General features: G+C 64.5%; 40 protein-coding genes and 2 pseudogenes. 24 read left to right on the top strand and 18 right to left on the bottom strand.

Annotated features, from left to right (window positions below; all coding sequences use genetic code 11):
* Positions 1–172: 172 nt before the first annotated feature.
* Both OXR08_RS11120 and OXR08_RS11115 read right to left on the bottom strand, forming a co-directional pair.
* Positions 173–805, bottom strand: coding sequence for a tyrosine-type recombinase/integrase (locus OXR08_RS11120; RefSeq protein ID WP_267349840.1), 633 nt, complete (start codon positions 803–805; stop codon positions 173–175).
* A 229-nt stretch (positions 806–1,034) separates the two neighbouring features.
* Positions 1,035–1,430, bottom strand: coding sequence for a helix-turn-helix domain-containing protein (locus OXR08_RS11115; protein ID WP_267349838.1), 396 nt, complete (start codon positions 1,428–1,430; stop codon positions 1,035–1,037).
* Between the two features lie 68 nt (positions 1,431–1,498).
* Between OXR08_RS11115 and OXR08_RS11110 the strand changes: the two genes are divergently transcribed.
* The 5 genes from OXR08_RS11110 to OXR08_RS11090 are packed head-to-tail and all read left to right on the top strand — an operon-like array spanning position 1,499 to position 8,184.
* Positions 1,499–2,143 (top strand): cation transporter, encoded by a 645-nt coding sequence (locus OXR08_RS11110; RefSeq protein WP_267349848.1) that lies wholly within the window; start codon positions 1,499–1,501, stop codon positions 2,141–2,143.
* Between the two features lie 13 nt (positions 2,144–2,156).
* Positions 2,157–2,486 (top strand): hypothetical protein, encoded by a 330-nt coding sequence (locus tag OXR08_RS11105; protein ID WP_267349836.1) that lies wholly within the window; start codon positions 2,157–2,159, stop codon positions 2,484–2,486.
* Between the two features lie 58 nt (positions 2,487–2,544).
* Positions 2,545–3,816: a TolC family protein gene (locus tag OXR08_RS11100; RefSeq protein ID WP_267349834.1), complete on the top strand. Its 1,272-nt coding sequence runs from the start codon at positions 2,545–2,547 to the stop codon at positions 3,814–3,816.
* A complete protein-coding gene (locus OXR08_RS11095; RefSeq protein ID WP_267349832.1) occupies positions 3,816–4,967 on the top strand; it encodes an efflux RND transporter periplasmic adaptor subunit in 1,152 nt (383 codons plus the stop codon). Before OXR08_RS11100 ends, OXR08_RS11095 begins: the two co-directional genes overlap by 1 nt.
* 4 nt (positions 4,968–4,971) lie before the next feature.
* Positions 4,972–8,184 carry a CusA/CzcA family heavy metal efflux RND transporter gene (locus tag OXR08_RS11090; RefSeq protein WP_267349830.1) on the top strand — a complete coding sequence of 1,071 codons (3,213 nt, stop codon included), beginning with the start codon at positions 4,972–4,974 and terminating at the stop codon, positions 8,182–8,184.
* A 176-nt stretch (positions 8,185–8,360) separates the two neighbouring features.
* Here OXR08_RS11090 and OXR08_RS11085 read toward each other — a convergent pair whose 3' ends face one another.
* On the bottom strand, positions 8,361–8,993 hold the full coding sequence (locus OXR08_RS11085; RefSeq protein ID WP_267349829.1) for a tyrosine-type recombinase/integrase: 633 nt from the start codon (positions 8,991–8,993) through the stop codon (positions 8,361–8,363).
* Positions 8,994–9,300: 307 nt separating this feature from the next.
* Positions 9,301–10,221, bottom strand: coding sequence for a LysR family transcriptional regulator (locus tag OXR08_RS11080; protein WP_267349828.1), 921 nt, complete (start codon positions 10,219–10,221; stop codon positions 9,301–9,303).
* Positions 10,222–10,390: 169 nt separating this feature from the next.
* Here OXR08_RS11080 and OXR08_RS11075 point away from each other — a divergent pair, with 169 nt between their 5' ends.
* From OXR08_RS11075 to OXR08_RS11030, 10 genes and pseudogenes are all read left to right on the top strand, one after another.
* Positions 10,391–11,512, top strand: a complete 1,122-nt coding sequence (locus tag OXR08_RS11075) for an MFS transporter (protein WP_267349827.1) — start codon at positions 10,391–10,393, stop codon at positions 11,510–11,512.
* Positions 11,513–11,633: 121 nt separating this feature from the next.
* Entirely contained in the window at positions 11,634–14,057 is a 2,424-nt protein-coding gene (locus OXR08_RS11070; RefSeq protein ID WP_267349826.1) for a winged helix-turn-helix domain-containing protein, read from the top strand.
* A gap of 100 nt (positions 14,058–14,157) precedes the next feature.
* Positions 14,158–15,030, top strand: coding sequence for an alpha/beta hydrolase fold domain-containing protein (locus OXR08_RS18695; RefSeq protein WP_267349825.1), 873 nt, complete (start codon positions 14,158–14,160; stop codon positions 15,028–15,030).
* A gap of 143 nt (positions 15,031–15,173) precedes the next feature.
* Positions 15,174–15,830, top strand: a complete 657-nt coding sequence (locus OXR08_RS11060) for a hydrolase (protein ID WP_267349846.1) — start codon at positions 15,174–15,176, stop codon at positions 15,828–15,830.
* Between the two features lie 66 nt (positions 15,831–15,896).
* A complete protein-coding gene (locus OXR08_RS11055; protein WP_267349823.1) occupies positions 15,897–16,733 on the top strand; it encodes an alpha/beta hydrolase in 837 nt (278 codons plus the stop codon).
* 18 nt (positions 16,734–16,751) lie between these two features.
* Positions 16,752–16,913 (top strand): annotated as a pseudogene (locus OXR08_RS11050) (DUF1427 family protein); the annotation flags it as partial.
* 32 nt (positions 16,914–16,945) lie between these two features.
* Positions 16,946–18,880, top strand: coding sequence for an amidohydrolase (locus OXR08_RS11045; protein WP_267349821.1), 1,935 nt, complete (start codon positions 16,946–16,948; stop codon positions 18,878–18,880).
* A 3-nt stretch (positions 18,881–18,883) separates the two neighbouring features.
* Positions 18,884–19,291 carry a DoxX family protein gene (locus tag OXR08_RS11040; RefSeq protein WP_267349819.1) on the top strand — a complete coding sequence of 136 codons (408 nt, stop codon included), beginning with the start codon at positions 18,884–18,886 and terminating at the stop codon, positions 19,289–19,291.
* Complete coding sequence (locus OXR08_RS11035; protein WP_267349817.1) at positions 19,288–20,859, top strand: MFS transporter; 1,572 nt, start codon at positions 19,288–19,290, stop codon at positions 20,857–20,859. Before OXR08_RS11040 ends, OXR08_RS11035 begins: the two co-directional genes overlap by 4 nt.
* Positions 20,856–22,226, top strand: a complete 1,371-nt coding sequence (locus tag OXR08_RS11030) for an alginate export family protein (RefSeq protein ID WP_267349815.1) — start codon at positions 20,856–20,858, stop codon at positions 22,224–22,226. Before OXR08_RS11035 ends, OXR08_RS11030 begins: the two co-directional genes overlap by 4 nt.
* On the opposite strand, the gene OXR08_RS11025 is transcribed toward OXR08_RS11030, so the two are convergent.
* Positions 22,223–23,152: a LysR family transcriptional regulator gene (locus OXR08_RS11025; protein WP_267349813.1), complete on the bottom strand. Its 930-nt coding sequence runs from the start codon at positions 23,150–23,152 to the stop codon at positions 22,223–22,225. The genes OXR08_RS11030 and OXR08_RS11025 overlap by 4 nt on opposite strands.
* Before the next feature lie 110 nt (positions 23,153–23,262).
* Between OXR08_RS11025 and OXR08_RS11020 the strand changes: the two genes are divergently transcribed.
* Together OXR08_RS11020 and OXR08_RS11015 are read left to right on the top strand one after the other, a co-directional pair.
* On the top strand, positions 23,263–23,961 hold the full coding sequence (locus OXR08_RS11020; RefSeq protein WP_267349811.1) for a pirin family protein: 699 nt from the start codon (positions 23,263–23,265) through the stop codon (positions 23,959–23,961).
* A gap of 53 nt (positions 23,962–24,014) precedes the next feature.
* Complete coding sequence (locus OXR08_RS11015; RefSeq protein WP_267349809.1) at positions 24,015–24,713, top strand: pirin family protein; 699 nt, start codon at positions 24,015–24,017, stop codon at positions 24,711–24,713.
* Between the two features lie 449 nt (positions 24,714–25,162).
* Here OXR08_RS11015 and OXR08_RS11010 read toward each other — a convergent pair whose 3' ends face one another.
* From OXR08_RS11010 to OXR08_RS10990, 5 genes are all read right to left on the bottom strand, one after another.
* Entirely contained in the window at positions 25,163–26,200 is a 1,038-nt protein-coding gene (locus OXR08_RS11010; RefSeq protein ID WP_267349807.1) for a DUF4118 domain-containing protein, read from the bottom strand.
* A gap of 169 nt (positions 26,201–26,369) precedes the next feature.
* Positions 26,370–26,927, bottom strand: a complete 558-nt coding sequence (locus OXR08_RS11005) for an ankyrin repeat domain-containing protein (RefSeq protein ID WP_267349844.1) — start codon at positions 26,925–26,927, stop codon at positions 26,370–26,372.
* Between the two features lie 61 nt (positions 26,928–26,988).
* Entirely contained in the window at positions 26,989–28,623 is a 1,635-nt protein-coding gene (locus tag OXR08_RS11000; protein ID WP_276589446.1) for a catalase, read from the bottom strand.
* Between the two features lie 262 nt (positions 28,624–28,885).
* Entirely contained in the window at positions 28,886–30,940 is a 2,055-nt protein-coding gene (locus OXR08_RS10995) for an EAL domain-containing protein (RefSeq protein ID WP_267349805.1), read from the bottom strand.
* Positions 30,937–31,443 carry a GAF domain-containing protein gene (locus tag OXR08_RS10990; RefSeq protein WP_267349803.1) on the bottom strand — a complete coding sequence of 169 codons (507 nt, stop codon included), beginning with the start codon at positions 31,441–31,443 and terminating at the stop codon, positions 30,937–30,939. Before OXR08_RS10990 ends, OXR08_RS10995 begins: the two co-directional genes overlap by 4 nt.
* A gap of 149 nt (positions 31,444–31,592) precedes the next feature.
* Between OXR08_RS10990 and OXR08_RS10985 the strand changes: the two genes are divergently transcribed.
* Entirely contained in the window at positions 31,593–31,922 is a 330-nt protein-coding gene (locus tag OXR08_RS10985; protein ID WP_267349801.1) for a hypothetical protein, read from the top strand.
* Positions 31,923–31,984: 62 nt separating this feature from the next.
* Positions 31,985–32,209 (top strand): hypothetical protein, encoded by a 225-nt coding sequence (locus OXR08_RS10980; RefSeq protein ID WP_267349799.1) that lies wholly within the window; start codon positions 31,985–31,987, stop codon positions 32,207–32,209.
* Between the two features lie 419 nt (positions 32,210–32,628).
* On the opposite strand, the gene OXR08_RS10975 is transcribed toward OXR08_RS10980, so the two are convergent.
* Entirely contained in the window at positions 32,629–33,774 is a 1,146-nt protein-coding gene (locus OXR08_RS10975; RefSeq protein WP_267349797.1) for a metallophosphoesterase, read from the bottom strand.
* A 229-nt stretch (positions 33,775–34,003) separates the two neighbouring features.
* Positions 34,004–34,738: an SDR family oxidoreductase gene (locus tag OXR08_RS10970; RefSeq protein WP_267349795.1), complete on the bottom strand. Its 735-nt coding sequence runs from the start codon at positions 34,736–34,738 to the stop codon at positions 34,004–34,006.
* A gap of 131 nt (positions 34,739–34,869) precedes the next feature.
* On the opposite strand from OXR08_RS10970, the gene OXR08_RS10965 reads away from it, so the two are divergent.
* Entirely contained in the window at positions 34,870–35,181 is a 312-nt protein-coding gene (locus OXR08_RS10965; RefSeq protein ID WP_267349793.1) for a metalloregulator ArsR/SmtB family transcription factor, read from the top strand.
* Positions 35,182–35,416: 235 nt separating this feature from the next.
* Here OXR08_RS10965 and OXR08_RS10960 read toward each other — a convergent pair whose 3' ends face one another.
* Entirely contained in the window at positions 35,417–35,815 is a 399-nt protein-coding gene (locus OXR08_RS10960) for a VOC family protein (RefSeq protein ID WP_267349791.1), read from the bottom strand.
* 171 nt (positions 35,816–35,986) lie between these two features.
* Here OXR08_RS10960 and OXR08_RS10955 point away from each other — a divergent pair, with 171 nt between their 5' ends.
* Together OXR08_RS10955 and OXR08_RS10950 are read left to right on the top strand one after the other, a co-directional pair.
* Entirely contained in the window at positions 35,987–36,307 is a 321-nt protein-coding gene (locus OXR08_RS10955) for a hypothetical protein (RefSeq protein ID WP_267349789.1), read from the top strand.
* 604 nt (positions 36,308–36,911) lie between these two features.
* Positions 36,912–37,538 carry a PAS-domain containing protein gene (locus OXR08_RS10950; protein WP_267349787.1) on the top strand — a complete coding sequence of 209 codons (627 nt, stop codon included), beginning with the start codon at positions 36,912–36,914 and terminating at the stop codon, positions 37,536–37,538.
* Positions 37,539–38,332: 794 nt separating this feature from the next.
* Here OXR08_RS10950 and OXR08_RS10945 read toward each other — a convergent pair.
* The 3 genes from OXR08_RS10945 to OXR08_RS10935 are packed head-to-tail and all read right to left on the bottom strand — an operon-like array spanning position 38,333 to position 42,161.
* On the bottom strand, positions 38,333–40,672 hold the full coding sequence (locus tag OXR08_RS10945) for a xanthine dehydrogenase family protein molybdopterin-binding subunit (protein WP_267349785.1): 2,340 nt from the start codon (positions 40,670–40,672) through the stop codon (positions 38,333–38,335).
* Positions 40,669–41,658, bottom strand: coding sequence for a xanthine dehydrogenase family protein subunit M (locus tag OXR08_RS10940; RefSeq protein ID WP_267349783.1), 990 nt, complete (start codon positions 41,656–41,658; stop codon positions 40,669–40,671). The genes OXR08_RS10945 and OXR08_RS10940 overlap by 4 nt, the downstream gene beginning before the upstream one ends.
* On the bottom strand, positions 41,655–42,161 hold the full coding sequence (locus tag OXR08_RS10935; RefSeq protein WP_267349781.1) for a 2Fe-2S iron-sulfur cluster-binding protein: 507 nt from the start codon (positions 42,159–42,161) through the stop codon (positions 41,655–41,657). Before OXR08_RS10935 ends, OXR08_RS10940 begins: the two co-directional genes overlap by 4 nt.
* Positions 42,162–42,548: 387 nt before the next feature.
* Between OXR08_RS10935 and OXR08_RS10930 the strand changes: the two genes are divergently transcribed.
* Entirely contained in the window at positions 42,549–43,040 is a 492-nt protein-coding gene (locus tag OXR08_RS10930; RefSeq protein ID WP_112384186.1) for a YetF domain-containing protein, read from the top strand.
* Between the two features lie 186 nt (positions 43,041–43,226).
* Here OXR08_RS10930 and OXR08_RS10925 read toward each other — a convergent pair whose 3' ends face one another.
* Together OXR08_RS10925 and OXR08_RS10920 are read right to left on the bottom strand one after the other, a co-directional pair.
* Positions 43,227–44,324: an alpha/beta fold hydrolase gene (locus OXR08_RS10925; RefSeq protein ID WP_267349777.1), complete on the bottom strand. Its 1,098-nt coding sequence runs from the start codon at positions 44,322–44,324 to the stop codon at positions 43,227–43,229.
* 187 nt (positions 44,325–44,511) lie between these two features.
* On the bottom strand, positions 44,512–46,959 hold the full coding sequence (locus OXR08_RS10920; RefSeq protein ID WP_267349775.1) for a prolyl oligopeptidase family serine peptidase: 2,448 nt from the start codon (positions 46,957–46,959) through the stop codon (positions 44,512–44,514).
* Positions 46,960–47,610: 651 nt separating this feature from the next.
* Between OXR08_RS10920 and OXR08_RS10915 the strand changes: the two are divergent.
* A pseudogene (locus OXR08_RS10915) lies at positions 47,611–47,854 on the top strand (phytanoyl-CoA dioxygenase); the annotation flags it as partial.

The following is a 47,854-nucleotide window of genomic DNA, read 5'->3' as shown; positions in this document are numbered from 1 at the left end:
CGCGAAGCGGCCTGTCCGCTTATGGCCCAGGCGTAGTCGCTGTCCGCGCCCAATCGGCCATCCCCTCAGTGTCGGGATTTAGCGAGAACCTGCCGCTGTACACGTCGTGTGGGATCGACGGCAAAGTTCCAACGGTGAGAGGCTCCCCGCCAAGAGACGGGGGGCCATTGGCTCAAATTTCGGTGTTCTCGGCGAGAGCAAGTGCATCTTCCACGTCGATCCCGAGATACCGCACGGTATTCTCGATTTTGCTATGGCCGAGAAGGATCTGGACGGCACGAAGGTTGCCGGTTGCCCTGTAGATGATCGATGCCTTCGTTCGGCGAAGGGAATGCGTGCCATACTCACTCCGGATCAGACCTACCCCTGTCACCCGTTCATCGACGAGCCGGGCATACTGGCGGGTGCTGAGATGCCCATTATGATCAACGCGGCTGGGAAAGACGTAGTCGTCCACCGTACCGCCCCGCCGCTCGAGCCAAGTCAGCAGGCTGGCGCGAGCGTCTGAGAGCAGCTCAAACTGAACTGGTCGGCCTGTTTTCTGCTGCATGACGATCGCCCGCGTTCGGATTTGCCCGCCGCTGACAAGATCGCCGATCTTCATCTGCACCAAGTCGCAGCCTCGGAGTTTGCTGTCGATCGCGAGGTCAAACAGCGCTCGATCTCGCAAGCGACGCCGCTGATTGAGGTAGAAGCGGATCTCCCAGATTTGCTTTGGCTTGAGCGCGCGCTTCGCGCCGACGGTACGTCCAGCGTTCCAGACTTGACGCTTGGTGGTAGCAAGTTCTGTTTCAGGCATCTCCATGATCGTTCTCCAACGGCCAGATGGCCGTCCGAAGAACGCATCGCAGGCGGATGAGCCTTGATGCCTCAAGGCGCCTGCCGACCAGGTATCGCCGTTCCTCCGTCGTGGCGCGAACGACCGAATCTGACAGGAGCCGCCGATCGAGCGTCACACAGCAGTCGGTGCGCAGCCGACTATCCTCGGCCATTTGTCGCCGTTGCTGCAGATCCGGAAAGCGGTCGTTTGTTCATCAAGGTGCGAATGCCTCTAGGATCCGGCATTCGGCTACGGTGCCCCCAGCGCAACTCGAAATAACCGCCGCCAGCTCGCGCCGAAGCGCGGTTAGATCTGAGATCTTGCGGTCGATCTCCACCAAGTGCCGCGCGGCGATCTCGTCGATGGTGCTGCAGTCGCGATCACGCTGCTCCGCCATGTCGAGCAGAGCGCGGACTTCCTCGAGCGAAAAGCCGAGATCCCGCGTTCGCCGGATGAAGCGGAGCCGTTCGAGATCCTCGGGGCGGTACGAGCGGTAGTTGCCGCCGGTCCGCGCAGGCGCCGCGATCAGTCCTGCACGCTCATAATAGCGTACCGTCTCCACCTTGGTGCCGGTGGCCGCCGCCAGCTTTCCGATTGTCAGCGCATTCATGCCTTGACCCTGTACCTGCTACAGGGTCCATATAGCTTGTCGCACGACAAACACGAAGGGCGACAATGATGGCCTGCGGCAGCTGCTGCCCCGCCTCCGACAAGGGTACGAGCCTCGATCCGCGCTGGCGCACAGCGCTTTGGATCGCGCTCGCCGTGAATGCCGCCATGTTCGTGGCCGAGATCACGGCGGGCGTGGCAGGCGGATCCAAGGCGCTTCAGGCCGATGCACTCGACTTCCTCGGCGATAGCGCCAACTACGCGATCAGCCTTGGAGTGGCCGGTTTGGCACTCCCCTGGCGAACGCGCGCCGCGCTGATGAAGGGCGTCACCCTGGCCGCGCTTGGCGTCTACGTGCTCGCCGCAGCGCTATGGGGCGTGTGGCACGGCGGCGTTCCGCATGCCGAAGTCATGGGCGTCGTGGGGATTGTCGCGCTGGCGGCGAACGCCGCCGTCGCGCTGATGCTCTATCGCTGGCGCACGGGTGACGCGAACATGCGATCTGTCTGGATCTGCTCGCGCAATGACGCGATCGGCAACGTGGCCGTGGTTCTTGCGGCAGCGGGCGTCTTCGGCACAGGAACGGCGTGGCCGGATCTGATCGTCGCTGCCGCCATGGCGCTGCTCGGCATCTCGGGCGGTGTCCAGATCATCGCGCAGGCGCGAAGCGAGATGGTCTCGACGCGGCAGGATTACAGTCCGGCACTGGGGTGATAGGAGGAAAGCGATGCGTGGACTGCTGCCCTTCATTGCTTGCCTGATGCTGGTGCTCACCGGCTGGGGCAGCATGGCGCACGCCGCAGAGATGTCCGGTGGCAGCGTCGCAGGCATCGAGTTTTCGGTGCACGCTCCGGGTGACGGGGACGAGGTACCGGCTGACGGTGACAGCGCGCTGCCCCATCATCACGGAACCTGCCACGGCCACGACGTGGGTACGCCCGCGGCCATGAACGGAGAAGCAGCAGGCTTCGCCGACATGGGGGTCCGCCCCTACCTGGTCACAAACGTGCTGGCCGGCGTGCAAGGCCGCGTGCTGCCGAGACCGCCCCGAGCCTGACTGTACCCGTTCGCCGACGAACCGTCGGCACCAGGAACTCCGTCAGGAACACATTACCATGAAGACATTGCTCGCGGCCCTCATGGCCGCGGCGTCCTGTGCCACCATGGCGCAGGCGCAGACCGGGGAGCAGGCGACAGAGCCAGCCGCGGTCTTCACTCTCGACCAAGCGATCCAGGCCGCTGGGGGCACCGCGCCCGCGACTGAAGCCGCCGCCTCCGCCGTCGAGGCGGCGCGTGCGGGCCGGACGGTCGCCAACCTTCGCCCGAATCCAATCGTTCAAGGGCAGGTCGAGAACGTCATCGGCACCGGGCCGTACAGCGGCCTTCGCAGTGCAGAGACCACCGTCGGTGTCGCGATACCGATCGAGCTCGGCGGCAAGCGCGGTGCCCGCGTCGCGGTCGCCGATGCCCAGATTACCCGAGCTGAACTGCAGGCGGCGATCACCGCAGCAGACGTCCGCGTCCGGGTCACCCAGCTTTACGTAGAGGCCATTGCGGCCGAACGGCGCCTGGTCACCGCACGTGATCAAGTCCGCATCGCAGGAGAGGCCCACCGAGCGGCGTCGGTGCGGGTACAGGCTGGACGCGCCTCTCCGCTCGAGCAGCAGCGCGCCGGCGTGGCACGGGTCAACGCTGAAGCGAACCTCGAACGCGCTGCCCGGCTCGCCGATGCCGCGCGCATCAACCTCGCCCGGCGGATTCGCCGGTCCGTCAACGGAATGCTGGACATTGGCCTTCTCGACCGGCTCCCTGCTCCCGTGGCCGGCCCCGACCTGCCCGCCCGAGCTACAGGCACTCTCGCCATGGCGGCTGCGGACGCCGACCTTGCGATCGCCGACGCCGGCGTACGCCTCGCCCGCGCTAACCGGGTGCCAGACCTCAATGTTGGGCCGGCGCTGCGCCGGCTCGAGGCGACCAATGACACCGCGGCGGTCTTCAGCGTCTCGATCCCGATCCCGTTGTTCAACAACGGGCGGGCGGCGATCGCCCAGGCGCGAGCACAGCGCACGCAGGCCGACGCAATCCGCCGAGTGACCGCGCTCGATGTCGAGCAGGCGATCACGGACGCGCAGACCGAGGCTGCCAACGCCGCAACGACGGCCCGCGCCGCAGCAGGCCCGGCTCTCGACGCGGCCCAGGAAGCGGCGCGGATCGCCCGCATCGGCTATCGCGAGGGCAAGTTCGGCCAGCTCGACTTGCTCGATGCCGAACGCACGCTCGCCGAGACCCGCCTAGCGGCCATCGAAGCGCTCGCCAGCTACCAGAACGCACGCGCACGGCTGGAGCGGCTAACCGCTCCCGCGCCAACCATCGGGAACGATCGCTGATGCGCAACATCCATATCGCGAGCACCATTTCGCTCGCGCTCATGCTGGCTGCCTGCGGCTCCGGCAACGAAGCCGACAATCGAGCGCCTGCAAGCGAAGGTGCCGCCGTAAAGGCTGCCGGGCATGCTGACGAGGGGGCGGTGACGCTTTCCCAGCAGCAGATCGCGGACGCGGGCATCGAGGTCACGCGCCCGACCGTCGGCGGCGTCGCAGGCGCGATCGAGATCAGCGCCACGGTGGAAGGCGACCCGCAGGGCGTTCAGGTCGTCTCGGCGGCAATCGGCGGCCGCGTGGTGTCGCTCACCCGCAACCTCGGTCAGCCGGTCGGACGCGGCGACACGATCGCCATCATCGAGAGCCGCGAAGCTGCCTCGCTAAGGGCTGAGATCGAGGCCGCGCAGGCCCGTGCAGCGCTCGCACAGTCCAATCTGCGGCGCGAACAGCGTCTGTTCGCCGAGCGAGTCTCACCGGAGCAGGACCTGGTCGCAGCGCGCACCGCCGCGACCGAGGCCAACATCTCGCTCCGGCTCGCGCGTCAGCAGCTGTCGGCCACCGGCGGCAGCGGGGGCGCATTCAACCGGATCGCGGTGCGCTCGCCGATTGCCGGCCAGGTTATCGCCCGGTCCGCCACACTCGGCCAGACCGTGGCCGCAGATGCCGAGTTGTTTCGCGTCGCTAACCTGTCGAAGGCAACGATCACCATGTCGCTGATTCCGGCAGACGCAGGTCGCATCCGTCCCGGCGCGCGCGTCGAGGTCACGGCTCCAGGCAGACGGCAGGAAGCGCGGGTCACCTTCGTGTCGCCCGTGCTGGACGAGACGACCCGGCTCGTGCCGGTGATCGCCGGCATCGACAACGCCTCGGGCACGTGGCGCGTGGGCGAGACAGTGAACGCCTCGATCCTGGTGCCGGCAAGTGGCGACCGGACGGTCGCCGTGCCATCGGCCGCCGTGCAGATGATCGAGGACAGGCCGCATGTGTTCGTGCGCACCAGCGCGGGCTTCCAGGCGAAACCGGTCACGCTCGGTCGCACCAATGGCGGTGTCGTCACTGTGACGTTGGGCCTCACCGGCGACGAGCGTATCGCGTCGACCAACTCGTTCATCCTGAAGGCGGAGCTCGGCAAGGGCTCGGCCGAGCACGAGGACTAAGCCCGTGATCTCCCGCATCGTCACCTTTGCGGTGGAGCGGCGCTGGCTCGTGCTGCTCGTCACCCTCGTCGCGGCGCTCGCCGGCGTGCTGGCCCTCCAGCGCCTGCCCATCGACGCCGTACCCGACATCACCAACAACCAGGTCCAGATCAACGTCGTCGCGCCGGCGCTGTCGCCCGATCAGGTCGAGAAGCAGGTCGCCTTCACGCTCGAGACTTCGCTCGCCGGCATCCCGGGCCTCGAATACACCCGCTCGCTCAGCCGCAACGGTTTCGCGCAAGTCACCGCCGTCTTCGACGATGGCACCGACATCTACTTCGCGAGGGCACAAGTGACCGAGCGCCTGCGCACGGCCGAAGAGGACCTGCCTCACGGGGTGAACCCCGAGATGGGTCCGATCGCCACGGGGCTCGGCGACATCTTCATGTGGACCGTCGAGATGCGCGAGCTCGACCAGGTGAATCATCGCAACGGCGAGCCGGGCCTTCAGAAGGACGGCAGCTACATCACGCCGGAGGGCGACCACCTCGTCAGCGCCGCGGACAAGGCGACATACCTGCGCACGGTGCAGGACTGGATCGTGACGCCCCAGCTGAAGGGCACACCCGGCCTCGCCGGAGTCGACAGCCTCGGCGGCTACACCAAGGAATATCTGGTCGTTCCCGACGTTCAGCGGATGGCCGCGATGCGGATCACGCTGCAGGATCTCGCCACCGCGCTCGAGCGCAACAACACCAGTGCCGGCGCCGGGATCGTCAACCGGAACGGCGAGGGTCTCGCGGTCCGTGCCGACGGGCGCGTCCGGAATGTCGACGAGCTGGCGCGCACTGTCGTCGCCACCCGCGAGGGCGTGCCGATCGTGCTGAACCAGATCGCGACCGTGCGAACCGGTCAGGGCCTGCGCATGGGCTCGGCGTCGGAGAACGGTCGCGAGGTTGTCGTCGGCACCGCGGTCATGCGGATCGGCGAAAACAGCCGGACGGTGTCGACTGGCGTGGCAGAGCGGCTGAAGCAGATCGGCCCGTCGCTGCCGATCGACGTGATCGTCAAGCCGGTGCTCAACCGCACCGACCTGGTGAACTCCACCATTGCCACGGTGGCCCGCAACCTCACCGAAGGCGCGCTCCTCGTCATCGTGGTGCTGTTCCTGCTGCTGGGCAACTTTCGCGCGGCGCTGATCGCCGCGCTGGTGATCCCGATCACTATGCTGCTCACCGCCACCGGCATGCTGCGCGCCGGGGCGTCCGCCAACCTGATGAGCCTGGGCGCGCTCGACTTCGGCCTGATCGTCGACGGCGCCGTCATCATCGTCGAGAATTCGCTCCGGCGGCTTGGCGAGGCGCAGCACGGACGTGAGGGCGTGCTCACGCTGCGCGAGCGACTGGACATCGTGGCCGCCTCGGCGCGCGAGATGATCCGTCCGTCCGTCTACGGCCAGGCGATCATCATCCTGGTCTACGCCCCGCTGCTCACCTTCAACGGCGTTGAAGGCAAGATGTTCGAGCCGATGGCGGTCACCGTCATCATCGCGTTGGTCTTCGCCTTCATCCTGTCGCTCACATTCGTACCCGCGGCGATCGCTATCTGGCTGTCCAAGCGGGTGGAGGAGAGGGAAAGCCGCATCGTCAGCTGGCTGCGCCGGCGTTACGAGCCCGGGCTCGACCGCGCTATGCGTCGGCCGAGCGCGACCGTTGGTATAGCCATCGGTGCCCTCGCTCTCGCAGGGGCCGCCTTCACGACGCTCGGCCAGGAATTCCTACCGCAGCTCGACGAGGGCAACCTGCTCGTCCAGGCGATCCGGGTGCCCGGCACATCGGTCGACCAGAGCCAGACGATGCAGTTCCAGGTCGAAAAGGCGATCGCGCGCGAGCCTGAGGTGGCCTTCGCCTTCTCGCGGACGGGCACGTCCGAGATCGCATCGGATCCGATGCCGGCCAACATCACCGACACGTTCGTCATCCTGAAGCCACGAGACCAGTGGCCCGACCCCGGTCTCGACAAGGGCGAGCTGATCGAGCGGATGGAAGGGCGGCTCTCCAGGCTGCCGGGCAATGCGTACGAGATCACGCAGCCGATCCAGATGCGCTTCAACGAGCTTATCGCCGGCGTGCGTGGCGACATCGCGGTCAAGGTCTTCGGCGACGACTTCACCCAGATGAACGCGGCAGCCGAGGACATCGCCGACGTGCTGCGGCGGACGAGCGGTGCTGTCGATGTGCGGGTGGAGCAGACCGAGGGGCTGCCGATGCTCGACATCCGCCCGAACCGCGTCGCCATGTCGCGCGTCGGCGTCACTGCCGGTGACGTGCAGGACGTGGTCGCCGCGGCCGTGGGGGGTCGTCAGGCGGGCATGATCTTCGAGGGCGACCGGCGCTTTCCCGTCACGATCAGACTGGCAGAGGCGCAGCGGTCGGACCTGACCACGATCGCGCAGGTTCCTGTCCCGCTACCGACCGGCGGCTTCGTCCCTCTGTCCACCGTTGCTGACATCGCCGTGGTGAACGGGCCGAACCAGATCAGCCGCGAGAACGGCAAGCGGCGCGTCGTCGTGCAGGCGAACGTGCGTGATCGCGACGTTGCCGGCGTGGTGGCGGATGCACAGGCGTCGATCGCGTCCGGCGTGAAGCTGCCGCCTGGCACCTATCTGGAATGGGGCGGCCAGTTCGAGAACCTGGCATCCGCCCGCGACCGGCTCGCCGTCGTGATCCCGATCTGCTTCGCCGTCATCATGCTGCTGCTCTACGGCGCGCTCGGCTCCGTCCGGGATGCGGCACTGGTGTTCACCGGCGTGCCCCTGGCGCTGGTCGGTGGGGTGCTCGCACTGTTCCTGCGCGGCATGCCCTTCTCAATCTCGGCGGCGGTCGGCTTCATCGCGCTATCCGGCATTGCGGTGCTCAACGGACTGGTGATGGTCTCGTCCATCCACGACCTGATGGCGCAGGGCATGGACCGAACCCGTGCCGCTCACGAGGGTGCGCTTGCCCGCCTGCGTCCGGTCGTGATGACAGCGCTGGTGGCGAGCCTCGGCTTCGTGCCCATGGCGCTCGGGCACGGTGCTGGCGCCGAGGTGCAGAAGCCGCTGGCGACGGTCGTCATCGGCGGCCTGATCTCGGCGACGCTGCTCACGCTGTTCGTGCTGCCGACGCTCTACGCCCGTTTCGGGCAGCGGCTGAAGGCTGTCGAGGACGGGCCGGAGATCAGCCGGGCGACCGCGTGAAAAACCGCAAGCCGCCGGTCGGCAATGTCCCCACTTAGGCATCCAGCACTCTCAATCGGTCTAACTGGCTATGACCGCTTTGGGCGAAAGCGGTCAACCGCGCTATCCGCCTTCGATGACGGCTTTGTCCCCGACGCCCGTGTCCGGCTCTCTAGCGGAAACGGGCGGGAGTGAGTTCAGATCTCGGTGTTTTCTGCAAGGGCAAGCGCGTCCTCTACGTCGATTCCGAGATAGCGTACCGTATTCTCGATCTTGCTATGGCCGAGAAGGATTTGGACGGCCCGCAAATTCCCCGTCGCCCTGTAGATGATCGATGCCTTCGTTCGCCGTAGCGAGTGGGTGCCATACTCGCTTCGCATCAGCCCGACCCCTGTCACCCATTCGTCGACAAGCCGAGCGTACTGCCGTGTGCTCAGGTGCCCATTGTGATCGACCCGGCTCGGGAACACATAATCATCCACCGTGCCGCCCCGGCGTTCGAGCCATGCCAGCAGGCTCCCCCGAGCATCTGGCAGCAGCTCGAACTGAACAGGCCGGCCTGTCTTCTGCTGCATTACAATTGCACGTGTTCGGATCTGCCCGCCGCTGACAAGGTCGCCGATCTTCATCTGCACCAAGTCGCAGCCTCGGAGTTTGCTGTCGATCGCCAGATCGAACAACGCCCGATCTCGCCACCGGCGGCGCTGATTGAGGTAGAACCGGATCTCCCATATTTGCTTCGGTTTCAGCGCACGCTTCGCGCCGACGGTTTTTCCGGCATTCCAGACTTGACGCTTGGTGGCGGTGGGTGCGGTTTCAGACATCTCCATGGTCGTTCTCCAATGGCCAGAGCGGCAATCGGAAAACGCTTCGGGTATGACGGTCTGGTATTCCCAAGGGGCCTATGCCGACCAAAATGCGTCGTTCCCCGGTCGGGCCTCCAACGGCAACTTCTGCCGGAACCTGCCGTTCGGCCGGCGCTCAACCGTCTGGCAGCAACGCGCCTAACATCGGCGTTCAGCCTATTCAGCACCGCGCCTGAAAACCGCCGTTCATTGATGTGAATGCGCAAGATCGGATGGGCGGATAGTGACCTGTCTGCTTTCGGGTGGCCAACCGCGTTAAGCTGCCGTTCGTTCAGGCGACGCGGCAGAAGTCCTCGAGCGCCCGTGAATGGCCTAAACCGGTAAGATACGTGCCGAACGCGTCCAGGAAGAGGCGGAGCTTGGCTGGTTGGTAGCGTCGGCTCGCTAGAACGGCCCAGATGCCCTGATCGGCTAACTTTCCGTCGGCCAGAACGATGGGCGTGAGCCGGCCGTCCGCCACTTCTTCGCGCACGTTCCATTCGGAAAGCCCAACGATCCCTAGTCCCGATATGCTCGCTTGGTGAAGGGCGTCGACGCTGTCCGCCACAAAGCGACCCTTGATGGCCTGCCGTACCGGCCGCCCATTGCTGTCAAATGACCAATGCGAAGTGGCTGGCGTCGACAAGCATTCGTGGTGTTGCAAATCCTTCAACGACGTCGGTGTGCCGTGCGCAGCAAGATAGGCTGGTGCGGCGTAGAGCCCCCTTGGATTATCCGCAAGCCGCCGTGCGACTAGCCCGTTGTCTCGCAGCTCTCCGAGCCGCAGCGCCACGTCGATCCCCTGTCCGGCGATATCAACGAACGCATCGCTCAGCCGTAACTCGACGCGCAGGCGCGGGTGCATGCCAAGGAACGGTGCCAGCATCGGCGTCACTACCTTGCGGCCGAACGGCACCGAGGCGGCGATCCGAAGCACGCCGGACGCCCCGGCACTGTCGGGGGCTGCCGCCGCACGCCCTTCGTCGGCATGATCCAGCATTGCTTCGGCGTGCGGCAGAAAGGCTTCTCCCTCGGGAGTCAGCGACAGGGACCGGGTTGTACGATTGACCAAGCGAACGCCCAATTCCTGCTCGAGCGCGGCGAGCCTGCGTGACGCCACAACTGGGGTCAGGCCTAACTGCCGCCCGGCAGCGGAAAGGCTGCCTTGCTGGATCGCGTGGACAAGTACGGTGACATCGGCGATTTCGATCATATCACCTGATGATAAGCCGGCTTTGCAGTTTGCGCCACTTATCCCGCCAGACGAAAAGGTTCAACTTTGGACCGACATGGGATTGAAGCAGGAGGTACGCGTGGAACAAAGGGCAAAACGCGCTGGTGCATCACCGCATGCCTGGACGGGGCAGGGGCTCACCCTTGCGATGGCCGGTGCCGCTGGTGTTGGTGTAGCCAATATCTACTACAACCAGCCGATGCTCGGCATGATGCAAGCCGATCTGCCGGGGCCGCTCACCACGCTGGTGCCCACCGCCACTCAGCTGGGCTATGCGGCGGGGTTGTTCCTGCTGGTGCCGCTTGGCGATCTGGTGGAGCGCCGACGCCTTATTCTAATCCAGTTCTGGGCTCTCGCCGCTGCTCTTGCGCTCGCCGCGGTGGCACCCGGCCCAGCGCTGGTGCTCGCCGCCTCGCTGCTGGTCGGCGTGTTGTCCACCGTTGCGCAGCAGATCGTCCCTTTCGCGGCCCACCTAGCATCGCCCGAGCGGCGCGGTGCCACGGTCGGCACGGTCATGGCCGGGCTGTTATGCGGCATCTTGCTCAGCCGCACGCTGGCCGGCTTCGTCGGAGCGAATGCCGGCTGGCGTGCGATGTTCTGGCTTGGCGTTCCGATGGCACTTGGCGCCGGCGCGGTGATGGCAGCGCGCCTGCCCCACAGCCGGCCTGACAGCAGCATGCGCTACGGCGCGCTGATCCGGTCGCTGGCCGCGCTCTGGCGGGAGTTCGCCTCGCTCCGCAAGGCGGCGATCACGCAGGCATTGTTGTTCGGCGCCTTTAGCGTCTTCTGGACGATCCTGGCGTTGCGCCTGCAGCAGCCGGGGTTCGGACTGGGGGCGGAGGCGGCTGGGCTGTTTGGGATCGTCGGGGCGGTCGGCGTGCTCGGGGCGCCGATTGCCGGGCGCGTCGCCGATCGCCGCGGTCCGCATCTGGTGATCCTGCTCGGTGCGGTGCTGACGCTTGCCAGCTGGACGATCTTTGGCCTGTGGGGGGCGCTGACCGGGCTCATCGTGGGGGTGGTCCTACTCGACTTCGGCGTCCAGAGCGCGCTCGTCTCTAACCAGCACATCGTTTACGCGCTGCGACCCGAGGCACGGGCGCGGCTCAACACTATCTTCATGGGCGCCATGTTCCTCGGCGGGGCAGCGGGGTCCGCCGGGGCGACCTGGGCGTGGAGCACAAGCGGCTGGACTGCGGTGTCGATCCTTGGCGCTGCCTTGTCGGCAGCGGCGGTGGCGGTGCAGCTTGCCGGCGCCAGCCGCTCGACGTGATCGGCCGAATGGGCACGATGCTATTGCGCCTGTCCGCAGCGCGGCTAGGCAGCGGCGCGACGCAGCGTTGAGGGAATTAGACACAGCAATGGCAGGGACGCGGTATCGGTTCGGCCCCTTCGTGCTCGAGCTTCCTCAACTCACCCTCGCGCGTGACGGGGTGCCGGTGAAACTGGGCACCCGCGCGCTCAACCTGCTTGCTGTGCTTGCGGAAGCCGAAGGGGCGCTGGTCCCGCGCGACGTCCTGATCGAGCGGGTCTGGCCCCGGCAAGCGATCGATGACAGTGCCATCCGCGTGCATCTCTCGGCAGCGCGCAAGGCGCTGGGACAGGATGGGGGCGAGCCGCTGATCGTGGCGGAGGCGGGGCGCGGGTATCGCCTCACCGTGCCGGTTTCGCGTGAAGACTTGGCGATGCCGCCTCTCGCTGACCCTGCTCGCGCCAGACTGCCCTCGCGTGTCGGTGCCATTCTCGGCCGCGAGCCGGTGATCGCCGCGCTCGCCGAGGAAGTGACCGCGCGCCGCTTCATCTCGTTGGTGGGGCCGGGCGGCATCGGCAAGACGACCGCGGCGCTGGCGATCGGGCAGCGGGTCGCTGACCAAGGTGCGATGGACGCTTGGTTCGTCGATTTGGCGCCGGTCAGCGAGGGGGCTACCGTCGGCGTGACGCTGGGGACCGCGCTAGGGCTGTCGGGCGCCGGCACCGATCTGGTCGGGCGTGTCGCCGCCCGCTTTGGCGACCGGCCCGGGCTAATCCTGCTCGACAATTGCGAGCATGTCGTGGACGCCGCCGCCGCGCTTGCCGAGGCGCTGCTTCAGGGCGCGCCCAGGCTGCTGCTGCTCGCCACCAGTCGCGAACCTTTGCGCGCCGAAGGCGAATGGGTGCACCGGTTGGCCGCGCTCGAGGTGCCGGGCGACGCGGATCGTAACAGCCTCGAGCAAGCGGCATCCTGCGCAGCCACTGCCTTGTTCACGGATCGAGCCCGTGCCGTAAACGCCGACTTCCGGCTCGATGAAGGCAATTTGCCCGCCGTCGTGGAGATCTGCCAGCGGCTGGACGGCATACCGCTCGCGATCGAACTCGCCGCCGCGCGCAGCGACACCATGACCCCGCAGGCGATCGCGGTAGGACTGGACGACCGCTTCGTCCTGCTGAACCGTGGCCGGCGAACCGCGGTACCGCGCCACCGCACGCTGCGCGGCGCATTGGACTGGAGCTACGATCTGCTCGATGCGCCGGTGCGCGCGCTGCTCGACCGGCTGTCGCTGTTCCGCGGTAGCTTTGCGGCGGACGCGGCCGCAGCGCTGGCCACTGGCATTCCGCCATCTAATCGCGGAGCGCAGGACCTGCTCGACGAACTGGTTGCCAAGTCGATGGTGGTCGCGACGCCCGCCGCGGGGGGCGGACGCTTCCGACTGCTGGATACTACCCGCCATTACGGCCTCGCGCGGCTCGATGCCGCCGGTTTCGATGAAGGCGCGCGGCGGGATCACGCCCGCTATCTGCTCGATCGGCTGGCGGGCAGCGCGGCAGCCTGGGAGGGCAAGGCCCTGCGCGAATGGCTAGCGGACTATAGCGCGCAGATCGATGACGTGCGCAGCGCCATCCTGTGGGCGAGCGGTGCCGCGGGGGGCACGGGCGATCCGCACCTCGCCGCTGAGCTGGTGATCGCCGCGGCGCCCTTGTGGTTCCACCTGTCACTGCCCGGTGAATTTCTCCGCCATGCCGAGGCGGCGATCGCTCGGATGGAGGCCGCCGCCGTCGATCCCGCCCGTCAGGTCGAGCTCTTGTCCGCATACGGCCACGCGCTCTGGCATATCCAGGGGCCAGTGCCCGCCATGGTCGATGCCTTCGCGCGGGCGCTGGATCTCGCCCGAAGCGTCGGGTCCGCGCCGCTGGCGCTGCGCGCGCTATGGGGTGTCTGGGCGCAGCGCATCCTCGCCGGGGACTATGCCGATAGCCTCAGGCTCGCCCGACAGTTCGATGAGGAGGTCGGTTCGCAGGGCATGCTGGCAGACCAGCTGACCGGCGCGCACATGCTCGCGCTATCGCATCATTTCTCCGGCAATCATGCGGAAGCCAGCGCAATGCTGGAAAAGGTGATTGCCGGCGATGCCGCGCCCGAGCGCGCCAACCACGCCAATCACGCCCAGGTCGACGGCAAGATCGCGGTCATGAGCCTGTTGATGCGGTTGCTCTGGGTACGCGGCGATCTCGTGGGCGCGCTTGCGATCGCCCGTGACTGCGCCGTGGATGCAGTGCGCATCGATCACGCTTTGTCGCTCTGCTATGGTCTCGCCATCGGCTGCATCCCGGTTGCCATCGCTGCCGGTGAACCGGCGCTGGCCGAGGCGTGGATCGCCGCCTTGCGGGTGCGCACAGAGCGGCACGGCCTCGATCACTGGCACCGCTTCGTGCTCGGCTATTCCCGCGCGCTTGCGGGGGACGACACACCGGTGGAGGGCATGAGCGCCATGCAGGCCGAGATGTTCGCCGTCGCGCGCGATGCCGATGCCCGAGTGCCGTGGCGGCGCGAAGTCGCTTAACGTCTCTTCACGACGCTTCACTCGCGAGCCCATCAGGGGAGCGGCATAACTCTCCTTGCCAAGCCGGCGGACGCCCGGCGCCAAGGTCAAGGATTACGCCGTGCCCCAGCTCAATTCCCTGCCGATCGCCACCCGCAGCGCCGCCGCGCTGGTGGAGCCGGCGTCGGCCCTTGCGGTGCTCGATCCCGTCGTCCGTTCCTTCCTGGATCGCTGGGAAGAGCGGCCTGCCGGACTTCTGGACGCCGAAGCGGCCGTGGCCGGGGTCACGCGACTGGCGCCGGATAGCGTACTGGTACGACCAGCCGATGCAACTGGGCCGCTGCCCGTCTTCCTCTACCTAGCCGGAACGTCGGAGCATGCCGGCTTGCGAACGGCGGCGTTGCAGACGCTTGCGGCGCAAGCAGGAATTGCCGTGCTGGAAATTGTCGCGCCTTTCGATGCGACGGCAACAGCCTTGCGGGTCACGATCGATGACCGGACCGCGGCGGTGTCCGACTTGATGGGGCGCTCCGATTGTCTCGCGATCGGCGGCGATGGGCTTGGTGCGGCGCTGGCGCTCAACCTCGCGATGCATGGCGGCGAATACCGGCTGCTGGTGATGGCCACGCCTGTACTCGGCCAGCCGGTTGGAAGCAGGGCGGACGCGTGGATGCCGCGCCGCCGTGCGGCAGCGCTGGCAGCAGCGTTGGGGACGATCAAGCCCGCGCGTATACCGGCCGGTTCGGCGATCCTTCCGCCGATGCTGATGCTGACGGCGGAGGCCGATCCGTTCCGCGACACTGCGGAGGCACTGGCGCACACGCTGATCCGCCAGGATGTCGAGGTCTCGGCCGTCCGGTTCCTCGGTACCATTCACGACTTCACCTGGCTCCCGCCGCTCAGCGACGCGTCCGCGTCGATGGAGGCCTGCCAGCTGATCGCGGGGGCGCTGCGCCAGCGCCTCCACGCACCTGCCTGCCGAGAGGCGGGCTAACACCGCGCCGCGTCCGACGCGGCAGCACTGTTCAACTCTATCGAACGAACGAGACGATTTTATCCGGATAACCCGGGTGAACGGACGTGCCTATCGTCCACGCAATCGCTGCCCACGATCAACACCAAGAAGGGAAAATAACCATGACTACCGCCACTGCCACCGCCGGTTCGACCCTCCTCACGCCGACCGATCACACTTTGATCCTGATCGACTTCCAGTCGCAGATGGCCTTCGCCACCAAGTCGATCGCGCCCGAGCTGCTCCGCAACAACGCCGCGCTCGTGTCGCAGGCGGCGGCCGGCTTCGGCGTCTCCACCATCCTCACCACTGTCGCGGAGAAGAGCTTCTCCGGCCCGATGTTCGACGAGATCAACGCGCCCTTCCCGGGGCAGAAGCTGCTCGACCGCACCAGCATGAACACCTGGGAAGACGAAGCCGTCATCGAGGAGGTCAATCGCATCGGAAAGGGCCGCATCGTCCTCGCCGGGCTTTGGACCAGCGTCTGCATCGTCGGTCCCGCGCTCTCCGCGCTCGACCAGGGCTTCGAAGTCTATGTCATCACCGACGCCAGCGGCGACATCTCGCCGGAAGCGCATGAGCGCGCCGTCGAGCGCATGGTCCAGGCCGGCGCCCGCCCGATCACCGCGCTTCAGTATCTGCTCGAGCTCCAGCGCGATTGGGCACGTGGCGAGACCTACGACATGACCACCGGCATCGCCCGCAAGTGGGGCGGCGCCTACGGCCTAGGCATCACCTACGCCAAGACGATGTTCAACGCCTCCGAAGGCGCGCATTGATCGTTACGCGGCCGACTCGACCGCGGGTCGGCCGTTCCTTTCGACACCATTGAAAAGGACATTCTGATGAGCACGATCACCGCGCAGGACGGCACCGAAATCTTCTTCAAGGACTGGGGTCCCAAGGACGCACAGCCGATCATGTTCCACCACGGCTGGCCGCTGTCGTCCGACGACTGGGACGCGCAGATGCTGTTCTTCCTCGAACAGGGCTTCCGCGTCGTCGCGCACGATCGCCGCGGGCACGGCCGCTCGGCACAGGTCGATCACGGCCATGACATGGCGACCTATGCCGCCGACGCCGCCGCGGTCGCCGAGCACCTCGATCTGCGCAACGCCATCCACATCGGCCACTCCACCGGTGGCGGCGAGGTGGCGGCCTATGTCGCCCGCCACGGCATCCCCGAGGGCCGCGTTGCCAAGGCGGTGCTGGTCAGCGCGGTGCCGCCGATCATGGCGAAGACCGATCGTTACGCCGGCGGCCTGCCAATCGAGGTGTTCGACGGCTTCCGCTCGGCACTTGCTGCGAACCGCGCGCAATTCTTCCACGATGTCGCGGCCGGCCCGTTCTACGGCTTCAACCGTGAAGGCGCCGACGTGAAGTCGGCGGTGGTCGAAAATTGGTGGCGTCAGGGCATGATGGGCAGCGCTCTCGCCCATTATCAGGGCATCAAGGCCTTCTCGGAGACCGACCAGACCGACGATCTCAAGGCGCTCACCGTGCCGACGCTCGTCCTCCACGGCGATGATGATCAGGTCGTGCCGTATCAGAACGCCGGCGTCCTCTCGGCCGACATCGCGCCCAACGCGACGCTGAAGATCTATCCCGGCTTCTCGCACGGCATGCTGACGGTGAACGCGGACGTGCTGAACGCCGACCTGCTCGCCTTCATACGCGGCTGAGAAGAGGGGAACGGCGCCATGAAGCCTTACATCCTTTCGCTTGGCGCCGGGCTGCTGATCGGCGTTATCTACACCCTGATCGACGTCCGTTCCCCCGCGCCGCCAGTCGTCGCGCTGATCGGGCTCGCCGGCATCCTCGCCGGCGAGCAGATCGTGCCGCTCGCACGGCGCCTCATCGATACTCCCGCGATCACCCGGCCGGAGCCACGACCATGACCGATCTCACCCGCCGCGGCCTCCTGGCCGGCGCCGCCGGCACCGCCCTGATTTCAGCCACCGAAAGCCTTGCCATGTCGCAGCAGCCAGACCTCATCATCACCAACGCCAAGGTGACGACGCTCGATCGATCGAACCCGGTCGCCCAGGCAGTCGCAATCCGCGACGGCAAGTTCCTCAGCGTCGGCAGCGAGGCCGAGGTGCGCGCAGCCACCCGCGGCACGCCGCAGGTGATCGACGCCAGGGGCCGCCGCCTGATCCCCGGCCTGATCGACAGCCACATCCACGTCATTCGCGGCGGGCTGAACTATAACATGGAGCTGCGCTGGGAGGGCGTACCCTCGCTCGCCGACGCCATGGCAATGTTGAAGCGTCAGGCGGAGAACACGCCGCCCCCGCAATGGGTGCGCGTCGTCGGCGGCTTCACCGAGCATCAGTTCGCCGAAAAGCGCCTGCCGACGATCGAGGAGATCAACGCCGCCGCGCCCGACACGCCGGTGTTCATCCTCCACCTCTACGATCGCGCTTTGCTCAACGCCGCCGCGCTGCGTGCGGTGGGCTATACCAGGGACACGCCCAACCCGCCGGGCGGCGAGATCGTGCGCGATGCGGCGGGCAATCCGACCGGGCTGCTGCTCGCCCAGCCCAACGCGACGATCCTCTACGCGACGCTCGCCAAGGGGCCAAAGCTGCCGGAGGAGTACCAGCTCAACTCGACCCGCCACTTCATGCGCGAGCTGAACTCGCTCGGCGTTACCAGCGTTATCGACGCCGGCGGTGGCTATCAGAACTACCCCGACGATTATCAGATCATCGAGAAGCTGCACGCGGACGATCAGCTGACGGTGCGCATCGCGTACAATCTGTTCACGCAGAAGCCCAAGGAGGAACTCAAGGACTTCGCCACTTGGTCGACCAAGGTGAAGCCGGGCGACGGCGACGACACCTACCGCCACAATGGCGCGGGCGAGATGCTCGTCTATTCCGCCGCCGACTTCGAGGATTTCCGCGTCGAGCGTCCCGACATGCCGCCGTCGATGGAGGGCGATCTCGAACCCGTCATCCGTCTGCTCGCCGAGCGCCGCTGGCCGTGGCGCCTCCACGCCACTTACGACCAGACGATCGGCCGCGCGCTCGACGTGTTCGAGAAGGTCAATCGCGACATTCCGCTCCAGGGCCTCAACTGGTTCTTCGACCATGCCGAGACGATCAGCCATCGCAACATCGACCGCATCGCCGCGCTCGGCGGCGGCATCGCCGTGCAGCACCGCATGGCGTTCCAGGGCGAGTACTTCGTCGAGCGCTACGGCGCCAAGGCGGCCGAGGCGACGCCGCCGATCCGCCGCATGATGGAGGCCGGCGTGCCGGTCGGCGCCGGCACCGACGCCACCCGCGTGGCGAGCTACAATCCCTGGGTCTCGCTGTCGTGGCTGGTCACCGGCAAGACCGTCGGCGGTCTGTCGCTTTATCCGGTGCGCAACCGTATAGACCGCGAGACCGCGCTGCGCCTCTGGACCGAGCGCAACACCTGGTTCTCCAACGAGGTTGGCAAGAAGGGCCAGATCAAGGCCGGCCAGCTCGCCGATCTCGCCTTGCTCTCGGACGACTATTTCGGCGTTGCGGAAGGCGACATCGCCCACCTGCGATCCGTCCTCACTGTCCTCGGCGGCAAGGTGGTGCATGGCGAAGGCGATTACAGCGCCATCGCCCCGGCGCTGCCCAGGCCGATGCCTGACTGGTCGCCCGTTGCCACGTTCGACGGCTATTATCGTGAGCCGCAAACCGCGCAGAAGCTCGCCTCCGCCTGCGGCTGCGCCACGGCCTGCAACGTCCACGGCCACGATCATGCCGCGGCGCTGGGCGCCAACGTCCCCGCCGCCGACGTCCAGAGCTTCTGGGGCGCGTTCGGCTGCGGCTGCTGGGCGGTCTGAGCCATGACGACCGACCCTTTCGCCCCCGTGCTGCGCGACCAGCGGTTCGCCATCGCCGCCGCCACGTTGCTGACCCTGCCTTACTGGACCAGCGGCTTGGCCAAGCTGGTCGACCTCTCCGGTGCGCTGGCGGAGGCCGAGCATTTCGGCCTGCACCCCGCCGCGGCGATCGTCGCGCTGACGATCCTGGTGCAGGTCGGCGGGGCGCTGCTGGTGATCGCCGGGAGGCTCGCCTGGCTCGGCGCCGGCGCGCTTGGCGTCTTCACCACAATCGCCACGCTGATCGCCCACCCGTTCTGGACCGTCGCCGATCCCATGGCGCGCTTCCATGAACGCAATAGCTTCCTTGAACATGCCGGGCTGATCGGCGGGCTGATGCTCGCGGCGATCGTGCGGGAGAAGACACGATGACCGACCAGATCGAGAAGCCGCTCTCCAGCCCCGTCTTCCGCGCACTGTGGATCGCCACGATTGTCTCCAACGTCGGCACTTGGATGCACGATGTCGGCGCCGGCTGGCTGATGACCTCGCTGTCCGCCAACCCGCTGATGGTGGCGCTGGTGCAGGCCGCGACCACCTTGCCGATGTTCCTCCTCGCGCTGCCCGCCGGCGCGCTCGCCGACATCGTCGATCGGCGCAAGCTGCTGATCGGCGCGCAATTATTTGGCCTTGTCGCTACTGCCTTGCTCGCCCTTGCCACCCTCGGCGGCCTGACCACCGCGCCGCTGCTGCTGGCGCTCACCGCCGCGATTGCCGTCGGCGCGGCACTGTCTGCGCCGACTTTCCAGGCGATCGTCCCCGAGCTGGTGCCGGGCAAGGCGCTGCAACAGGCGGTCGCGCTCAACAGCCTGGGCGTCAACATCGCCCGCGCGATCGGCCCGGCGCTGGGCGGCGTCATCATCGCCGCCGCCGGTACCGGCGCGGTCTTCGCCTTGAACGCCGTCTCGGTGTTCGGCGTCATCGCCGTTATCTATCGTTGGAAGCGAGACGTGCCACAGCGGCATCTGCCCGCCGAGCATTTCGTCGGCGCGATGCGCGCTGGCCTGCGCTACGCGCTTCGCGCGCCCGAGCTGAAGACGGTGCTGATCCGCTCCGTCGGCTTCTTCCTGTTCGCCAGCGCGCTGTGGGCGCTGCTGCCGGTGATCGCCCGGCGCGATCTCGGCCTCGGACCGGCCGGCTATGGCGGGCTGCTCACCTTCATGGGGCTGGGCGCGATCGCAGGCGCGGTGCTGATGCCGCGGCTGCGCGGGCGGCTCGGCGCGAACCGCACCACGGTGGCGGCCTCGCTGCTGCTTGCGCTGGCAATGGTCGGCCTCGCGCTCGCGCACAGCTTCGCGACCGCAGCGGCAGCGCTCATGGCAGGCGGCTTCGCCTGGATTGCGATGATGGCCTCGCTCAACGGCGGCGCGCAGGCGAGCTCGCCGGGCTGGGTCAAGGCGCGCGCGCTGGCGATCTACCTGCTCGTTTTCCAGGGATCGATGACCGCCGGATCGACCCTGTGGGGCAGCGTCGCCAGCCATGCCGGCGTGCCGACTACGCTCCTACTCGCCGCGGCGATCCTGGTGGGCGTGACGCTGGTGCTCGCCCTTCGCTTCCCACTCGACAGCATGGCCAAGCTCGACCTCGCGCCGTCGCTGCACTGGCCGGCGCCACTGGTCGAGGGCGATGTCGAGCATGATCGCGGCCCGGTGCTGATCACCATCGAATATTGCATTGATCCGGCGCAGGTGTCTGAGTTCTTCGCCGCGATGCAGGACATGCGCCGCATCCGCCGGCGTGACGGCGCGATCCATTGGGGGTTGTACGAGGATGCGGCCGAGCCCGGCCTGGTTCTCGAGACCTTCACCGTCGAGAGCTGGCTCGAGCATCTCCGCCAGCACGATCGGGTGACCAATGCCGATCGCGTCCAGCAGGATGCCGTCCGCGCCTTCCAGCGCGACGCCACCCCGCCGCTAGTCCGCCACCTGATCGCGCGATGATCCGCGCACTGTGTCTCGCCGCCCTGCTCGGCCTGTCGCTGCCCGCCGCGGCGCAGGTCGAGCAGACCAATCTGCGCTATGACGAGGACTGGTCGCAGCTGCGCAACGCGCCCAACCGCGACGCCGATTGGTGGCACCGGCTCAAGGATCGTCCGCTCGACCGCGACGGCACCTTCAGCCTCACCCTCGGCGCCGAGGCGCGCGCTCGCTACGAAGGCTTCGACAACAATCTCTGGGGCCTGCCGCCGGCACCCGACGACGGCTATCTGTGGCTGCGGCTACTGCCGCTCGCCGACGTCCATGCCGGCCCGGTCCGCGCCTTCGTCCAGGGCATCGCCGGCTATGCGGTCGGCGTCGGGGCCGGCGCGGGTCCGGCCGACGAAACCGGGATCGACTTGCTCCAGGGCTTTGCAGACCTGGCGCTGCCGCTCGGCGACCGCACCAGGGTGACGCTGCGCGGCGGGCGCGAGCTGATCGCGCTCGGCTCGGAGCGGCTGGTCGGGCTGCGCTACGGTCCCAACATTCCTCAGGCGTTTGACGGCGTTCGGCTGATGCTCGACCACGGCGGCGCGCAGCTCCAAGCGCTCCACCTGAAGCCGGTGGCGGTCGGTCCCGGCGACTTCGACGACCGCACCTCCCAAACCCGCCGGCTTGACGGGATCTACGCGACGCTGCCGCTCGCCAGTGGCGTCAAGGCCGACCTCTATTGGCTGCGCTACGGCAATGATGACGCCCGTTTCGCCGAGGTCACCGCACGCGAGCGGCGCGACACCTATGGCGCCCGCCTGTTCGGCAGCCATGGCGACCTTAGCTGGGACTGGGAAGCGATGCTTCAGCGCGGCCGCTTCGGCGGGGCGGAGATCCGCGCCTGGTCGATCGCCAGCGAGACCGCTTATGCCTTTACCCGGGCGCCGCTCGCCCCGCGCCTGCGGCTGCGCGCCAACCTCGCCAGCGGCGACCGTGACACCGGCGACGCCACGCTCGGCACGTTCAACGCGCTGTTCCCCAAGGGCAAGTATTTCGGCGAGCTATCGCCGATCGGCCCGCGCAACATCGTCAACCTCCACCCGAGCGTCGATGTCGATCTCGGCCGCGGCATCACCGCCGAGCTTGCCGGCGTCGCCTATTGGCGCGCGCGCCGTGGCGACGGCGTGTACGACGTTCCCGGCCAGCTGATCCGCCTCGCCGGCGGCAGCGACGCACGCCATATCGGCAACCAAGTCGAACTGCTGCTCGGCTGGCAGGCGAGCACGATCCTCTCCTTCTCGGTCTCCGCCTCGCTGTTCGCGCCGGGCGACTTCCTGCGCGAGACCGGTCCGGCCAAGCCGATCCACTTGCTCGGTGCTGAGGCGATGTTCCGCTTCTAGATGTCACTAAGCTCGGCAAGCTCGGCATCGTTCTTGCCAAGCGCGACGAACTGGTCGAGCAGCCAGGCGGCAGCAGGACCAGGTGGCGTGTCGCGCCGCCAGATCGCGCCGAAGCGATAGGTGCCGCCGCGATGATCGGGCATGACGAGGCGCACCAGCGTGCCCGCGATCAGATCGCCCTCGATCATTGGCAGCGGCATGTTGCCCCAGCCGATCCCCTCGCGCAGCAGCGCGTGCTTGGCGCCGAGATCGGCGAGCCGCCAGGTTTTGTGGCTCATCACCGAGAAATCCTGGCCCTCGGTGAAGCGCGAGCGATCGGTGAGGACGAGCTGGGTATGGCCGCGCGCGGCGCCCGGCGGGATCGCCTCCATTCGCCCGAGTGGATGATCCGGTGCCGCCACCGGCACCATCGGCACCGAGCCCGCCGCGACGCACTCGATACCGTCCACCCCGGCGGCGAGTGGGCCGGACAGGCCGAGCACCGCGGTGCGATCGAGTACCATCGCCGCGACTGCGCCGAGCGCCTCTACATGCAGCCGCAGCGACACGGTGGGAAATTCGCGCGCGAACTCGCGCAGGATCCTGCCCAGCCGCTCGGTCGGCAGCATCACATCGACGGCGAGATCGACCTCGGCCTCGAGCCCCTCGATCAGCCCGCGCACCTTGGCGCGCAGCCCGTCGATCCCTTCGCCCACCGACCGCGCCTCGGCCAGCACCGCGCGGCCGGCGACGGTGAGCCTAGGCTTGCGCGTCCCTTCGCGCTCGAACAGCGTCAGGCCGAGTTGCGCCTCTAGATTGACGATGCCATAGCTGATGACCGACACCGCGCGATTGAGCTTGCGCCCGGCCGCGGCGAAGCTGCCCTCGTCGACGATGGCGAGGAAGATGCGCAGCTGATCGAAGGTCGGCGTGCCCGGATTGCTCACTATTCAACTCTCTCGAACGAATTGGTCGACTTTATCCCTCTGACTGGAACGCGCTGCAAGCGCCAGATGAGAGCAGACGCCGGCGCCCCCGCCGGCCCCGGAGACTCTCGATGATCGACCTTCGCCCCTTCGACACCCTCGGCGGCGCCAACCATGGCTGGCTCGATGCCAAGCACCATTTCTCCTTCGCCGAATATCACGATCCCGCCCGTACCAGCTGGGGCAATCTGCGCGTGTGGAACGACGACACGATCGCGCCGGGGACCGGCTTTCCGCCACACCCGCATCGCGACATGGAGATCATCACCTATGTTCGCGAGGGCGCGATCACCCACCAGGACAGCCTGGGCAACAAGGGCCGCACCGAGGCCGGGGACGTCCAGGTGATGAGCGCGGGTACCGGCGTGCGCCACTCCGAATATAATTTAGAGGACATAACGACTAGGATCTTCCAGATCTGGATCGTCCCCACCCGGAGCGGCGACGCGCCGCAATGGGGCGCCAAGCCCTTCCCCAAGGGCGAGCGCGCCGGGCAGTTCGTGACACTTGCCAGCGGCTATGAGGGCGACCACGAGGCGCTGCCGATCCGCACCGATGCGCGGGTGGTCGGTGCGACGATCAAGGCCGGCGAGACGGCGCAGTACCCGCTCGGCAAGAATCGCAAGGCGTATCTGGTGCCGGCGACCGGCGCGGTCGAGATCGACGGCATGCGGGTGAATGCCCGCGACGGCGCGGCGATCCGCGATGTGGAGGTGCTGACCGTCACCGCGATCAACGACGCCGAGATCGTGATGGTGGACGCCGCTTGAATGGGACGCGCGTTGGGGAACCGGCGCGCGCCTTTCCTGAAGGAGAAGAAACGATGATTCAGTTTCGCGACCGCAACGCGCGCGGCCGGCATCGCGGTGCGATGGTCGATGCCTATCACACCTTCTCCTTCGCCGATTTCCATGATCCGCGGCATATGGGCTTTCGCGACCTGCGCGTGCTCAACGAGGATATCGTGATGCCGGGCGTCGGCTTTCCCGAGCACAGCCACCAGGACATAGAGATTGTGACGATCGTGCTGAAGGGCACGATTGCGCACCGCGACAGCCTCGGCAACGAGCGCTGGATCCGCGCCGGAGAGGTGCAGCGGATGAGCGCTGGCACCGGTATCCTCCATAGCGAGTTGAACCCCAGCGGCGACGAACGTGCGCACGCGCTGCAGATCTGGATCATCCCGCAAGCGCGCGGCGGCGTGCCCTCCTACGAGCAACGCGCCTTCCCACGGGAGGAACGGCGCAATCAATGGGTGCGGATCGCCAGTGCGGATGGCAGCGAGCACTCGCTGGCGTTGCACCAGGACGCGCAGATGGAACTGGCCCGCCTCGACTGGGATGCGGCACTGGAGCGGCCGTTGTCGCCTGCGCGTGGCTACTGGGTGCAGATCCTTAGCGGCATAATTGGCCTGAATGGAACCGAAATGCGCGAGGGCGACGGCGCTGCAATGACGGGAGAGGAGATGTTGACGATCGAAGCTGAAACTCAAGCAGAGGTGCTGCTCATCGATCTGCCTTGATCAGACAGCTTTGCCGTGAAATGTGGCCTTCGCACCTACAGATCGCAGCTTGTGAGATCATTCGATTGATCAGGCAACGAGATCTGGTCGGCAGCCCCCGCCCGCTCGAAGCGCCCAGCGGCGGCTGCTTTCTACGATTCTCGACTGGAAAGCCGCCGGTCGGCTCCCGGCCCAGTAGCAGTCGATATGGGGGTTTGGTCGGGCGAACACAGAATGTCGGCTTCTGTTAAACTCTGCCATTCGGTGAGCGGCTTGCGAACGGCAGCAATGTCCCACTTTGTCTCATTCTAACGGCCGCTCATCGAGGCGGCGAACGGACATGAACGAACGTCTGATGTTTGGAAGCGCGTAACGACTGCTGAATGTCGTCTTGTGGGTCAGACTGCCAATATGCCTTGATGAATAGGCTTATCCGGAGAGTTAACTTTGCAAGCGTTTTCAATAAATGATCAATTTTTTAGCGCACCCCATCTCTGGATATTGTCGTGTAGGGTCAGGCGAAGCGCGGTTCCAGACGGCGCGTGATTTTCGATGGTGAGCTGTGCTCCCATTTGTCTAGCAAGGCTGCTCACGACTTTCAGGCCCAGACTTTTCGAATGATTCAAATCGAAGCCCGACGGCAAACCAGCACCATCGTCAAGGACACAAAGCTCTATTACCCCATCTTGACGAGCAAGGCTGACCGTGATCACGCCAACATCCTGGCGGGCGAAGCCATGTTCCATTGCGTTGGCAATGCCTTCCGCCATAATGAGGGCAAGGGGGATTGCTGCATCGGGAGCAAGAAGGATCCCAGACTCTGCATGGATCTGGTGTACAATGCCCGGCTTGCTGTCTGCGGCAGATAGATCCGCCATAAGGTCGCGCAGGAATACATCGAGAGGTACCTGCTCACCTGCCGTCGAATACAGCTGCCGCTGAATGCGACCAATGAGCTGAAGTTTGGTTGAGGCGTCGGCGAGAACCAATCGCGCTGTTGGATCGATAACCTGGCGTTGCTGCAGTGACAGCATGGCGCCGACCATCTGGATGTTGTTGGATACCCGGTGCTGTAGCTCACTGAAGAGCAGCTCTGTCCGTTGCGCCAAGTGCTGCTGCTCTGCCGCCAAGCGTGAAGATCGCTGATTAGCACGCTGCATGGCATGTATAAGGCCGATATCGACCGCAACAACACCAGCGTAGAAGCCGAGCGCCACGAGCGTACGTCCCGTGAAATCGAATGTGTAAGCCGGTGGTATGAAGAAGTACCAAGCCAAAAAGCCACAAACGATCGCCGACAGCGTTCCAGGCCCCCGCCCAAACAGGAAAGACGTGACAATGACGGCCGGAAAGAATGTCAGGTAGGGAAAGCCTGGGGGAAACGCGTAATCCAATTCCCAACGGATCCACCATGCCAGGGCAGCCAGCAGCAGCGCTGTTGCATAGGCCAGCGCTTGACGCTCCTGAAGCAGCGGCAACTGCTCCAGAACACGACGCTTTATCCTCATCTTGCCCTACGCACCCCTTTGTTGCCACCTACCCCTGCGCGATCACGCGGGCGGTTGCAATTCCCGACACTCCGTCGCCTTCATCCGACTTGTGACGGGCGTCGTGGATGGAAGAACGTTCAAGCCTCGAACTTCACCTTGTTACGCAGGATGGGGTGTCAGTTGCCGCTTATTGAGCAATACGACGTGCCATTGGATCATTGCCCTGATCGGCTGCAACTGACCCTGCAGTACGCCCTGCTGCATCTCGTGCCGCCCGGTCCGCGCCAGCGGCCAAAAGCATGTCGACCTGGCGCGTACGGTTGAACAGTGATGCCATCATCAGCGCGGTTTGCCCGGCCTTGTTACGGGCATTGACGTCACACCCGGCTTTTAAGAGACGCGCGGCAACCGCATCCTCGCCCTTGAAGGCGACGCCCATCTGCGCCGTATTCCCCTGGTCACGATCGGGGCGGCAGGCGTCCGCACCCTGCGCCATCAGCGCGTCCACGGTGGAGAGTTGACCGTTATAGGCCGCCAGGATCAGCGGCGTGAAACCACGATCGTCATAAGCATTGATGTCGACCCCTGCCTTTACCAACGGATCGATCATGTCGGCGCGACCCAGCTTGGCGGCCTCGAATAGCAGATGCTGGCGGCGTTCTGGAGATGGCAGCGCGACTGGCACGCGTTCGGCGGCCACGGCCTGGTTGAGCGCCGCAGCATACAGCGCTGTCAAAAAGGTGATCATCGTCGTTCCTGAAGGTTGGCAGGCGTGGGCGGCTAACGATCCCACCCACGCCTTTTGATCAGCGGGCGTTCTGGTCGGGGTTAGCCGCGCGGTATTCAGTGACCGCACGCGTCACGTCGACGATCGGCACCTGCACTGCGGTTGCAAGGCGGGAGCCAAAATCCTTATCCGCCTGGTAGAAGTAGCTGACCATGATCGTCTTGGTGCGAGCCGAGGTCACGACATTCAAGTCACCCGCCAAATTCGCGATCAGGTCTGCTTTGTCCTGATCCTTCAGCGCTCGGTAGAAGCGGCCGGCCTGCGCGAAGTTGTTCGTCTTGGCGATCGGTTTCGCGTCCACCGTTGCATCCACCACGTAGGGTGCTGCCCGGAAACGAGCTTCTGTCGCCTTCGCAGCGGTTGCGGCCGGGAAGTAGTTGACGTCCGAGGTGCGGGTGGCCTGGTCGAGCTGACCGTCCTGATAATTGTTTAGGACGGGCGCAAGCGGCCGGTTCACCGGCAGCTGCATGACGTTGGCACCGATGCGATAGCGCTGCGTATCCGAATAGGAGAATAGTCGCCCCTGGAGCATGCGATCGGGCGATGCCTCGATCCCTGGTACCATGTTGGCAGGCGCAAAGGCAGACTGCTCGGTATATTCAAAGAAGTTCGTCGGCACCTTGTTTAGTGTCATCTCGCCGATCTTGCGGAACGGCACGCCCAGCCACTCCTTGGTGTCGTCAAACGGGTTGTAGTCGAGCTTAGCGAAATCCGACGGCTTCATGGTTTGCACCATCAGGTCCCAGACAGGGTGATTTCCCTTGGCGATCTCGCCGTACAGATCGTCGGTCAGGTAGTTCCACGAGGCGGTCGCCACCTGCGGCCCGTTCAGGTTGCGCACGCCTTGGCGGCTGATCCAGCGGAACTTCGCAAAGATCGTCTCACCCTTGGCATTGACCAGCTTGAAGGCATGGACGCCGTTACCGTCCATGGTGCGGTACGAGGCGGGCGTGCCGAGGTTTGAGTAGACATGCGTCAGCATGTTCGTCGCCTCGGGCGTAGCCGAGAAGAAGTCGAAGAAGCGGTTCGGATCCTGCTTGTTCGTGACCGGCGACGGCTTCAGCGAGTGGATCATGTCCGGGAACTGGATCGCATCGCGAATGAAGAAGATGGGCAGGTTGTTACCGACCAGATCCCAGTTGCCCTGATCAGTGTAGAATTTAGTCGCAAAGCCGCGTGGATCGCGCATCCCCTCCGGGCTGCCCGAGGGATGGATCACCGTGGAGAAGCGGACAAAGACCGGTGTCTGCTTGCCAGGCACGAACAGCGAAGCGCTGGTGAGGTTTGAAATGTCCGCGGTCGCGGAGAACACACCGTGTGCACCAGTGCCGCGCGCGTGCACGACGCGTTCCGGCACTCGCTCACGGTCGAAGCGTGCCAGCTTCTCGATCAGAGTGGTGTCCTCCAGCAGCACGGGGCCGAGGTCACCGACAGCCTTCGAATTGCGATTCTCGCCGATCGGCGCCCCGTTGTCGTGGGTCATCTGCGGTGCAGAAGCACTGCCAACATCGCCTTTGGCATCCACGGTGCCGGTGACGCCGGCCTGGGCAAGCAGGGGCTTGTTAGCGCTGACAGGCGCCGCGGTTGTTGTCATGCGTGTTTCCGCCTGGGTGTCAGCTGGTGCCACCATTTGCGCCCCAGCGGGATGCGCCATAGCGGCTGCGGAAACGGCTCCAAGTGCGACCGCCAAGACTTGGCGCTTCGTCGGTCTTGTCATCTAAACCCCTTGTTATTCTGCGCCGTATGACGGCTCTTCCACACGCATCGTGCGGAAGGGCCGCGCCTCTGGACGAGAGAAGGGACGGAGCCAAACGAGCGGTTTTCATGACAGTGATCGAGTCGGCTGGCGGTTGAGCTAAGCCGCACAGCCGGCCCGACCGCCATGTTTGAGGGGTGGCTTTGATAACGGGATGATTTCAGGCTGCGGAGGTGATGGCCGAGATTGAACGGGGCTTCAGCATCATCGTCTGCCTGATGCTCTCGGGATCGGCCAAGGTGCGCGACGGCCGCCCGATGAGATACCCTTGTATCGCAGAGCATCCCTCACGCGCGACGATCGAAAGCTGCGAAGGCTCTTCGATGCCTTCCGCCAGGACCCGCATTTGCAGCGTGGCACCAAGGCTGGCCACCGATCGCAGGATCGATACGGCCTGCTCGTCATGCTCGATCTCGGCAACGAATGATGCATCGAGCTTGATGCAGTCGAACGGCACCGATCGCAGAACATCGAGCGAGGAGTAACCAACGCCGAAATCGTCCAGCGCTATGGCTATTCCCATGGCTTTCAGCGCGCGGAGTTGTGCGAGCGCGAAGCGGCGATCATGGATGATCGCACTTTCTGTCAGTTCCAAGGTCAGGCGTCCGGCTGGTAATCCGCTGTCAGCCAGCGCGGCACGAACGGTATCGATGAGGCGCGGATCACTCAGATGTTTCGGTGACAGGTTCACCGACACATTATGCTGGTCCGGCCACAACGCCGCTTCGAAGCAGGCTCGACGCAAGATCCAGATGCTGAGCGGCACGATCTCGCCGCTTTCTTCGGCCAGCGGGATAAAGGCCGCAGGCGAAATCATGCCCCTGGCCGGATGGTGCCAGCGCACCAGCGCTTCGTAGCCCGTAATCTCCCCGGTCGCGACCGCGGCCTGTACCTGGAAATGAAGCTCGAACGCTTCGGTTTCTATCGCGGTCCGAAGGTCGGCGACAAGCTCGCGCCGGATACGCGCGGCATCGTCCATTTCGGCGTCGTAGAAGCACGGTTCTGCTGAATGGGCGGACTTTGCCCGGTACATCGCCAGATCAGCTTTCGCGAGCAAGGCATCGGCATCGAAACCGTCATGCACCGCCAGAGCGACACCGATGTTGGCACCGATCGCAGCGGTGAACCGATCGAACACGAACGGCGCAACAAAGGCGGTGCGTAGGCGGTCAAGGAAATCGGTGAGATCTTGTGGTTCGTCATAGGATATGATCGCGGCAAACTCGTCGCCGCCCAACCGCCCGACACATTCCTCGGGCTTCAAAAGGGCCGTCAACCGGGCGGCCAGCGCCATCAGAAGCTGGTCGCCGGCCTGGTGCCCGTAGGTGTCGTTGACCACCTTGAAGCGGGAAAGGTCCATCATGACGACGGCCATGCAGGCATAGCCGCCCTTCACCAGGAAACGACGCTCCAACTCTTCGATAAAGCTCATGCGATTTGGTAGATCGGTGAGGCCGTCATGCAACGCCATGCGACGCAAGCGGCGGTAGGACTCGCTTTGCGTATGGCCGTCGATCAGGGCACTTATCGCTGCGCAGCCGACGATGATGAGTGATGCAACGGCCGTGGCAATGGCAAGGCCAACCATTGTCAGGTCAGACAGACCATCGCCCAGCTTCAGCACGGTGATGCTCATTGCCGCCATGCCTGTGAAATGCAGCGCAGCGACGGCGAGGCTCAATAGTAATACCGCGTGTATTCGCCGCCATGGCCGGCGCGTGGTCAGCAGGTGGAAAGCGAGCGCGCCGAGTGCGACTGACAGCAGCACCGATGCCACGACATAGCCCCAGGCCCAGATTACGATGCCGTCGACCCGGTAAGCGGCCATGCCCAGGTAATGCATAAGCGAGATGGCAATCCCGACGATGCCGCCTCCGGCGAGGCCGCCCCATCGCTTGCGCGAGGCGGCAGCGGCCAGACCGGGTACCGCCAGCCCGATAGCGGCGAGCAGCGACAGGAGCGTCAGCAGGGGATCAAGCACGACCGGCGCGTGAGCACGAAAAGCCATCATCGCAACGAAGTGCGTGGCCCAGACCATGGTCCCTGTGGCGACGGCCGCCAGCAACACCCAGCCCAGCCGGCTTTTGCCGCTTGCCAATTTGATGCGGCCAAACAGCTGGATGGTCGCCGATGACCCGATGAGACAGACCAACAAGGCCAAGGCGATGAGCCGTGCGTCGTGTTCCTGGGCGATGCACAAGGCTACGCGCATCATGCGGCATGTCCCCACAAGTCCAGACGGTTTTCCAGTGACATAGCAGCCTGGCGGGCAAGACCCAGAAGATAGGCTTTTTGATCGTTGGAGGCCGGCGCTCGATGGGCCGTATCAACCACGCAGAGGGCGCCGACATCGATACCATTCAGCAGGCGTAGTCGCGCACCGATATAATAGCGGACGTGCGGTTCCCCGAGGACGCCAGGCAACGTGGCGAAGCGCGGATCACGCTGCGGGTCACAGCATTCCAGGACGTTCGCGCAACCGAGCGTATAGCTGCAGAAGCCTTCATCACGCGGCATGCAGCCTGTTGGAAAACCGTGGCCAGCCGTGACAATCTGTTTGTCACCATGGATCAGCGACATCGCCGCCATCGGAGCGGCAAAGGCGGAAGCAGCGGCGTTGACGAAGCGGTCGAAAACCGGCCCCGGCGACGGGTCCGGGCCGGTCAATTCGCGAACCGCCAGGGAACGGCGGTGTTCACGAAACAGAGATTTGAGCATCGGCTTTCCGTATCGTCGCAGTAAATCCGCTACATGGGGGAACGTGTGCTAACAGCTGACTAACTTACCGAAATAAGAGGGAAAACTTTGATCCAGCGGCGGCCGAGACGGTTCATGCGCGTTTGCGGTCTGATGCTGTTAATCAGGCTATGGCGCTGACGGCAGTGGCAATGAGGCGGGAAGCAGGTCGTAGATCGTTGCTGGGCGGCATTTCGTCCCCAAAGGCTCCGTCTTCTGGGTCAGAGACGCTTATCAGGAAGCTACCACCGCCACATGGCGGTGAACAGATTATCGCGACGCTGCGTTGCACATCCTCAATCAAGGAGAATGCAGTGGTTCAAGTACCAGACGGCCCTGGTGATAACTCGAAGGGCAAAGCGGCAAGCCGTGTCGCTGCACCTTTGCTGGCAGGCTACATGATACTGGCGCTGCTTGCGGCGTTCGCGATGATGTATCTCTATGTCATCCGTACCGGGTGATTAGACGAAGGCCGGCTCTATATCGCTTGAAATATTCGATAATCTGAAAAGAGATCTTCCGCTTGAAGACAGAAAATCGGCCGCACATGCGCGGGATCAATATCGTCACAGCGATCTGTGGCATTCTTGCTCTAGGTGGAACGCTGGCACTTGGCTTGCTGGAGGAAAAGCACGCCGAGAAGAACGGCGTACCAACCGCCGCTGAACAATCTGCACAGCGCCGCAATGTCGAACGGCGGGGCGCGCGGGTCGCTGAGCCAGCAATTACCGACGCAACTGCTCAATAGCGGGCAGGATAATGAAACGAGCGGCCGCTCACCTCGACGCTGGTGCTGGATGTAGACTTTCGCTGACCGAAAGTGAACGAACGGCCGGTATATGGGAGTTGGGAACAGCCTTTCAATGGCAGATTGTGGGTCTCTTCGCGCCGCCTTCGGTTACCCAATACGTTGCACCTGTACCCCGTACTGTGCAACTCGCTAATAGACGGGTTGTGCGGTGACGTAATGTCAGTAATTCAACGCGCGGGGTTGATACATCAGGAATTCCGCCTCCTGATATCTAACGGTCAGCCCCGCAGGACTCAGGGTTGCGTTGCCGTTAAGATTTTAACGACCGGACATCGGAGATAGGAGAGGGCGGCAGTGACATCCGACACAGCTTCATCCAACCTGACGATAACTTGAGGTCGTATAACGCCGCTGTCTTATGTCATCGACCGCAACGTGAACCGTGTGATCTCGGACGGCACGCCCAACCGGAGCGCGAAGCCGGGCCACAAGCCGGTGCCGTTGCTGACGTAGAGCGTCATGCCGCCAACTTCGTACCGTCCGGACACGAACCCTCCATTGGCTCGAGCAACGATCCGGTCGAGGCCCGCGATCATGCCGCCATGGGTGTGTCCGGACAGTTGAAGTGCGACGCCGCGCGCGGCGGCATCGCGTGCCTTTCCAGGTTGATGGTCGAGGAGAAGGATAGGCGCATTGGCGGGCGCACCTCGCAACGCGAGGGCAAGGTCGGGTCCGGGCTCGCCGACGCTCGGTGCCGACAGGTCGGTGACACCGGCGACGATCAACTGGTCATCGCCGTGTTCGATCACCGCATGCGCATTGGGCAACATGCGGAAACCCATGCCCGAGAGGTGCCGCATCCACGCGCCGTAATTGAAGAAATATTCGTGGTTGCCTGGGATGGCATAGACCCCGTTCGGCGCACGCAGCTGCCGCAGTGGCGCTATGTCATGGCGACGCATTTCCACTGACCCGTCGATGAAGTCGCCGGTCACCACGATCAGGTCGGCGCCGGAGGCATTGGTGCGCTCGACGACAGCCTGCGCCCAACGGGAAGTGAAGAGTCGGCTGATATGAAGATCGGTAAGCTGAACGACCCGATATCCGTCGAAGGATGGCGGAAGGTCGCGGATCGCCACCGTCACGTCCTTGATCGGGGGAATGCGCAACGCGTTGACGACCCCGATCCCGGCCAGCACCGCGGCCAAGCCGGCAATGGTATAGCGCAGCGCGTCTGGTTCCCGGATCATCTCCCGCCGCACCAGCATGGTCAACAGCGCTCCCAGGTCGATCACCAGTTGCAACACGGCGAGCAGAACGAGCGCGCCGAACGCCCAGTTGAAGAGGATCACGACCAGACGCGGGAACTCGGGCGCGAAGACCGAACCCGACGAAAGTCGGCTCCAGAAATGGAACTGCGACGCCGCGAGCATCAGGATGCCTGCAGGAATCTTGGCCCAGAACGGCAGCGGCAAGGGCCAGAGCCAGCGCGCCAGGACGATCAGCGCCGGTACGGCAAAGACGACATTGAAGATGGGACGCGCTCCGGCTTTTGCAGGCAATGTCGCCTGTAAACGAGGCACACGCCGTACGTGTCCGCCACATGCCATGGGGAGGGGCCTTGGATATGATTTTGACGCGGCCCGCCGTCGCGATGACAGGGGCGCGTGTCGAAATTACATGGCCTCGGTCATCACCGCGAGGGACGGGCGAGTATCGGGTACAGACGTCCGTGTCATACTCGCCCGTGCTTCAGCGGGTCCAACTATCGAGGCTGTGCGACCACCGCTCTTAAGCCGTTGCACCGCCGTCGATATTAAGAGTCGTGCCGGTGATGTAGCTTGCATCCGGACCGGCGAGGAAGGCGACCGCGCCCGCGATCTCCTCGACCTTGCCATAGCGGCCGAGCGGGATCGCCTGCAGCACCTGCCCGGCAAATTCGCTGTCGGCGGGATTCATGTCGGTGTCGATCGGACCCGGCTGCACGGTGTTGACCAGGATGTTGCGCGGGGCGAGGTCCTTAGCCCAGCCGCGCGCCAGCGCTGCCACCGCTGCCTTGGTCGCACTGTAGACGGTGGTCGCGGGGAAGGCCATTTCGCCCGAGATGCTGCCGATCAGGATGATCCGCCCGCCGTCGCGAAGGTGCGGCAGCGCCGCGCGGGTGCCGACGTGCAGGCCCTTAACGTTGACGCCGAACTGGCGGTCATAGGTTTCGTCGGTGTCCTCGGTGACGGTCGAGAATTCCGCCACGCCGGCATTGTGGACCAGGATGTCGATCCCGCCTAGAGCGGCGGCGGCCTGTTCGACGCCCGCCCGCTGCGAGGCGGGATCGGCGGCGTTTGCCTGGAAGGCGAAGGCAGTACCGCCCGCGCTCTCGATCGCCGCGACCGTGGCGTCGGCCGCAGCCTTGTTGCCCGCATAGGTGATCGCCACGGTCGCGCCATCCGCCGCCAGCCGCCTGGCGATGGCCGAGCCGATGCCGCGCGATCCGCCGGTGACGAACGCTGTCCTGCCCTGAAGCGACATAGATATTCTCCAAAAATGCTGGCCCGCGATCACGCCGTTGTGCGCTGTCGGCAGGCGGTAAATGGGATGACGCTTCAACAGTTCAAGAATGCCGAACTATTAAAATGGAGGTAGTACCCTATATCGGTTACATGGCCCGCTTCACGCACCCCCGGCTGGAGGACGTTCCTCTCGATCTGGCGCTGCACGCGCTGGCCGATCCCAACCGGCTGGCCATGGTGGCGCGGCTCGCCGCGACCGAGCGGCTGAGCTGCACCGATGCCGCGCCGTGCGAGTCCATTCCGAAGAGCACGTTGTCCAATCATCTGAAGCTGCTACGCGCGGCGGGGCTGATCGAGACGACGCAGGCCGGGCGTGAAATGATCAACACGCTGCGCCGCGCCGAATTCGACCAGCGCTTTCCCGCTCTGCTCGACGCGGTGCTCGCCAACCGGCGCGCCTGATTACCGGCCGATCGCGTCGAGTTCGGCCACCATGTCTTTGGGCAGACGGTGAAGACCCGCCGCAACGACCCTTGCCCTTGCAGATCGGGTAAGAAGCATAAGCATTGCTGCGCCTGACCTGACAACAGATCCGGCGGGCATCTTCTTTTGACGTTCACCGTACCAGATCGAGCCAGCGCTGCCCGTCCGTGAGAAGGACCGGCAGCACGGTCAGGCCGCTATACGATGCGCCCGATTATTTGGGAAAATGGATCCCACAAAGCTTGTTGCCATCGGGGTCACGAAAATAGGCGAGTTCGATCGTACCCATGGACGCAGTATGGCGCGGGCCGGGCGGCGCTTCAATCGACGTACCACCATCGGCAACTGCCGTATCGTGGAGTTGCTTCACCTGCTCGGGCGAGTTGCACGAAAAGGCGACGGTGCTGCCGTTCGCGGGGGTCGCCGGTTCGTCGTTAATCGGCTGGCTGACGATGAAGTTGGTCCCGTTGCCGTTATTGTAGATGAGCCGGGTATGGCCGCTGTCGGCGATATTCCGCATTGGTTCGCCGACGCCCAGCGTGCCCAGCACTGTATCGTAGAAACGCTTTGATCGTTCGATGTCGTTCGATCCGACCATCGTGTGAAACAGCACTACATTCTCTCATGGCCAGAGTGTTTTCCAAACGAAGACAAACCGCGTCCAGGCGACATGATTGCTATGGGCACTGCTGCTGCGGAGGGTTGCTGACCAGCAACGGGTTGTAGCGTTGAGTTGGAGTCCAGGTTTGCGTCCGTACGCATCTGCTGTGCTAAGGACCCGGCTATGTCGAAATCCCACGTAAATGCCGGAACCGTCACGGTCGATGGTGTCGCCTATGACTGGCACCTGCACAGCGAACCCCACCAGTCGGATGACGAGGGATGGAAGGGCATGACGATTGCGCTTCTGCAGCAGGACGCCAAGCGCGAAGCTCTGGTCGAGTTTCCCCCACCGAAACGGCTATTGAAAGGTTTGCCGCGTGGTCGGCTCCAGCTCGATGACGCGACGATCGCGCGCTCCGTGCGCTCCGCTCTGTCGGCCGGCTGGGAACCAATGTCGCGCGGCAGGCCGATCGTAATCATGGTCGACGCCGAAGGTAATTGAGCCGCGCGGCGGCTGTGGGCTCGACACCCGCATTGGTGATCTGCCTTGTCAGAAACTGCGGTGCAGTCCGATTTTGTCTTTGAATGAAGCCGTCACCCATTTCCGACGAGTACACCTACGAATGCCGAAGACCCGGTCGGCCGGCTCTGCTGTTCATGCTCCCTATAACCGGGAGATGAACGAATGGCAGAAGCTGGGAAGCGGGCGGGGGGTCCGGCATGACCGTTTCTGGGTCGAGGTGGCGAGGCGTTGGCGATCGGCGTTGGGTCACAACCGTGCGGTTGTGAAACAGCACGACTTCCGCGAATGCCAAAAAGTCTTAAGCCAGTCGCTACCGTCAGGCGAGGGCTCTCCCGGTATCGGCGCACCATGACCGGTCGCTGGGTGCCACCGGCAGCGATTGTATTCGCGTTTGATGCCGTTTCTGCGGTTTCTGGAAGCTTTGAGGTTTGCGAGAATTTGAGCGGCGCTCATGCCTCTGGATCCTGGCAGCGGCATCGCCATCTGCCGCGCTTTGTACGCAACCGTAGACTTTGGATTGTAGCATCTTATACAAGCTGCCGTTAAGCCGGCGCTCTCCAATGCCTATTCGAGAGGTTGGTGTATGGTCTCGGCAATCTCGACGCCGGAATTGCTGAACCTAGTTACGACTCATGTGCGACAGGGAATAGTGGTCTATGATGCACGCGAGAAGGTTTTGCTGATCAACAGTCGTGTCAGCGAAATATTTGGGTTTCCGTACTCTGCAGTGAGTACCGGATCGACGCTCTCGGGATATCTCGCGTGCGTTGGTAAAGCTGTTGGGTGGTCACCTGATCAGACAACTAATGTCATTCAAAACCATCGGAAATGGGCGGAAGAGGGCAAGGGTCGTTGTTTCGACCATAACTTTGAAGACGGGAAAGTTCTCGAAATAGGCTTCAGCCCTATCGAACGAGGCGGCGCCGTGTTGACGTTTACCGACGTCACCCAAGAGCGCAACTTGCAGACCGTTACCGAACGCCGCGAAACGCTGACTCGCGAAGCGGCCATGATGCTCGAGAGAGTAGGCAGCATCGCGACGCAAAACCGAATTGTCGCTTTCAACGCTCGTATAGAAGCTGCTCGTATCGGAGATGATGGACGCGGCCTTATCGTCGTTGCCGATGAAGTCCGCGACCTTTCGCGACAGATGTCCGACGTTCTGCACGACATAAGCCGTATCATCGACGCCTCCCTGCGGACGATGTAGCAGCAAGCATCCGTTGGCGAAGGAACTGACGGCAATGTAACAGCCGAATGTCGCTAGCCATACCAGCATTTGATGGCGGAGACTGCTTCGTCCTCAATAACGCAGAACAGCGCCCTCCGCACTGCGTCATACCCGTTCGGACGAATGATCCCCGTTGCAGCTATCGCCCCTTACGTGACGTTGGCAAGCGTCGATGGCGCGTCACCGCGAGGCTCGAGGTGATCTGCCATTCTCCATCCCGCTGCACCAACTTAGCCACTTGATAGGAGGTCGTCCTCCAGTATCGGATGGTCATCCTGCATGTGATTGTTGGAGCTTCGTCCGGAAGTCGATCGCCGCAGATCACGTCTTTGATCGACCTGACCCGTTCAGGATGAACTAGAGCGATCTCGCCAGTCTCTACCGCTGAGGCCGCCACCTCGCCTGCAGTCACAGCATCCTGAGCTCGCACGGCAGCGATCAGATGATGGTCGCTGGGACACAGCTCTGTCGACGCACAGCGGTCGAGTGCAGCGAGCAACAGGATGATCAACATGCAGGTCCGTGAGCTGGCTTACGGTCATACATCGGCGAATGTCCGCTTTCCGCCACCTTAAGCTATTCCGCGGTCACTTTCGACCGCCCTAATGCCGGACGTTCAAGCGACGTGAACGATCGACCGGAATTGGGAAGCCACAAACGCGTCGCGAACGACCGCCTGTGGGTCACTCTTGCCAGTGAGCCGACGCTTCGCCCTTCGAACGAGCCAATGACTCATGCTAGCGATCGCGTGGAGTCAGCGCCGGCCCCGCCTCTCAAGTTACCTTATCGAGGGTTATCGGCAGATCGCGAACACGGGTGTTGGTGGCATCATAGATCGCGTTGGCAACCGCTGCGGCGACGCCGGTTATGCCGATCTCGCCGATTCCGTGTGCGCCCATCGGGGCATGGGGATCGGGAATGTCGGTCCAGATCACGTCGATTTCGGGCACGTCGAGATGAACCGGCAAGTGATATTCGGCAAGGCTGGGATTCATGATCCGACCGTTGCGTTCGTCGAACTGTGTCTCCTCCATCAGCGCCATGCCCAGTCCCATGATGATGCCACCGCGGAACTGGCTGCGGGCTGTCTTCGGGTTGAGGATGCGGCCGCAATCGAACGAGCCCAGGAACCGGCTGACGCGCGTCTCGCCGGTGACGGCGTTGACGCGCACTTCGCAGAACAGCGCGCTGTGCGAGTGCATCGACCAATGCATCAGTTCGAGAGGGGCCGACCCCGCCTTGGTCGCCGATATGCTGTCCCGCTGCGACCGGCCGAGGATCGAGGCATAGCTCTCGTGGCGGCCCGGATCGGTGAGGCTGGCAAGACCACCATCGAGACAGCCAACCTCTTCCGACGACAAGCCAGCGAGCGGGGAATCGTTGCCGGCCAGCTTGATAAGGTCGCCGACCAGAGCGCCGTGAGCGGCGATTACCGCGGCGCCGATCGCGGCGGTCTGCTGCGAGCCTCCAGCCATGATCGCACCGGGGATGGCGCTGTCGCCATAGCCCACCTCGACTTGGTCCATCGGCAGGCCCAACCGTTCGGCCGCAACGATCGCGGTGGTTGTGGACGTGCCCATCCCCATTTCGGCTGCCGCGACCTCGACCAGCGCCTTCACCTCGGCGCCGTCGCGGGTCAGCGTGATGCGCGCCTCCGCGCCGGGCATGCGATAATAGGGGTAGGTGCCGGTCGCGCAGCCGACGCCGATGCGCCATTCACCGTCACGCCGCGTGCCGCGCGGAGGCCGCGCGTGCCAGCCGAAGCGTTCAGCCCCTTCGCGCCATGCCTGGGCGATGTGGCGCGAGGAGAAGGGCAGACCGGAGGTGGGATCCTTCTCAGGTTCGTTGCGCAGGCGCAGCTCCACGGGGTCGATCCCCAGTTCCACCGCCAGTTCATCGATTGCAGATTCGAGCGCGAAGGTGCCGACGGCCTCGCCGGGCGCGCGCATGAAGGTGTTGGCGAGCATGTTCATTCGCGCCACCTCTACCTTCAGCAGGATGTTGGGCGCGGCATAGGCGGCCTGGGTGCCGAGGATGAACGGCTCGGGCATGTTGTTGTGCGGCGTCATCACCGAAAGGCCGGTATGGATCAGCGCCATGAACCGCCCGTCTGCGCCTGCGCCGATCGCCACGCGCTGCTCGGTCAGCGTCCGGCCGCCGACCACGCGATAGACGCCCTCGCGCGACAGTGCGATCCGAACCGGACGGCCAGAAAGCTTCGCGGCCGCGGCGCCGATGACCTGATGGTCCCATAATCCCTTGCTGCCAAAACCACCGCCCACGTAGGGCGAGGTGAGTCGCACCTTTTCGGTCGCAAGGCCGAACGTGTCCGCCATCGTTTGCGCCTGTTGCGTCACCATCTGGCTGGCGTCGTGGATCACCAGCTCATCACCGATCCAGGCAATGGTGGCGGCGTGAGGCTCGATCGGATTGTGGTTGTGGCGCGGCGTGCGGTAGACGCGGTCGACTTTGTGCGGGGCCGCGGCGAACGCCTTCTCGGCGTCGCCGACCTCCTTCAGCAACGGCTGCCCCATGAACAGCCCCTGCTCGATGCCATTCGCTTTTGCAGCCGCGAGCGTCGTCGTCGAGGGCTCGGCCGCATAGGCGATCTCGAGCAAGGAGGCAGCGTGATCAGCCTGTTCCTGCGTTTCGGCGAGGACACAGGCGACTGGCTGTCCGTTCCAGTGGATGCGATCGTCTTGAAGGATCGGCAGGTCGGCCGGGCCGACCGCGGAAGGCGAGGAGCCGAACACCGGGGGCGTCGCCATCCGCGGCGCGTTAAGATGGGTCATCACCAACACGACGCCGGGAGCGGCCTCCGCCGCCGCAGTGTCGATCGCGGTGATGCGCCCACGTGCAATGGTGGCGTAGACGAGCGCAGCATAGGTCATGTCGGCGAAGCGATGCTCTGCGGCGAACGCGGCTTCGCCCCGGACCTTCAACGCGCCGTCGAGCCGGGAGACGGGCTTGCCAATCAACCCGTGCTTACGCGCGATCAGCGGGTCGGGGACGCCGCCCGGAATCCAACTGTCGGGCGCGAGCGGCACCAGCTTCGTCATGGCGCCTTGTACCAGTCCTTGCGCAGCCGTCTTGGCGCTGTCCAGAATGCTCATGCCGCGTCTCCCGTCGTCAGCTCTTCCAGGACCGCCGCCAGTGTTCGGCTCGCGAGCGTTGGCTTGAAGGCATTGTCACGCAGCGGGCGAGCTTCGGCGAACTCCGCCGCAGCCGCTTCGAGAAAGAGCTGATGCGTCGCCGGTCGGCCGCGAAGTGCCGCCTCCGCCTTCGTCGCGCGCCACGGTTTGTGCGCGACCCCGCCGAATGCGATGCGGACATCCTTGATGCGATCACCCTCCATTTTTAGTGCCGCCGCGACAGATACCAACGCGAAGGCGTAGCTCGCACGGTCGCGGACCTTCCGGTAGGTTGACCGTGTGCCGGATGGCAGCGGCGGTAGCGCGACCGCGGTCACGAGCTCGCCGGGATCGAGGCTGGTGTCGCGATCTGGCTGGTCGTCGGGTAGGCGGTGAAAATCAGCGAAGGGGATCGCGCGCGCGCCTGCGGGGCCGTTGACGTGCACCGTCGCGTCAAGCGCGGCGAGTGCTACGCACATGTCGGAGGGGTGTGTCGCGAAGCAGGCGTCCGAGGCGCCGAGGACGGCGTGAATGCGGTTGAAGCCCTCGCGCGCGTCGCACCCCGAACCGGGCTGACGCTTGTTGCAGCGCGACCCCTCGGTGTCGTAGAAATAGGTACACCGCGTGCGTTGCAGCAGATTGCCGCCCACGGTCGCCATGTTCCGAATTTGGGCCGAGGCGCCGGCCAGGATTGCGCGCGACAGCAGGGGATAGCGCATGCGCACCGCGCGGTGTTCGGCGAGTGCCGTGTTGCGTACGGCGGCGCCGATCAGCAGTCCGCCATCCTCGGTCTCTTGGATTGTGGCGGGGAGGCCGCTGACGTCCACCAGTCGCTCGGGTCGAGCGACCGTCTCACGCATCAAATCGACAAGGTTGGTGCCGCCGCCGAGATAGGCGGTGCCGGTGATCGCGCCTTGACGTAGCGCGTCGGCGGTGTCGGTCGCGCGGGTATAGTCGAAGGGGGTCATGCGGACACCTCTGCCGCGAAGGTTGCTCGGATCGCGTCGACGATGCCGTTGTGCGCGCCGCAGCGGCACAGGTTACCGCTCATCCGCTCCTGGATCTCCTCGCGCGTCCAACGCGCCTCGGATGAAAGATCGGCGCTAACGTGACTTGGTACACCGCGCTCCAGCTCGCTGGCCATGCCGATCGCCGAGCAGATTTGCCCCGGGGTGCAATAGCCGCACTGGAAGCCGTCATGTTCGACGAAAGCGGCCTGCAACGGGTGAAGCGCGTCGCCGTCGGCCAGCCCCTCAATGGTCGTGATCGCTCGTCCGTCATATTGTACTGCGAGCGCAAGGCAGGACAGGATGCGCTCCCCGTCGACCAGCACCGTGCATGCCCCGCACGCGCCCTGATTGCAGCCCTTCTTCGTTCCGCTCAGATGCAGGCCTTCGCGCAAGTGGTCGAGAAGGGAAACGCGGGGGTCGGTAGGGACATACACCTCTTTCCCATTCACGATGAGCGACATGGCAGGTCCTTTCGCGTTTGGCTTGTACCAGATGAATAGCAGGCGAACCAAGCACACGCCATCACGGCGCCAAGCCATCCACTCTGTGCGGTCGTAACCTCTTTTACGAACCGCGTCGGTTTAAGATCGGCCGAGTAAGCGACAATCTGGGTCAGGCGTTATGTGACGCGGTGAATGAGCGGCGGCTTCGGGATGCGCGGAATCGACCGTTGATGTTTGTATCTGGTCCTATTCGCAACTGATCGCTCGCTGAGCTCAAGATGTGTGAAACGCACATAGTCGTGCGTCTCCACAGCATGTGAGGATAGTAGCCGGAGCGACTCAAAGCGCGATATCGGCTGGGCCATTCACAGGCTTTGCGCGTTTCGAGGTAGTTAGGAGACGCGGATGCCTGATTGGTCGGCGATGTTCACGCCAGAGCTATCCCTCCTTGAGGTCATTGCCCGCGGCACCATCATGTATCTCTTTCTCTTTTTGGTGATGCGTTTTCTGCTGAAGCGGGAAGGCGGGCAGGTGAACATCGCTGACATTTTAGTGGTAGTTGCTGTGGTTGACGGTGCACAACCGGCTTTCAGCGGCGACGCGCAGTCTATTACCGAAAGCGCGGTGTTCGTCCTGACGATATTGTTTTGGAGCTGGCTGCTGAATTGGGCAAGCTTCCGCTTTGAGCGCCTGAAGTTTCTTACCGCGGCACCGCCCCTGACCCTTTTCGAGAACGGCAAGCTAAATCGGCGAAACATGCGAAAGGCGCTGATGAGCCGAGAGGAGCTGATGCAGCAAGTCAGAGAAGAGGGCGGTCTCGACGATCTCAAGCAGATTGATCGGATCATCATGGAAGGGGACGGTGAGGTCACAGTGATCAAGAAGGAGGACGCCTGATCGAGCAATCGCCAGATACGCTAGGCACCGCTTATTCTCCGCTTCGTCGGGCGCGCTTTGCTGACTGCCGGATAGAAGGTTGATTTTTGCTAAAGTGCCTTCGCTTACCACTAAAATGAACGAATGGTCGAGGTTAGGAATGGAGATAGGTGACCTGCACGTCCACTTCTGGGGCGTGTCGCCGAACTATTCAGTGCGTCGGAGCAGGTCGACTAAGTCTTGCTTCCAAAAACGGGCTGCGGTGTGCGTACCATGACCGCGCGTATCAGCCGTCTCAGGGATTAGGCGAAACCGGGCATCTTTCATTCGGGCAACCGCGCGCTGCGGGTAATCAAGGTTGCGCGGATTGATGAAGTCATCAGCCGAGTTTACCCAGGTGGTTGGCGCGGTGATCGCTTCCAGTAGCGACCACGGATCGTAGGTACGCGACGCATCGACCTGATAGATCAGGTCATTCGCGTCCATGCCCTTGATCGATGCCGCCACCCGCTCACGTGCAAATGCCTCGGCAGCTTCACGCTGAGGGTATTGTGCTTGGAAGTACAGGGGGGCGGCACCGGCAACGAATAGCAGGCTGGCGGCAGTGCGCAGCCCGTGCGTAGGTGGAGTTCGGTATTCTCCACCCGCCCACGCCGGGTCTGTCTTGATCCCGTCAATTACAAGCTTGCGCCACATCCGGTTGAGGCCGGCGATCTCGACTGGTTCACAGGCCAGCGGCATCAGCGCGCGTGAAAAGTCAGGGTGCGTCTCACCCCAGACCAAGGTGTGCATGCAGCCCATCGACGTTCCCATGATGAGGCGCATGCGTCGAATGCCGAGCCCGTCGTGCAGCAGACGGTATTGCGCCTCAATCATGTCGTTATAATCGTAGCGCGGAAAGCGCATGTGCAGGCCATCCGACGGCTTTGCCGATTTGCCGTGGCCAATCCCGTCGGGGAGGATGATCCAGTAGCGCTTGATGTCCAGTGGCTGATCAGAGCCGTAAAGCTCGTCTGCGAACTGCGGCGCAAGGAACTGGCGACCCGTGCCGCCGGTGCCGTGCAGGACCATTACGGCATTGTCGATCTCACCCTTGGCGTTACGGTGAGGCGATCCTAGCGTCGTGTAGTTGATGCTTAACTCCGGTAGGGTCTCGCCCGAGCGGAAGCGAAAATCCCGGATGATGAATTGTGCATCGCGTGCCGGCCACTTCGAAACGGCCGGTGCCGGTTTTGACGCTGGCGTGAGCGGAGGGGTCTGGGTTGCGGCGGCTTGTAGGAGCAGAAGCGGCAGGAGAGACAGCATGCCTCATCGTCGCGCTCCGTTGCCTTGGGTGCAAGTTCGCATTTCGAACCGCCCTGCGCCATCCGATCACGCCCCCAAGCGAAAGGCCCCGCAACTTGGCTAGCCGGTTCGACTTGCGACCAACGGCCGGTGAATGGACGTCCGAAATTGGGAACCGGCCCGGGTGCTCTGAGTGACCGTTTCTGGGTCATTTGTCAGCAGCGGCAGACTTAGCTGAAGATGAAGCGGCGCCTGCGGGTTTGACGTGGCGGTCGAGCCAATCGGTCATCTGCCAAAGTGTCTCTTCTGTGGATTCTAGTGCTCGGTAGCCATGCGGCTCGTTCGGGAGGACGACATAGCGCACTGTCGCGCCATTGCCTTTTAAGGCGGCATACATCCGCTCCGACTGGATCGGGAACGTGCCGCTGTTGTCATCGGCGCCGCCATGGATGAGCAGGATCGGCGCCTTGATCCGGTCTGCGTAGGTGAAGGGCGACATCTCGGTATAGGTGGGCGTCGCCTGCCAATAGGTGCGTTGCTCAGCCTGAAAGCCGAAGGGCGTCAGGGTGCGGTTGTACGCCCCTGATCGTGCGATGCCGGCACGGAACAGGGTGGTATGGGCCAGCAGGTTGGCAGTCATGAACGCACCATAACTATGGCCGCCAACCGCCATGCGTGAGGGGTCGCCGACCCCGAGCTTGGCCACCGCGTTGACCGCCGCCTGTGCGTCCTGCTGGAGCTGTGTGACATAGGTGTCGTTCGCTTCGGCGCCGCCTTCGCCGATGATCGGCATCGCCGGGTTGTCGAGGATCGCATAGCCCTGCGTCAGGAGGAAGAGGTGGCTGATGCCGCGCGGTCGGACGAAGCGGTTACCCTGGTCGACAGTCTGCCCCGCGACCGTGGCATCGGTATACTCGGCAGGATAAGCCCAGAGCAGCGTCGGCAGCGGCCCGTCGCGCTTGGGGTCATACCCCGCGGGCAGGTAGAGCGTCCCCGATAGCGGTACGCCGTCGGCGCGAGCGTAGGTGATCGTCCGCTTCGTCACCCCCGCGAAGACGGGCGCGGGATCGGCGAAGGCGGTAATCGGCTTGGCATCGTCGCCCTTGACGGTGCGGATGACATAATTGGGGGCGAGCGTGGCGCTCTCGCGCCGTGTCAGGATCCGCTGGCCCTGATCGTCGAGCAGCGCAACGACCGTCTCGTAATAGGGAGACTTGGCGGTCCACCTGCGAACCTGCTCGCCGCCCGCGAGCGGCATGGTCGCAAGGAAAGGGAAGGCGCCCGCTTTGGTCGCACCATCACCCGTGACGAAGACGGCGTCGTGGCTGGCAGTGAAGCGCATCACCGGCTTACCCGCTGCATTCTCCTCGAGGATCGGCTCTCCGGGATCGCCATATTGGTCCTGATAATTGCGCGTCATCAGCAACCGGGTCTTGCCGGGCTGAGACGGCGCAACCGCGAAGCGATGCTCGGTTCGGGTCCGCCACTCGCTGTCGAGCACCAGCGCGAAACCGTCGTCGCCCCACATCGTCGTCGAATAGCGGGCAGGCGTCTGCGCCAGCTCGACCGGCGCCGCGTCGAAGGGTGCTGCCTGCATCATGACCCGGTCATGGAAGGCGACCTTGGCGCGCGGGTTGCCGCCGTCGAGCGCCTCGGCCCAGACCAGGGTCGCCGGAGCGTCCGAGCGCCACATCGCCTCACGCGGTCCTTTCACCGTCGCGTCAAAGTCTACCGGCAGGTCGTCGGCAAGCGGACGATCAACGAGCGTCCGCACCGGCTGTCCATCGATCGTCGACACCGCGATCTCGGTTGGGAAGAAGCGTGCCGGGAGTAGATAGGAATAGGGTCGCTTAAGCCGCTCGGTCAGGAGGTAGCGGCCGTTCGGCGAGACGCTGAACTCGGTGACGAGACCGGGCGTGCCGATCGGCTGAGCGTTGCCGTCGAGCGCGACCCGGACCAGCTGGCCGGTGAAATAATAGTCGAACAGCGCCTCATCGTGGGCGTCGCCGAGTAAGTCCTCGTACGTGCGCGCCGCAGAGGTGCGGCCGGCGCTTTCCTGAACGATCGGTCCGGTCGGGGTCGTCGCGGCGACGGGCGGTGCGCCGCGGCCACCGGGCACCGTGTTGACGATCAGCGCCTTGCTGTCGGGCGTCCAGACGAACGGCGTCCCGAACGTGCCGTTGATCATCGTGGCAACCGCCCGGGCGGTGCCGTTCCGCTCTGCTACCCACAGCGTTAGGCCATCCGATCCTTGCACGTAAAACGCCAGACGGCTGCCGTCAGGCGACCAGTCCGGCGCAGCAAACCGCGTCCCGGCCGGTAATGCGACCCGCGTCGTGCGGCCGCTGCTGACGTCCTTGAACGCCAAGCCGGTCAGCCACTGGACGCGCACCTCGGCCTGACCATTGGTCGCGGTGTCGATGCGGTACCCGCCAAGGCGCAGGATGGGTTTCGACAAATTGGCGATCGTCGGCAGGTTTTCGCGATCGATGATCGCAAGCGTCCGGTGATCCGGGCTGACCGCGACGACCGGGGTTGGCGGTGTCTCGAGCACCTTGGCAATTGCTGAAGGGGCACGGTGATAGGCGCTGCCGGGCGTCTGGGCAGCAGCCGTGGAGGCGAGAAGCAGGGCAACCAGACAAATACCGACGCGCATCAATGACCCCATGTTTGTTATGGGAGCTGGTGTGGCACGCTGCGCCGGAGCTCGCCAGCGAATACGCTAAAGAGGCTATTCAGAAAGCATCGATCATGTCGACTGGTAAGTAGCAGTTACAGGCCGGTGATTATAACCCGAAGCTAGTTAAATGCATAAAACGCCGTGAGCGCCCCATCCGATATAAGCCAGTACTAATTCGAAGGCCAAAATTCATTGATCATGACGACCTTGCTCAATCTGGCGGCATCGCATCACAAAATGCCAACAATCTGAGCAGAGGAGGGGGCTGGAAATGCCGCGCTAGTCGGCTATCGCCATCGGCGTAGCTGTAAGCGTCTTTCCGCTTTCCCCTAATCTGAGCTGTTCCGAGCGGCCGAGCGGGTTCGATCAAGCAGCCGATCCGCTCATATGAACGAGCGGCAGCTTTCGGGAAGCGATAAGGCGCGTGCGAACGGCCGAGATTGGGTCCACGGGTCGACGCCGAGACTAGGTCGGGCTAGCGTCAGCCAGATGCTCGGAACACTCTGCCGCTCCGCTGACCTCACCCTCAACAATGACGGAGCGCAACTGTTCGCACAAGCTTTGGACGAAGCTGCGTGCGGTTGCCTAGAGACTGCCCTGTCAGCGCTGCCGGCAAGGAGGCCGGGTGTGAGGATTGAGGAAGGGCGGCAGTTGCAGTCCTTCCTCGATCGCGCGGAACCCATCGGCGCGATCGCGGCATCCGCGCTCGGAGATCAGGCTCGCCCCGTTCGTGCGATCCTGTTCGATAAGACCGCGGAGCGGAACTGGGCGCTCGGCTGGCACCAGGACCGTACAATCGTGGTCAAAGAGCGAGTGAATACCGACGGGTACGGGCCGTGGACCGTCAAATCCGGGCTGATCCAGGTGGAGC

It is taken from the genome of Sphingomonas sp. GM_Shp_2 (genome assembly GCF_026540875.1).
Classification (GTDB): Bacteria; Pseudomonadota; Alphaproteobacteria; order Sphingomonadales; family Sphingomonadaceae; genus Sphingomonas; species Sphingomonas carotinifaciens.
This window is presented reverse-complemented; position numbering and strand designations above follow the sequence as displayed.

Coding starts and splice junctions, on each gene's coding strand:
- OXR08_RS11045 (WP_267349821.1), top strand. CDS start 16,946: ATGACCGATCTCACCCGCCGCGGCCTCCTGGCCGGCGCCGCCGGCACC.
- OXR08_RS10945 (WP_267349785.1), bottom strand. CDS start 40,672: ATGAGCATTCTGGACAGCGCCAAGACGGCTGCGCAAGGACTGGTACAA.
- OXR08_RS11080 (WP_267349828.1), bottom strand. CDS start 10,221: ATGATCGAAATCGCCGATGTCACCGTACTTGTCCACGCGATCCAGCAA.
- OXR08_RS11115 (WP_267349838.1), bottom strand. CDS start 1,430: ATGAATGCGCTGACAATCGGAAAGCTGGCGGCGGCCACCGGCACCAAG.
- OXR08_RS10950 (WP_267349787.1), top strand. CDS start 36,912: ATGGTCTCGGCAATCTCGACGCCGGAATTGCTGAACCTAGTTACGACT.
- OXR08_RS11015 (WP_267349809.1), top strand. CDS start 24,015: ATGATTCAGTTTCGCGACCGCAACGCGCGCGGCCGGCATCGCGGTGCG.
- OXR08_RS11095 (WP_267349832.1), top strand. CDS start 3,816: ATGCGCAACATCCATATCGCGAGCACCATTTCGCTCGCGCTCATGCTG.
- OXR08_RS11030 (WP_267349815.1), top strand. CDS start 20,856: ATGATCCGCGCACTGTGTCTCGCCGCCCTGCTCGGCCTGTCGCTGCCC.
- OXR08_RS10995 (WP_267349805.1), bottom strand. CDS start 30,940: ATGATGCGCGTAGCCTTGTGCATCGCCCAGGAACACGACGCACGGCTC.
- OXR08_RS11085 (WP_267349829.1), bottom strand. CDS start 8,993: ATGGAGATGTCTGAAACCGCACCCACCGCCACCAAGCGTCAAGTCTGG.
- OXR08_RS11100 (WP_267349834.1), top strand. CDS start 2,545: ATGAAGACATTGCTCGCGGCCCTCATGGCCGCGGCGTCCTGTGCCACC.
- OXR08_RS10985 (WP_267349801.1), top strand. CDS start 31,593: ATGGCGCTGACGGCAGTGGCAATGAGGCGGGAAGCAGGTCGTAGATCG.
- OXR08_RS10940 (WP_267349783.1), bottom strand. CDS start 41,658: ATGACCCCCTTCGACTATACCCGCGCGACCGACACCGCCGACGCGCTA.
- OXR08_RS11060 (WP_267349846.1), top strand. CDS start 15,174: ATGACTACCGCCACTGCCACCGCCGGTTCGACCCTCCTCACGCCGACC.
- OXR08_RS10965 (WP_267349793.1), top strand. CDS start 34,870: ATGGCCCGCTTCACGCACCCCCGGCTGGAGGACGTTCCTCTCGATCTG.
- OXR08_RS10990 (WP_267349803.1), bottom strand. CDS start 31,443: ATGCTCAAATCTCTGTTTCGTGAACACCGCCGTTCCCTGGCGGTTCGC.
- OXR08_RS11040 (WP_267349819.1), top strand. CDS start 18,884: ATGACGACCGACCCTTTCGCCCCCGTGCTGCGCGACCAGCGGTTCGCC.
- OXR08_RS11035 (WP_267349817.1), top strand. CDS start 19,288: ATGACCGACCAGATCGAGAAGCCGCTCTCCAGCCCCGTCTTCCGCGCA.
- OXR08_RS11110 (WP_267349848.1), top strand. CDS start 1,499: ATGGCCTGCGGCAGCTGCTGCCCCGCCTCCGACAAGGGTACGAGCCTC.
- OXR08_RS11020 (WP_267349811.1), top strand. CDS start 23,263: ATGATCGACCTTCGCCCCTTCGACACCCTCGGCGGCGCCAACCATGGC.
- OXR08_RS10955 (WP_267349789.1), top strand. CDS start 35,987: ATGTCGAAATCCCACGTAAATGCCGGAACCGTCACGGTCGATGGTGTC.
- OXR08_RS11075 (WP_267349827.1), top strand. CDS start 10,391: ATGGCCGGTGCCGCTGGTGTTGGTGTAGCCAATATCTACTACAACCAG.
- OXR08_RS11010 (WP_267349807.1), bottom strand. CDS start 26,200: ATGAGGATAAAGCGTCGTGTTCTGGAGCAGTTGCCGCTGCTTCAGGAG.
- OXR08_RS10925 (WP_267349777.1), bottom strand. CDS start 44,324: ATGCTGTCTCTCCTGCCGCTTCTGCTCCTACAAGCCGCCGCAACCCAG.
- OXR08_RS11120 (WP_267349840.1), bottom strand. CDS start 805: ATGGAGATGCCTGAAACAGAACTTGCTACCACCAAGCGTCAAGTCTGG.
- OXR08_RS10930 (WP_112384186.1), top strand. CDS start 42,549: ATGCCTGATTGGTCGGCGATGTTCACGCCAGAGCTATCCCTCCTTGAG.
- OXR08_RS11000 (WP_276589446.1), bottom strand. CDS start 28,623: ATGGCGCATCCCGCTGGGGCGCAAATGGTGGCACCAGCTGACACCCAG.
- OXR08_RS11055 (WP_267349823.1), top strand. CDS start 15,897: ATGAGCACGATCACCGCGCAGGACGGCACCGAAATCTTCTTCAAGGAC.
- OXR08_RS10970 (WP_267349795.1), bottom strand. CDS start 34,738: ATGTCGCTTCAGGGCAGGACAGCGTTCGTCACCGGCGGATCGCGCGGC.
- OXR08_RS11105 (WP_267349836.1), top strand. CDS start 2,157: ATGCGTGGACTGCTGCCCTTCATTGCTTGCCTGATGCTGGTGCTCACC.
- OXR08_RS10935 (WP_267349781.1), bottom strand. CDS start 42,161: ATGTCGCTCATCGTGAATGGGAAAGAGGTGTATGTCCCTACCGACCCC.
- OXR08_RS10920 (WP_267349775.1), bottom strand. CDS start 46,959: ATGCGCGTCGGTATTTGTCTGGTTGCCCTGCTTCTCGCCTCCACGGCT.